At 42.0% G+C, this 57,671-nt stretch carries 55 protein-coding genes and 1 pseudogene (1 of these 56 running past the window's edge); 17 read left to right on the forward strand and 39 right to left on the reverse strand.

The features are described from left to right. Positions 1–544 precede the first annotated feature (544 nt). Positions 545–1,639: a hypothetical protein gene (locus J2Z69_RS09425; protein WP_209861476.1), complete on the forward strand. Its 1,095-nt coding sequence runs from the start codon at positions 545–547 to the stop codon at positions 1,637–1,639. 29 nt (positions 1,640–1,668) lie between these two features. Here J2Z69_RS09425 and J2Z69_RS09430 read toward each other — a convergent pair whose 3' ends face one another. Then, positions 1,669–2,238, reverse strand: coding sequence for a GNAT family N-acetyltransferase (locus tag J2Z69_RS09430; protein ID WP_209861478.1), 570 nt, complete (start codon positions 2,236–2,238; stop codon positions 1,669–1,671). 3 nt (positions 2,239–2,241) lie between these two features. Then, complete coding sequence (locus J2Z69_RS09435) at positions 2,242–3,174, reverse strand: MsnO8 family LLM class oxidoreductase (protein WP_209861479.1); 933 nt, start codon at positions 3,172–3,174, stop codon at positions 2,242–2,244. A 99-nt stretch (positions 3,175–3,273) separates the two neighbouring features. On the opposite strand from J2Z69_RS09435, the gene J2Z69_RS09440 reads away from it, so the two are divergent. After that, positions 3,274–3,981, forward strand: coding sequence for a metal-dependent hydrolase (locus tag J2Z69_RS09440; protein WP_209861481.1), 708 nt, complete (start codon positions 3,274–3,276; stop codon positions 3,979–3,981). Between the two features lie 103 nt (positions 3,982–4,084). Here the strand turns inward: J2Z69_RS09440 and pulA are convergent, their stop codons facing one another. The 6 genes from pulA to J2Z69_RS09470 form a co-directional block, all read right to left on the reverse strand. Next, positions 4,085–6,034: a type I pullulanase gene (gene pulA, locus J2Z69_RS09445; protein WP_425355003.1), complete on the reverse strand. Its 1,950-nt coding sequence runs from the start codon at positions 6,032–6,034 to the stop codon at positions 4,085–4,087. 101 nt (positions 6,035–6,135) lie between these two features. Continuing rightward, positions 6,136–6,711, reverse strand: coding sequence for an ATP-dependent Clp endopeptidase proteolytic subunit ClpP (clpP, locus tag J2Z69_RS09450; RefSeq protein WP_281069394.1), 576 nt, complete (start codon positions 6,709–6,711; stop codon positions 6,136–6,138). 33 nt (positions 6,712–6,744) lie between these two features. Then, on the reverse strand, positions 6,745–7,491 hold the full coding sequence (locus J2Z69_RS09455) for an RNA polymerase sigma factor (RefSeq protein ID WP_209861485.1): 747 nt from the start codon (positions 7,489–7,491) through the stop codon (positions 6,745–6,747). A 109-nt stretch (positions 7,492–7,600) separates the two neighbouring features. After that, on the reverse strand, positions 7,601–9,631 hold the full coding sequence (locus J2Z69_RS09460; protein ID WP_209861487.1) for a Na+/H+ antiporter: 2,031 nt from the start codon (positions 9,629–9,631) through the stop codon (positions 7,601–7,603). Between the two features lie 120 nt (positions 9,632–9,751). After that, positions 9,752–10,534, reverse strand: coding sequence for a TIGR00266 family protein (locus J2Z69_RS09465; protein ID WP_209861489.1), 783 nt, complete (start codon positions 10,532–10,534; stop codon positions 9,752–9,754). Between the two features lie 84 nt (positions 10,535–10,618). Further along, positions 10,619–11,212 (reverse strand): TetR/AcrR family transcriptional regulator, encoded by a 594-nt coding sequence (locus J2Z69_RS09470; protein WP_209861491.1) that lies wholly within the window; start codon positions 11,210–11,212, stop codon positions 10,619–10,621. 120 nt (positions 11,213–11,332) lie between these two features. Here J2Z69_RS09470 and J2Z69_RS09475 point away from each other — a divergent pair, with 120 nt between their 5' ends. Beyond that, positions 11,333–12,148 carry an SDR family oxidoreductase gene (locus J2Z69_RS09475; protein ID WP_209861493.1) on the forward strand — a complete coding sequence of 272 codons (816 nt, stop codon included), beginning with the start codon at positions 11,333–11,335 and terminating at the stop codon, positions 12,146–12,148. A 166-nt stretch (positions 12,149–12,314) separates the two neighbouring features. On the opposite strand, the gene J2Z69_RS09480 is transcribed toward J2Z69_RS09475, so the two are convergent. From J2Z69_RS09480 to J2Z69_RS09490, 3 genes are read right to left on the reverse strand one after another with little or no spacing between them, the layout of a single operon-like run. Then, entirely contained in the window at positions 12,315–14,027 is a 1,713-nt protein-coding gene (locus tag J2Z69_RS09480) for an ABC transporter ATP-binding protein (RefSeq protein ID WP_209861495.1), read from the reverse strand. Between the two features lie 32 nt (positions 14,028–14,059). Then, the gene (locus J2Z69_RS09485; protein WP_209862611.1) at positions 14,060–15,079 is read right to left on the reverse strand and encodes a FecCD family ABC transporter permease; all 1,020 of its coding nucleotides are present in this window, start codon (positions 15,077–15,079) and stop codon (positions 14,060–14,062) included. Positions 15,080–15,084: 5 nt separating this feature from the next. Further along, a complete protein-coding gene (locus J2Z69_RS09490) occupies positions 15,085–16,140 on the reverse strand; it encodes a FecCD family ABC transporter permease (protein WP_209862615.1) in 1,056 nt (351 codons plus the stop codon). 155 nt (positions 16,141–16,295) lie between these two features. Here J2Z69_RS09490 and J2Z69_RS09495 point away from each other — a divergent pair, with 155 nt between their 5' ends. Further along, entirely contained in the window at positions 16,296–16,502 is a 207-nt protein-coding gene (locus J2Z69_RS09495; protein WP_209861497.1) for a hypothetical protein, read from the forward strand. A gap of 63 nt (positions 16,503–16,565) precedes the next feature. On the opposite strand, the gene J2Z69_RS09500 is transcribed toward J2Z69_RS09495, so the two are convergent. The 15 genes from J2Z69_RS09500 to J2Z69_RS09570 all read right to left on the reverse strand — a co-directional run bounded on the left by J2Z69_RS09500 (position 16,566) and on the right by J2Z69_RS09570 (position 33,152). Then, on the reverse strand, positions 16,566–17,924 hold the full coding sequence (locus J2Z69_RS09500) for a hemolysin family protein (RefSeq protein WP_209861499.1): 1,359 nt from the start codon (positions 17,922–17,924) through the stop codon (positions 16,566–16,568). Between the two features lie 215 nt (positions 17,925–18,139). Beyond that, entirely contained in the window at positions 18,140–18,643 is a 504-nt protein-coding gene (locus tag J2Z69_RS09505; RefSeq protein ID WP_209861501.1) for a GNAT family N-acetyltransferase, read from the reverse strand. Positions 18,644–18,680: 37 nt separating this feature from the next. Beyond that, complete coding sequence (locus J2Z69_RS09510; protein WP_209861503.1) at positions 18,681–19,238, reverse strand: GNAT family N-acetyltransferase; 558 nt, start codon at positions 19,236–19,238, stop codon at positions 18,681–18,683. A 38-nt stretch (positions 19,239–19,276) separates the two neighbouring features. Next, entirely contained in the window at positions 19,277–19,921 is a 645-nt protein-coding gene (locus J2Z69_RS09515; RefSeq protein WP_209861505.1) for an NUDIX hydrolase, read from the reverse strand. Between the two features lie 20 nt (positions 19,922–19,941). Beyond that, positions 19,942–20,496 carry a GNAT family N-acetyltransferase gene (locus J2Z69_RS09520; protein ID WP_209861507.1) on the reverse strand — a complete coding sequence of 185 codons (555 nt, stop codon included), beginning with the start codon at positions 20,494–20,496 and terminating at the stop codon, positions 19,942–19,944. 149 nt (positions 20,497–20,645) lie between these two features. Further along, the gene (locus J2Z69_RS09525; RefSeq protein WP_209861509.1) at positions 20,646–23,087 is read right to left on the reverse strand and encodes a glycogen/starch/alpha-glucan phosphorylase; all 2,442 of its coding nucleotides are present in this window, start codon (positions 23,085–23,087) and stop codon (positions 20,646–20,648) included. A 32-nt stretch (positions 23,088–23,119) separates the two neighbouring features. Beyond that, positions 23,120–24,223, reverse strand: a complete 1,104-nt coding sequence (gene glgD / locus J2Z69_RS09530) for a glucose-1-phosphate adenylyltransferase subunit GlgD (protein ID WP_209861510.1) — start codon at positions 24,221–24,223, stop codon at positions 23,120–23,122. Positions 24,224–24,236: 13 nt separating this feature from the next. After that, positions 24,237–25,418 (reverse strand): glucose-1-phosphate adenylyltransferase, encoded by a 1,182-nt coding sequence (locus tag J2Z69_RS09535; RefSeq protein ID WP_281069395.1) that lies wholly within the window; start codon positions 25,416–25,418, stop codon positions 24,237–24,239. A 325-nt stretch (positions 25,419–25,743) separates the two neighbouring features. Next, positions 25,744–26,673, reverse strand: coding sequence for an NAD(P)/FAD-dependent oxidoreductase (locus tag J2Z69_RS09540; protein ID WP_209861514.1), 930 nt, complete (start codon positions 26,671–26,673; stop codon positions 25,744–25,746). A gap of 215 nt (positions 26,674–26,888) precedes the next feature. Beyond that, positions 26,889–27,683, reverse strand: coding sequence for an ABC transporter ATP-binding protein (locus J2Z69_RS09545; RefSeq protein ID WP_209861516.1), 795 nt, complete (start codon positions 27,681–27,683; stop codon positions 26,889–26,891). Beyond that, entirely contained in the window at positions 27,676–28,596 is a 921-nt protein-coding gene (locus tag J2Z69_RS09550) for an ABC transporter permease (RefSeq protein ID WP_209861518.1), read from the reverse strand. The genes J2Z69_RS09545 and J2Z69_RS09550 overlap by 8 nt, the downstream gene beginning before the upstream one ends. 93 nt (positions 28,597–28,689) lie before the next feature. Beyond that, on the reverse strand, positions 28,690–29,715 hold the full coding sequence (locus J2Z69_RS09555; protein ID WP_209861519.1) for an ABC transporter substrate-binding protein: 1,026 nt from the start codon (positions 29,713–29,715) through the stop codon (positions 28,690–28,692). 256 nt (positions 29,716–29,971) lie between these two features. Beyond that, positions 29,972–30,481, reverse strand: a complete 510-nt coding sequence (locus J2Z69_RS09560) for a metallophosphoesterase family protein (protein WP_209861521.1) — start codon at positions 30,479–30,481, stop codon at positions 29,972–29,974. A gap of 11 nt (positions 30,482–30,492) precedes the next feature. After that, complete coding sequence (locus J2Z69_RS09565; RefSeq protein ID WP_209861523.1) at positions 30,493–31,425, reverse strand: DUF7916 family protein; 933 nt, start codon at positions 31,423–31,425, stop codon at positions 30,493–30,495. A 41-nt stretch (positions 31,426–31,466) separates the two neighbouring features. Then, positions 31,467–33,152, reverse strand: a complete 1,686-nt coding sequence (locus tag J2Z69_RS09570) for a glycoside hydrolase family 13 protein (RefSeq protein WP_209861525.1) — start codon at positions 33,150–33,152, stop codon at positions 31,467–31,469. A gap of 202 nt (positions 33,153–33,354) precedes the next feature. Between J2Z69_RS09570 and J2Z69_RS09575 the strand changes: the two genes are divergently transcribed. Next, entirely contained in the window at positions 33,355–34,581 is a 1,227-nt protein-coding gene (locus tag J2Z69_RS09575) for a multidrug effflux MFS transporter (RefSeq protein ID WP_245339165.1), read from the forward strand. 157 nt (positions 34,582–34,738) lie between these two features. Here J2Z69_RS09575 and J2Z69_RS09580 read toward each other — a convergent pair whose 3' ends face one another. Beyond that, a complete protein-coding gene (locus J2Z69_RS09580) occupies positions 34,739–35,671 on the reverse strand; it encodes a Gfo/Idh/MocA family protein (protein ID WP_209861526.1) in 933 nt (310 codons plus the stop codon). Between the two features lie 183 nt (positions 35,672–35,854). On the opposite strand from J2Z69_RS09580, the gene J2Z69_RS09585 reads away from it, so the two are divergent. Further along, entirely contained in the window at positions 35,855–36,304 is a 450-nt protein-coding gene (locus J2Z69_RS09585) for a GNAT family N-acetyltransferase (protein WP_209861528.1), read from the forward strand. Between the two features lie 21 nt (positions 36,305–36,325). Here the strand turns inward: J2Z69_RS09585 and J2Z69_RS09590 are convergent. Together J2Z69_RS09590 and J2Z69_RS09595 are read right to left on the reverse strand one after the other, a co-directional pair. Then, positions 36,326–36,523: pseudogene (locus J2Z69_RS09590) on the reverse strand (SDR family oxidoreductase); the annotation flags it as partial. Between the two features lie 61 nt (positions 36,524–36,584). After that, a complete protein-coding gene (locus J2Z69_RS09595; protein WP_209861530.1) occupies positions 36,585–37,502 on the reverse strand; it encodes an NAD-dependent epimerase/dehydratase family protein in 918 nt (305 codons plus the stop codon). Positions 37,503–37,777: 275 nt separating this feature from the next. On the opposite strand from J2Z69_RS09595, the gene J2Z69_RS09600 reads away from it, so the two are divergent. The 3 genes from J2Z69_RS09600 to J2Z69_RS09610 all read left to right on the forward strand — a co-directional run bounded on the left by J2Z69_RS09600 (position 37,778) and on the right by J2Z69_RS09610 (position 41,938). Then, positions 37,778–39,577: an Ig-like domain-containing protein gene (locus J2Z69_RS09600; RefSeq protein WP_209861533.1), complete on the forward strand. Its 1,800-nt coding sequence runs from the start codon at positions 37,778–37,780 to the stop codon at positions 39,575–39,577. Between the two features lie 295 nt (positions 39,578–39,872). Next, positions 39,873–41,702, forward strand: coding sequence for a hypothetical protein (locus J2Z69_RS09605; RefSeq protein ID WP_209861535.1), 1,830 nt, complete (start codon positions 39,873–39,875; stop codon positions 41,700–41,702). 74 nt (positions 41,703–41,776) lie between these two features. Next, positions 41,777–41,938, forward strand: coding sequence for a hypothetical protein (locus tag J2Z69_RS09610; RefSeq protein WP_209861537.1), 162 nt, complete (start codon positions 41,777–41,779; stop codon positions 41,936–41,938). 281 nt (positions 41,939–42,219) lie between these two features. Here the strand turns inward: J2Z69_RS09610 and J2Z69_RS09615 are convergent, their stop codons facing one another. Both J2Z69_RS09615 and J2Z69_RS09620 read right to left on the reverse strand, forming a co-directional pair. After that, positions 42,220–42,618: a hypothetical protein gene (locus J2Z69_RS09615; RefSeq protein ID WP_209861539.1), complete on the reverse strand. Its 399-nt coding sequence runs from the start codon at positions 42,616–42,618 to the stop codon at positions 42,220–42,222. Between the two features lie 47 nt (positions 42,619–42,665). Further along, a complete protein-coding gene (locus J2Z69_RS09620) occupies positions 42,666–43,475 on the reverse strand; it encodes a DUF817 domain-containing protein (protein WP_209861541.1) in 810 nt (269 codons plus the stop codon). A 496-nt stretch (positions 43,476–43,971) separates the two neighbouring features. Here J2Z69_RS09620 and J2Z69_RS09625 point away from each other — a divergent pair, with 496 nt between their 5' ends. Both J2Z69_RS09625 and J2Z69_RS09630 read left to right on the forward strand, forming a co-directional pair. After that, complete coding sequence (locus J2Z69_RS09625; RefSeq protein ID WP_209861543.1) at positions 43,972–44,232, forward strand: Ig-like domain-containing protein; 261 nt, start codon at positions 43,972–43,974, stop codon at positions 44,230–44,232. Positions 44,233–44,474: 242 nt separating this feature from the next. Then, positions 44,475–45,941: an Ig-like domain-containing protein gene (locus J2Z69_RS09630; protein ID WP_209861545.1), complete on the forward strand. Its 1,467-nt coding sequence runs from the start codon at positions 44,475–44,477 to the stop codon at positions 45,939–45,941. Positions 45,942–46,090: 149 nt separating this feature from the next. On the opposite strand, the gene J2Z69_RS09635 is transcribed toward J2Z69_RS09630, so the two are convergent. Both J2Z69_RS09635 and J2Z69_RS19290 read right to left on the reverse strand, forming a co-directional pair. Next, entirely contained in the window at positions 46,091–46,447 is a 357-nt protein-coding gene (locus J2Z69_RS09635; RefSeq protein WP_209861548.1) for a hypothetical protein, read from the reverse strand. Positions 46,448–46,570: 123 nt separating this feature from the next. Continuing rightward, entirely contained in the window at positions 46,571–46,705 is a 135-nt protein-coding gene (locus J2Z69_RS19290) for a hypothetical protein (protein WP_281069396.1), read from the reverse strand. 515 nt (positions 46,706–47,220) lie between these two features. On the opposite strand from J2Z69_RS19290, the gene J2Z69_RS09640 reads away from it, so the two are divergent. The 6 genes from J2Z69_RS09640 (at position 47,221) to aac(6') (ending at position 51,928) form a co-directional block, all read left to right on the forward strand. Then, positions 47,221–47,364, forward strand: coding sequence for a hypothetical protein (locus J2Z69_RS09640; RefSeq protein ID WP_209861550.1), 144 nt, complete (start codon positions 47,221–47,223; stop codon positions 47,362–47,364). A 504-nt stretch (positions 47,365–47,868) separates the two neighbouring features. Continuing rightward, on the forward strand, positions 47,869–48,381 hold the full coding sequence (locus J2Z69_RS09645) for a MauE/DoxX family redox-associated membrane protein (protein WP_209861552.1): 513 nt from the start codon (positions 47,869–47,871) through the stop codon (positions 48,379–48,381). Positions 48,382–48,402: 21 nt separating this feature from the next. Then, on the forward strand, positions 48,403–49,011 hold the full coding sequence (locus tag J2Z69_RS09650) for a TlpA family protein disulfide reductase (protein ID WP_209861554.1): 609 nt from the start codon (positions 48,403–48,405) through the stop codon (positions 49,009–49,011). Between the two features lie 2 nt (positions 49,012–49,013). Then, entirely contained in the window at positions 49,014–50,861 is a 1,848-nt protein-coding gene (locus tag J2Z69_RS09655) for an ABC transporter ATP-binding protein (RefSeq protein ID WP_209861556.1), read from the forward strand. Between the two features lie 126 nt (positions 50,862–50,987). Continuing rightward, the gene (locus J2Z69_RS09660) at positions 50,988–51,464 is read left to right on the forward strand and encodes a copper amine oxidase N-terminal domain-containing protein (RefSeq protein ID WP_209861558.1); all 477 of its coding nucleotides are present in this window, start codon (positions 50,988–50,990) and stop codon (positions 51,462–51,464) included. A 29-nt stretch (positions 51,465–51,493) separates the two neighbouring features. Beyond that, positions 51,494–51,928: an aminoglycoside 6'-N-acetyltransferase gene (aac(6'), locus tag J2Z69_RS09665; protein WP_209861560.1), complete on the forward strand. Its 435-nt coding sequence runs from the start codon at positions 51,494–51,496 to the stop codon at positions 51,926–51,928. A gap of 224 nt (positions 51,929–52,152) precedes the next feature. Here the strand turns inward: aac(6') and J2Z69_RS09670 are convergent, their stop codons facing one another. The 6 genes from J2Z69_RS09670 to J2Z69_RS09695 all read right to left on the reverse strand — a co-directional run. Next, on the reverse strand, positions 52,153–52,557 hold the full coding sequence (locus tag J2Z69_RS09670; RefSeq protein ID WP_209861562.1) for an ASCH domain-containing protein: 405 nt from the start codon (positions 52,555–52,557) through the stop codon (positions 52,153–52,155). A gap of 54 nt (positions 52,558–52,611) precedes the next feature. Next, the gene (locus tag J2Z69_RS09675; protein WP_245339167.1) at positions 52,612–53,169 is read right to left on the reverse strand and encodes a GNAT family N-acetyltransferase; all 558 of its coding nucleotides are present in this window, start codon (positions 53,167–53,169) and stop codon (positions 52,612–52,614) included. A gap of 43 nt (positions 53,170–53,212) precedes the next feature. Beyond that, positions 53,213–54,430, reverse strand: a complete 1,218-nt coding sequence (locus J2Z69_RS09680; RefSeq protein ID WP_245339170.1) for an MFS transporter — start codon at positions 54,428–54,430, stop codon at positions 53,213–53,215. Between the two features lie 158 nt (positions 54,431–54,588). Continuing rightward, entirely contained in the window at positions 54,589–55,431 is an 843-nt protein-coding gene (locus J2Z69_RS09685; protein WP_209861566.1) for an aldo/keto reductase, read from the reverse strand. A gap of 186 nt (positions 55,432–55,617) precedes the next feature. Continuing rightward, positions 55,618–56,610, reverse strand: a complete 993-nt coding sequence (locus tag J2Z69_RS09690) for a dihydrodipicolinate synthase family protein (protein ID WP_209861568.1) — start codon at positions 56,608–56,610, stop codon at positions 55,618–55,620. Between the two features lie 25 nt (positions 56,611–56,635). Then, positions 56,636–57,671: the 3' portion of a beta/alpha barrel domain-containing protein gene (locus J2Z69_RS09695; RefSeq protein WP_209861570.1), read on the reverse strand. Its footprint extends 254 nt past the window's final position; 1,036 of the gene's 1,290 nt are visible here — the last part of the coding sequence; its start codon lies beyond the right edge, outside the window; it ends in the stop codon at positions 56,636–56,638.

Consider the following 57,671-nt stretch of genomic DNA (forward strand, 5'->3'; position numbering starts at 1 on the left):
CTTATACAGCGCCGCTTTGCGTCTCTTTCGATGTCTCAGCAGCAACTCTTATAATATATCATGTTGGTCACTCAATTGCAAGCACTTTTTTTCAGAAAGTTTTGCTTATTTCATTCTGATATTCACTTGTGTCATTCCGATGTTTCATTTCCAGAAGGACAAGTTGATGACCGGACAATTAATATACCATCTGAAGAAGATCAAAGTCAATACTAATTCTACAGATAAATTAAATTGATTTCGATGCGATTTTAAATTTATGAACACTTATGAACACAATGTAAGGATCCTGATAAAAAACTCCTTCTGAGAGCGGCCTATCGTCACAAAAAATCAGAATTCTAATTTCAGCCAAACAATGAATTTGGAATTCACTCAACAAAGCTGAATTCAACCTAAACACACCATTTAGAATTACACTTCTGAACCTTTGCTTAGGAGTAGTTTCAAGTTGTTCTCCATCCATGCACACCACCCTTTAAACTATATCCGTTTACTGCATATATACATACAATGTGAAAACAAATTATAAGAGGTGAAATTTATGGCTAGCTTTGCATCCGCCTTTGCTCTGAAGGAGCAAATCTCCAAATCAATGCTCAAAAAACCGGGAATACATGGAATTGGGGTAGGCATGAATCAAATTGGAAATTTAAAAGCTGGAGCAGCTATCATTATATACACGGATAAAGTTGTGGTCTCTACACGTTCTAAGTCCAGTATGATCTATAGAAAACATGGAAGGCGTATTCGTGTCCCTGTGCATATACATCATTGTCCTAAATTCTGCTGTCACAGCGCCTCTAAGGCTCAGCCCTATCAAAAGAAGGTTCGTCCCCTTATTGCAGGCTATAGTATCGGAACCGCTAAATCTTCTGGTACAGCAGGATTAATAGTTACAGATGTTAAGCATGGAGGCCATTTTGTACTAAGCAATAATCATGTATTGAATGCAACAAACTCAGCAGCCTTCTCTCCTACTCTTCAGCCTGGGGGTGCAGACGGTGGAACCCTCAAAAAAGATCGTATTGGAAAACTGAATAAATTCATTCAACTGCAGGATAACCAAACTAACTATCTGGATGCTGCGCTATCCAAACCGCTAACAGCGTCTCTTCTCGCTCCAAAATACGCTAAAGTAGGATGTGTCCCCGGACATGTCAGTAGTTACCGTATAGGCGACACGTTCAAAAAAGTGGGCAGAACTAGCGGCTTAGTCACAGGCAAGGTTCACTCTATTCATACCGATACTGCCGTATCTTATTTTGGATATGCGCGTCTTAGCTTCGCCGTATTTAAAAATCAGACCGTTATTAAAAGTAAAACACCCGTCTCTCTACCTGGTGATTCAGGCTCCGTCTGGCTCACTTCTGATCATTATGCCGCTGCAGTCAATTTTGCTGGATCATCCGATGGCAAGTTATCTATTGCATATCCCGTAGAATGGTTCATGCAGGTATTCGGCACTCGTACGGCACTCCCCAAAGGAGCTGGCACTGTAAAAACCCCACACATGTTAGGCAAAGAAAAAAGGCTATATACACAGCCTCTAAGTACATCAGAAATCCAGAAGATACGTGTTCAAAAAGCACGATGTCATCCCTGGAAAAAGACATTCCCTCATAAGAAAATACAGTAGTCCATCAATCTGTCTTGTAGTACTGAATATTATACTTGCTTAACTAGATGGTTATAGTCATGTTCATATAAATGTATGACTTGTGTGTCGATAAACCCCATTTTATAGTACAACCGCTGTGCAGGGATATTATCCGTCTCCACATTCAATGAGAGTTGATGGTATCCCTCTAGTATAGCCAGCTCCTCAACAGCTCGCAGTAATTCTCCACCAATTCCTTGTCCCCGATAACTCTCGTTCACTACTAAAGAGTCTAGGTAAAATTCTTCCACCATCGTCTCTGGCTCAATATGAATAGTATCTATTTCAAAAAAATTCATCATTTGTAATTCAAGCTGCTTGTCAAATGCAGCAGCATCATCATGCTTGTAGACAACCGCAATTCCTGCAACAGTATTCTTGAGTTCAGAAAGAACAATATTATGATAACTGAAACGGTTGCCACCTTGCACGAAGAGATGCCGCAAAAAATCAAGAACCTTCTCTTTAGGGAACTGCCCGACGATCTCTAATTCCATATCTCTGAGGATAATATAAATTAATTCAGCAATCTGTGTGATATGAAGGGGATCTTCATTCTGAGTTGAAAGACGAATCATTATTTATTGCACTCCTTTAATATTGTTTTGTTCTGCATCAGCCCATCCTTTAGCGAGACGTTCGTAGGTTAAAATACGTTCTTCATAAGACGGAATGGGGCAGACAATAATGAATTCTTCATTTTGATATTCCTTTTGCAAATCGATAAGTACTTGAATAACTTGATTCTGAGTTCCCACAATACTTCTGCCTTTGAAATGATGTTGTGCAGACGACGCCCACCCCCATGCTTCATCTTCTGTGTTTCCTATAATAACACTTACAGCGACGATAACCTGAGAGGCAGTAATCAAAGAATTGACCAAACTAAATCGGGTCCTGTAGCCCTGTATGACTTCTAACCCGTTATCTTCACTCATGAAATGACCAAAAACATAACCTGTACCGAAGTCTGCTGCATAATCCGCGCTTTTCTTGTTTGTTCCCAGCAACCATAGCTCTGGACGATAAGAAGGTAGGGGACGAGCTATAACCTGAGTTTCATCATAGTTATACTGATTGTGGAGAAGGTCTAGTACATCCTTAATTTTATTTGGCAGGTTCTCGACCTCTTGAAGGAAATTACCACTTAAAGCCATAGCCGCATGCGCGGAACCTCCAGGAGCTCGTCCTATCCCTAAATCCATGCGATTCGGATATAGACATGAGAGCATATGGTAAGTTTCCACTACTTTAAGAGGGCTGTAGTGAGGCAACAATAAGGCCCCTGATCCAAGACGGATAGAGCGGGTCTTCGCACCAATATGGGACAACAATATTTCTGGCGACGGACTACATAAATTCTCCATATCGTGATGCTCCGCTACCCAATAACGATGGTATCCATATTCCTCAGCACGTTCGGCTAACTCTACAGCTTTATATAGCGCCTTAGATGGAGATACTTCTTCGTATCTAGGTACGAGATCTAACACACTCAAAAGAATCCCGTTCATATGTTTTTCTCCTCTAAACTCGTGATGGTCTAAAGCTATAATTGGTTATCTTAGTAGTATACTCACAAAACTATCTTTAACCAAAAAAGAGGTGCAATTATGAAGTTAACTTTTTTAGGACATTCTGCAACCTATCTAGAAATGGGTGATACTCGTATTATCATTGACCCTTACCTCACTGGGAATCCAGCGGCCGCTACTAACGGAGAGCATCTCGATGTGGATTACATTTTTCTTACACATGGTCATGGTGACCACGTTGGGGATGCTGAGCAGATTGCAAGACGCACAGGAGCTACTATTGTAGCTATTGTTGAACTAGCTAATTATTATGAGGCAAAAGGAATTAAAACGATTGGAATGAATCTTGGCGGATCGTATACATTTACATTTGGCACATTAAAGTTCACACCCGCTCTGCATTCTTCATCTCTGAACATTGACGGCAACAATCTCTATCTAGGCGTTGCAGCTGGCATTGTTCTAAAATTGGAGCATTTCACGCTCTATCATGCAGGCGATACTGCTTTGTTCAGTGATCTAAAACTAGTGGGCATGCACACACCGATTGACCTTGCGCTCATACCTATTGGTGATCATTTTACGATGGGACCTGAAGATGCTCTAATTGCGGCAGAGTGGATTGGAGCAAAGCATGTCATTCCCATTCATTACAATACATTCCCGGTAATCGAGCAAGACGGGAAGGATTATGTTGAAAAGCTTGCCCCACTAGGTATCCAAGGTCATGCACTAGCTCCGGGTGACGTTCTAGATCTAGATCTAATCAAATCAAGCTCTCGATAAGATATGTAATGCTTGACTTGTTCTAACCCACAAAAGAAGGTGCCTATGTAGGCACCTTCTTTTGTGGGTGGTTAATTATATTTTACATACAACACAAAATTTATTACTTTACACATAATACAACCATTCCTATGCCTTCAACCGCTAATTTATCATGATCTAGACGTTGGAATTCGGTATTGCTATAAAGCATGTTCCATTCCCCAAGCTGAGGGAGGGTTAACGTAAAATGATCTCGCCGATGGCTATACATCACGTATAAATGCTTATTCTCTTCCCCGCCCGCATGATCTCTCAATGTATAAGCTACCGTTCCTGGAAGGCATTCTTCAAAATGAAGATGTCTGCGAATTTCATCCGCTGTACCTAGTCTGAAAGCAGGATGATTGCGCCGTAAAGCAATCAACTCACGATAATTCCGTACATCATCAGCATGTTCTGCACAGCGCTCCCAATCCAATCGATTCACTTCATCTGGCATATTATAACTGTTCTCAAACCCAATTTTCGTACGATAGAACTCCTGTCCTGCATGAAGAAATGCAATACCCTGACTCGTTAAAACAATCGAGGTTGCAAGCCTATGCATTTGGCGTCTAGTTCCACCTTGTTCCCAGTCTACAGATAATGTGATTTTGTCCCACAGCGTATGATTATCATGGCACTCTGTATAATTCACAGTCTGGGAAGGTTCAGTAGCAAATCCAGAGATATCCCAGCTATAAGGAACGCAGGCTACTACCCCTTGCCTAATACCTTGTTCACGATAATCTCCTCCGCTGATAAATCCGCGATCGCGAGGATTAAACAACGATCCACGTAATGCATCCCGCATGACATCGTTAAAAAATCCGAAGCCTGACAGCTGATTCGACTGTAGTTGGTTGGCTCTTAAGTGATAAGGCAATTCCGTCTCCATTATCCAACCTTCACCAATAGTTAAGATCGTTGGATCTATTTCATCCAATCTTCTACGGATTTCTTGCATCGTTCCCACATCCAAAAGGCCCATCAAATCGAATCTAAAACCGTCCATATGGTATTCATGGACCCAATATAGAATAGAATCCACAATGAATTTAGACATCATGGGACGTTCAGAAGCTACGTCATTCCCGCAACCTGAACCGTTGGAGAAAGTACCATTCGACTGATATCTCAAATAGTAACCTGGAACAAGCTTGGTGAAATTCACAACAAAACCATCATAGACATGGTTGTAGACCACATCCATAATTACGCGAAGGCCTCGATCATGTAAAGATTGAATCAGCTCTTTGAGTTCTCTGATCCTCGTCTCAGGTGTGTATGGGTCCGAGGAATATGAACCTTCGGGTACATTATAATTTTTGGGATCATAGCCCCAATTGAATTGAGGTTGGTCTAGACGCGCCTCGTCCACACTTAACGTGGAGTAATCGAATATGGGCAGTAGTTGAACATGGGTGACTCCTAAGTCCACCACATGGTCGATGCCTGTTTTGATACCTTGAGGGCCTGTAGTCCCTATCTCTGTAAAAGCTTTGAATTTGCCTTTATGCTCCATCCCGCTCTCTGGATGAATCGATAAATCCCTTATATGAAGTTCATAGATAATTGCATCTGTTGGTTTTTGGAAGACAGGTTTATCTTCATTCCATCGTTCTGGGTTCGTACTTTGCATATCAACTATCGCTCCACGATCCCCATTCAAACCTACTGCTCGGGCATAGGGATCTACGGCTTCGTTCCACTGTTCACCGATACGAACTAAATACGTATATAAGTAGCCTTTCAAATCGCGCTGTACAGATAACGTCCATGTTCCATGCACGTCTTCATGCATGGGAATCATCTGTTCGGACTTCCCATTCCAACTACGATACAGAATTAGCAGTACTTCGCTTGATGTAGGGGCCCATACTCGAAAAAAGGCACGTTCCGAAGTATAGCGACATCCCAAATCATCTCCGGCATATACATACTTCTGGTCAAATTCCGGTTCGAAAATTGAGATCCCCCCTGTAGTTGCAGGATCTCCGTAATCTATATGAATATTTCTCTCCAGCTGCACAGACAAAGCAGTCTCACTCCCCGAAAGTTTGAAAATCAATTTAGCATATATGATGCACCATGTGATTTTATTATAAAGGAGTCGATTCCTTTGTCCAAGAGTTAACTAAGAATTCGATCAATTAGACCATAATTCTTAGCAGCTTCGGCATCTAAAAAGTAGTCACGTTCCGTGTCACTCTCGACTTTTTCGATAGGTTGGTTCGTATGTGCTGATAATATGCGATTGATTTTCTCCCTGGTTTTTCGAATCCAGTCCGCATGGATTAAAATATCAGATGCCTGCCCTTTTGCTCCACCAAGGGGTTGGTGGATCATCATTTCACTATTAGGCAAGGCATATCTTTTACCAGGTGCCCCTCCCGTAAGCAACATTGCTCCAAAACTTGCAGCAAATCCCATACAGATCGTGGATACATCCGGCTTAATGAACTGCATAGTATCATATATGGCGAAACCCGCAGTTACGGAACCCCCCGGACTATTAATGTACATCTGGATGTCCTTCTCAGAATCCTCTGCTGTTAAAAATAAAAGCTGGGCTACTATAAGCTCTGACATTTTATCTTCAATCTCGCCATTGACCATAATAATACGATCTTTAAGAAGCCGCGAATAAATATCATAGCTCCGTTCACCTCGGCTGGTCTGCTCTACTACATAAGGAATCATACTCATTGCAATTCTCTCCTTCGAAAGACAGAAGGCGCATCAAGCGGCATAGACATTAAGTAACCTAGTGACAGAAGCTCGAACTGTTTGTGCTTTTCGTGTAGCCCGCACTTTTCCTACTTGTTCAAGACGAATCGCTTCAATTCTAAGAACGGAAACATCACACTCATTATGCATGAGTTCGATTAGTTTTTGCACATCTCCACGATCTAATGCGCCCATATATTGATGAACTTGCACATTTAGTTCATGATGGTGCGCTACTTGATCGAAAACCATGGTTGTGCGAACATCTTGAAGTGCCCTTCTTGCCCTATGCAACGCCGATTTGACCGCACCTTCTGTCATATTGAGTTGGTGAGCTACTTCAGAACTGGAGAAGACCATGACGTCCCGCAATAAAAAAACACATCGTTGCAAGGGAGATAGATACACAAGTACACATTGGATAGCCTGCTCAAGTTCCAAAGATTCTTTAGCATACAAGTTAGGTTGATTCATAGTCTCCATCATCTCTGCTAAAATTCGGTCTAATTTCCCTTGTCTTCTTACCTGATCTAACCATTGATTACGAGCAACAGTACATAGATAAGCGTAGGGATTCATGTGATTCATTTCACCTGAAACTAAGGGTAGTGCTTTTATTAACGTATCTTGAACTAAATCCTCCGCCTCCCAAATCGAACCCGTCAAACGCACACAGTATCTTTTTAGGAATGACATGGCCGCCTCTAAGCTCTGCGCATCAAGCGTATACGTCAGATGATCTCTTTTCTCCATTACCATGATCTTCTTCCTTTCCTGTCAGCTCCTAAAAATAACGAATGGGTATGCAGAAAAGATACGCTATCTATATATTAATGCCCGAAATTATTAGTGAGATTTTAATGAGACGTTAGTGAGCCGCATCTTCTTCCTCTAGAGAAACAGTCTCCATATAGTTAATGAATTGTCTCAACTTATTGGCAAGACTTCTCGACACTTCCCCCTGTTCAAATAAACGCTGTACCTCATCTCGCTCAGCTTGTATAGCTAAAAGTTGCAACGCTTTTTTGTCTTTTCCAAAATCCTCGCCAGCTTTCACTTCTTGATAATCGCCATGAAGGCTTGCAATCATCTCTCGATGATGTGAAATGACGCTTAGGGAAAGCGTGCGATTATTATCCGTAATATGTTCCCGAATGGCAGCAATGGCAGCTTCTAACGTACGTTGTTTGGCGGCCCTTAACGCAGTGAGGTACTGAACATGATCTGCATTTTCATTCTGCTTCGCAAATGCTTTCACGAACATTCGCCGTAAACGAATGACTTCAAATATAATTTTCAGCTTTAATTTCTGTGTGAGAATATATTCTCTTTGATCAATTAATTCAAGCAACGGGTCTGCAATATGGGCCTGAATTTCTTTTTGCTTGATCATGGTTTTAATTTCTTGACGTTCGGCTTCAAGGCTAATTAATCTAATTTGTTTCTCTGAACAACGTATATCTTCCATCCGCTGAGAAGAAGCTTCGAATTCTAGCCGAGTGATCTCCCGCCCATATTCATTGATGACTTCGCGCGCAGCAACTTCGTTAGTATCATCTATTTGTTGTCTGATTGCCTGCATGGCTGCCTTCATCAACTTAATTCTTATCTCACGTTCCAAGTGGTCTTCGTCTAAGGTATCGTTCTTGTGCTCTGGATTTCGAGACAGGAGAGGCAGAAATATACTTGCCGCAACTAATGATATTAATATCACCCCCGCAGCTACAAAAATAATCAAGTCTCGCTGTGGGAATGGCGAACCATCTTGCAATACAAAAGGAATGGAAAAAGCCCCTGCTAACGTAACGGCTCCTCTTACACCTGAGAATGTAATTAGCAAAGATGAGCGTAGGCGTAGATTAAAATCGCTGAAGTCAGCAGTGTTTTTGCCTTTCCCCCAAAATAAGAACACCCATGTAAAGCGCAAGAAAATTAATAGGACAAAGATTAGCAAGATATATCCGATAACCTGCCCGTTCACAAACGCATTATCATTCCAGATGACCCCACCTACAGCAGGAAGCTGCAAGCCTAGAATGACAAACACTAATCCATTCAGTAAAAATAAAATAACAGACCACGTACTTCCTGATACGACTTGCAGCTTCACTGTAGAAGCTTCTGCCCGGTCACGCTCAATGGCGTGTACAATGCCCCCGGCAACTACGGCTAAAATTCCTGAGAGCCCTAATTCTTCCGCGGCGAGATAGAGGACAAAAGGGGTGAGAATTTGAATTAACATATGCATAGTTATATCTTCCATCCCTAATCTACGGATGAACACTCTAAACCCGATAATGAAGAACGATAATAACGCTCCCATTACTAACCCGCCTACGGCAATAAAAATAAAACTAAGCGAAGCTTCTGCCAGAGAGAAGTAACCCGTAACCGCGGCTGCAATTGCAAATTTAAATGCAACAAGTCCTGATGCATCGTTCATTAAAGCTTCCCCTTCAAGTAGACGCATTATTTCTTTGGGGAGTCTTACTCTTCCAGCTAACGAGCTTACAGCAACCGCATCAGTGGGAGATAAGATAGCCGCAAGTGCAAAGGCAGCGGGTAGAGGTATGGATGGGATAAGCCAGTGGATAAAGTATCCTGCTACAAGCACGGTGATGAACACTAAGCCTAAAGCTAACAAAAGTATGGGTGCTCGAAGAGTCCACAACTCATCTCTAGGTGTATTTTTGCCATCATTGAATAACAACGGAGCAATAAATAATACGAAAAACACCTCCGGGCTCAAAGGGAGATGTATGCCTGATGGAACAATGGCTACAATTACGCCAAGACCGATCTGAATAACCGGTACTGGAACAAAAGGAAGAAAACGGTTCACGATATTTGACAAACCGATTACGGCCAATAAAACAAGCACAATGAGGAATATTTCCACGTGATGTGAACACCCTTTCCAACGTCATAATAAATATACTAACCTCTTCGCGGCTTGAATACGCCTATGTATCAAAAAAAGCCATCAACTATGCTGATGGCCGCAAGTATAGACAATGACTTATCGTTCAAACAGATTTCCTAGCCCACCAAGGATACTGCCTTCTTCTTTGCTCCCCCCGGATCTTGCCGCAGACATCACCCGATCCGCAAGACGACTGAAAGGTAAGGACTGCACCCATACTTTACCTGGGCCTCGTAATGTAGCAAAAAACAAACCTTCACCGCCAAAGATAGCTGTCTTGACGCCTTTTACAAATTCAATGTCATAATCCACGCCTGCTGTCATAGCTACGAGACACCCTGTATCTAGACGAAGAACCTCGCCAGGTGCAAGTGTTCTCTCCAACACAAGTCCTCCGGAATGAACAAATGCGAGGCCATCTCCTTCAATTTTTTGCATAATGAAACCTTCACCACCGAAAAAGCCCACCCCTAATTTACGTTGAAACTCAATACCAATTGAATTTCCTTTTGCAGAACAAAGGAAAGCATCTTTCTGGCAAACAATTTTGCCGCCGTATTGCGCTAAGTCCAAAGGTATAATTTTACCCGGATAGGGTGCCGCAAACATAACATTCTGACGCCCTCTGCCTTCATTCGTGAATATCGTCATAAAGAGACTCTCACCTGTAATTAGACGCTTGCCTGCCCCCATAAGCTTGCCCACCATGCCTCCGCCACGGTTCGCTCCATCCCCGAATACAGTCTCCATATGAATATCCTGATCCATCATCATGAAACTGCCCGCTTCTGCTACAACACTTTCGCCAGAATCAAGCTGAATTTCCACACACTGCATTTCTTCTCCCAATATACGATAATCAATCTCGTGTGCACTCATGAATTCGACCTTCTCTCGTTAAAATAGAATGAACTAATATATCTTCTTCATACGTATCCAACAAATCTAACGTTTCATCTACCTTTATTCCAACTCGACAAATGGCTCTTCCAACCAAACATGTTGCAAGGATAGTCTAGCCACATTAGTCAGACGTAGCGCCAATTCGTTGACGGGGGACTTTAATCCCTCGCTTAGCCATCGTCCAATATATCCGACCGTACCGTAAGCTAAAAAAATCGCAAAGGTCTCATCTTTGAAAATCTTAAGGTGTGAGCCAAGTAGTTCGGAAAGTCGGACCACAAATGCAGGTTCACGGTAGCGATCTCGGTAGAAATATTCGTACTTACGTATATGTTCAAGAATGACGACTGTAGTTGGCAACGGGACTTTGTTATTACAACTGGTCCTCAGGAGCTGTATATTTTCATCATTCCAGTGCGTCGTCTCATAATGATCTTCAAGCTCACCAAGTATTTTAGTTGTAAGCTGCTCCATCAAATCAAACTTATCAAGGAAATGTACATAGAATGACGAGCGGCTAACCCCAGCTTTTCGAACAATAGCTCCTACAGTTATTGTATCGAAGGAGCTGCCGACCAAAAGTTTCATTAATGCCTCTATAATAAGCCATCGAGCCGAAATTGCATTCTTCTCTACTATAACCGTAACCCCCATTCATTTCCGACGAAATGGACATTTCCATTCCAATTGTAAATTGATTACGTATATAAACGGTCTTATGCTTAGGATAGATCCAATATATTTTACACAAAATCATCTTTGGAGGCAAAAAATATGAATAAAGTATATGTGATTACAGGCGGTACAGGTGGCATGGGGAAAGCGATTGCTCGTCGCTTCGGTCATCAAGGTCATTTATTGCTGGTTGATGTTAACGAAGAACGTCTGAATCAAACGATTAGTGAACTAGCAATTGAGGGGATCACATCCGTAACAACTCGTAAAGTAGATATTACTGATGAACAACAGGTGAATGAGCTGGCTACTATAACAGGAGAGCTTGGGGAACTGGGAGCCATTATCCATACAGCAGGACTATCGCCAACTATGGGCGATCCGCGCCGAATTTTAGAGGTCAATTCTATAGGTACAGCTCTTATTCTTAAAGCATTTCTTCCGCTGGCTACGCAAGAAACCGTTGCAGTATGTATCGCGTCAAATGGTGGTCATATGATTCCGCGTAATGAAGCGTATAACTCGATTCTCACTCATCCACTTGAACCTGAGTTCCTACATCAAATGGGGCAGATTGCACATAATTCTGAATCCGCCTACGCTTTCTCTAAGCTAGGAGTACTGCTAATGGTGGAAAACCAAGCATGGGATTGGGGCCAGAAAGGCGCTCGAATTGTGTCTCTCTCTCCAGGTACGATTAACACTCCTATGGGAAGACAAGAGGCTTCCAAACAAGAAGCTATGAAAGTGTTACTAGCTAATACCCCACTGGGCCGAGAAGGTGAGGCAGACGAGATTGCTTCAGCGGTTCAATTCTTATGCAGTAGCAGCGCTTCTTATATAACCGGTACGGACCTTCTCGTGGACGGCGGGACGACAGCTGGCATGCGTCGACTAGCACAGTTAAAGCAATAATTAAACATTCGCTTTTTTTTGCGATAATTTGACATGCCTTACCGGGCAATTTGATTACACCAGATGTTTACAACCAACTCCGTTTCCCTTAGAGGAAACGGAGTTGGTTCGATTAGCGAACTCATAGTTCTCTATTTTATAATGATTAGCTGAAATCAGCCCATCCTCACGAAAATTGAGCTTGATGTAGACGACTGTATACTCCGCCTGCTGCCACAAGTTCATCATGTCTTCCTTGCTCGCTAATCCCCTCTGGGGTTACCACAACAATGCGGTCGGCATTTTTAATTGTCGCTAAACGATGAGCAATCACTAAGGTAGTTCTTCCTTCCGATAACTCAGCAAGAGACTGCTGGATGGCTGCCTCTGTCTCTGTATCTAGCGCTGACGTAGCTTCATCCAAGATCAGAATTGGCGGATTCTTAAGGAACATGCGAGCGATCGACAGGCGCTGCTTCTGACCACCGGAAAGCTTCACTCCCCGCTCACCGATGACCGTATCCATTCCTTCCGCTTGCGAGCGAATGAAGTCTTCTAGTCTAGCATGACGAGCCGCTTCCCAGATTTGTTCATCCGTGGCCGTAAGACAACCATAGCGAATATTCTCCTTAATTGAACCAGAGAACAAGAAAACATCTTGCTGTACAATACCGATCTGCCTACGTAAGGAAGCTAAGGACATCTGTCTACTGTCTATTCCATCAATCGTTATCATTCCTGAGGTGGGCTCATAAAATCTCGGAAGCAAACTACAAAGCGTTGTCTTCCCTGCTCCTGAAGGTCCCACAAAAGCAACGGTCTCCCCAGACTTAATACGAAGATCAATTCTGTCCAGAATCTTCTCTTGATTGTCATAACCAAAGCTTACAGCCTGATACGTTATATCCCCTTTCAAGTGATCCACTTCTATAGCATCCGGACAATCTTGCACATCGGGAGCTGTATCCATAATCTCTACATAACGTTTGAACCCTGCTATACCTTTTGGGTAGGTCTCAATTACGGCATTGATCTTCTCGATAGGGCGAAAGAACACATTGGACAATAAAAGGAACCCAATAAATTCCCCATTGGTAAGTTCGCCTTGAATCACGAACCAAGCCCCACAAATCAGCACAAACAAAGTTACCATTCTCATCAGCATGTAGCTGATCGATATGTTAAATGCCATAATTTTATACGAAAAAATCTTTGTGCGCCGAAACCGCAGATTGTTATCAGCAAAAAGCTCCTTCTCATGCGCTTCATTTGCAAAAGCTTGAACGACACGAATTCCACCTACATTGTCTTCAAGGCGAGCATTGAAATCGGCAATGTCATTAAACATACGGCGGAAAGCTCCGGTCATCTTGCGATTGAAATATAAAGCTAAGAAGATTATGAAAGGAACGATGATAAATGTAAGTACCGCTAGCTTCCAATTAATAGAGAGCATGAGCAAAAATGCTCCGATTAACGTCATAATCGCAATAAATAGATCCTCTGGGCCATGGTGAGCAATCTCACCAATCTCGAACAGGTCGTTCGTGAAGCGGGATAACAAATGACCTGTCTTGTTATTATCAAAAAAACGGAAGGAGAGTTTTTGAAGATGATCGAACATTTTTTTGCGCATATCCGTCTCAATGTTAATCCCCAGCTTATGCCCCCAATAAGTCACTACAAATTGTAGAAAGGAATTGACAATGTAAATAAAGAGCAGCGATACACAAGCAATCGTGATCCATCTCCAGTTCCCACTAGGAAGCAGCTTGTCTACTACCTGATTCACAGCAATGGGGAACCCTAGTTCAAGCAGTGCTGCAATGATCGCACAAGTAAAGTCTAGGATAAATAACTTTTTGTAAGGTGCGTAATAGCTTAAGAAACGGCGAAGCAAATCGATCACTCTTTTCTGAGAATTCAGTAGTATTAGGCATGATTTTTAGCAAGCAGGTATAGAAAATAAGGCGCCCCGATAATAGCTACAATGATTCCTGTCGGTATTGTTATAGAGATCCCTCTCGTAATCGTGTCTGCCACAATTAATAGAAGTGCCCCACATAACATGGAAGTCGGTAGGAGTAGTTGATGTCTAGGTCCTACTAATCTTCTAGCCAAATGCGGTCCAATTAGCCCCACAAATCCAATGCTTCCACCCACAGCAACGCAGGCTCCTGCCAAAGCTACTGCTGCTACAAGCAAACGTGTTCTTTCCTTGGACACAGCTGCTCCTAAACCGAGTGCGGTGGCATCTCCTAAATTCAATACATTCATTACTTTGGCTTTATATAGAACATAAGGGAATATCAATACAATCCATGGTAAAAAAGCAAGTACATATGTCCAATTCGTTCCGGTTATGCTGCCTGCAAGCCACACGTAGATCAATTGATAATTTTGTGGATCTAACCGAAGGGAGATAATAATCATGCAAGCATTAATTCCTGCTGCTACACCAATTCCGCTTAACACTAATCGAATGGCTGAAATCCCCTCCCCTTTCTTATGAGCGATACCAAAAATAAGCAGAGCAGCGGCTCCAGCCCCAATCAATGCCACAAGCGGCATCATAAATACTGAACCGAACACACTGGAAGGGTAGAAATACACGAAGATTAATACCGCTAGTCCTGCTCCAGCATTGATGCCAAGTATGCCTGGCTCTGCAAGAGGGTTACGCATGATCCCTTGGAGAATACAGCCCGATACTGCAAGTCCCGCTCCCACCATTATGGAGATTACGATCTGAGGCAAACGAAAGTCAAACAAGATCAGTCCCTGTCTGCGTGTACCTTCGCCTATCAGGGTCTGCCACACTTCTGAGGGAGACAGACGAATCTGTCCTATATTCATGCTGATTATAAACACAATGATGATGAATAACGTTAGGCTTAACATGACCATTATTCCTCGTTGATGACGTCGCCGCTCTATACTTGATCTATCCATTCGGTTCACTTCATTCCCCTCCCTGACTTGCGGATCATAATGAGGAAGAAAGGAACACCGATCAATGAAATTAAAGCACCCACCGGATTCTCATGCATAGGATTTAAGCTAATTGCCAGAATATCAGCTAACACCATTAGCAGTCCCCCCATTACAGCAGAACAGGGGATAATCCAGCGGTAATCAACACCTACAAGAAAACGGACAATGTGAGGCACCACTAACCCTACAAAAACTACCATCCCCGCAGCAGATACACTAGCTCCTGCAAGAATGAGAACCACAATTATAGCGGCAACTTTTACCCACCCAGATCGCATGCCGAGACCTAAAGCTACTTCTTCCCCGAGACTTAACATGGTGATGGATCTAGCAAGTAGGCATGAACCGACCAATGCTGCGACTACCCAAGGGAACATGACATAGACTTGCGCCCAATTTGTACCCGCTAAGCCACCTGATAACCAGAAAGACAAGTCTTGTCCAATATGAAAATATAAGGCAATTCCTTCACTTAGGGCTACGAATAATGCAGAGACAGCGGCTCCAGACAAAGTAAGCCGAACAGGGCTCAATCCATTTCTAGAAAGTGAACCCACTCCATATACGATAAAGGCTCCTAGACCCGCCCCCATAAAGGTTGCAATTAGAATTCCTGACTTAGATAGGGTAGGAAACAGAGCAAAACAAACAGCTAACGCCAGACCAGCGCCGGCATTGAGGCCAAGTAAACCCGCATCCGCCATAGGATTCCTTGTCATCCCTTGCATGATGGCTCCTGCTACGGCTAGACTAGCTCCTACCATGACCCCAGCCAATGCTCTTGGCATGCGTAATTGCCAAATCACCTGATGATGCTGAATGCTTGGATTAAAATGAAATAGGGCATCCCACACTGTACGTATGGCAATTCCTCTTGAGCCTACAAATATGGATAAAATTACAGCCAGTAGAAGAATTATGCTACCCATGATAAGGATCATCAAGGCTGCTAGAGGCCTACTCTGCTGATCGAGAACTGAAGATTTGAAATCTGTTGAGGAGGCTGACATAACCATCATCCCTTTGTATGTAGGTATAAACAAGCTCTATTCATTGTATTGATAACCATTCTCACAGTCAATGATTTTATCTATATACACCCTCCATTCGTCCAATCCATAATGCCATGAACGTAATATGCTGTGTATTATCCAGTGAGAGGAGCTGATTAAAAATGGCTTTACAACGTAACGGAAACCATTGTAAAAATTCTAAACCTGTTGTGTGTGACCCTAAGGTGATTGTTGAAGATGTGTATGTTCCTGAGATCGTTCCGGTTGTTCATCCTGTTGAGATTGTCCAACGTATTCATTGTGTACCTGTGCCAGTTCATCACGTTGTGGTATGTAAAAGAGTAGAATACTGTGGATTCGACAGATAATTAACTTACAAAAAAGTAGCCATTCTGATGCCTAGAATGGCTACTTTTTATATGTCTAGAAGCTTATTTAGTCGTTTCTTGCTTCACGTGAGCGGCTGATGCTTCTTCATCCTGTTCCTGCTCTATCTTCGTAACATCTACCCACATATGTTGCCCATCCTCCATATCCTTCACTACAAAGAGGTAGTCTCTTTCGGTGAACTGATCTCCTGGCTTTAGATCAAATTTCTTGCTCAGCAACCATCCTCCTAGGGTAAAGGATTCAAGTGTAGCAATACGAATACGTAAGAGATGATTGACTTCCGTTAAATTGATTGTGGAGTGCATGAGATAATGATTATCGGAAAGTTTTTTCACCGATTTGGAAGCGATCGTCTGAATTGGCTGATCATCAATTTCCCCTACAATACTTTCAATGATATCTTCCGTAGTCACAAGACCCGTGGTACCGCCGAATTCATCTTTTAGAACCGTTAGATGAATCCCTTCTTTTTGCATCTTTAATAGAAGATCCTGCGCACGAATGGTATCAATGACTTGAATAATAGGCCGCATAAGAACGGTCACAGGCTGCTGCATATCCAAGGAACGGTGAAGCACCGCCGTAAGAAGTTCCTTCGTGTGCACCATACCCACAATATGATCCTTATCTCCGTCTAAAGTCACCGGATAGCGATCGAACTGATGCTCTTCAATCTGCTCTAAAAAGTCTTGGATCGATTCATCTGTGGAGACTGTCATCATCTGCGTACGTGGAACCATAATCCCTTGCACGGCTAAGCGATCAAGCTCAAAAATATTATTCAAATAACGATACTCGAACTTGTTCAGTTGTCCGCTCTTATACCCTTCTGAGAGAGCTAATCGCAGTTCAGCCTCGGTCTGAACAGATTCATGCGCATTTGCGGGTTTCACACCGAACAGACCTGTTATTAGACGGGAAGACCGACTGAGGAACCAGTTGATGGGATATGTGATCTTATAAAAGATAATTAAAGGTCTGGCAAAAAACATAGCCATAGGCTCTGCTAACTGAATCGCGAATGATTTAGGTACCAGTTCACCGACTACAACCTCAAGGAATGTCAAAATGGCAAAGGCAAGAATAAAGGAAATAATGCCTTCTAAGGACTCTGGCGTATGTATCCATTCAAATACAGGATGCAGAATATGTTCAATCGTATCCTCCCCTAACCAACCTAAAGCTAGTGCAGTTAAGGTATTCCCTAGCTGACAAGCTGACAAATACTCATCGAGCTTCGATAGAATGTCTTGAACGGCTTTGGCTTTCCGATTACCAGCAGATGCTAATTGATCAATTCGCGAAATCCGCACTCGAATGACCGAGTACTCTGAAGCAACAAAAAATGCAGTTAACAAAATTAGAAGTACAATAATAATCAAATTTGTGATATTTCCCATGAGCAGCCCTTCTCCCTATCTTCGGTTAAATAACCTTCTGTATCTTAATCTTTACATCAGAATGAAGAAGTTCAAACATGGAATATTAAAGGCTTGGCTCCACCTGCTAATTTTAATATGGATCAAATCTAAAAAAGCTATCCTTCGATCTTATCGATTAGGATAGCTTAACTAGTTATTTTATAATGAAAGATACTGCAAAATTTCATTCTAAATTAAACAGCTCGCCCAACAATGACTAAATCTCTAGCTACCCCGTCAAGCCTAGCTACCCCAGGCAAATGGCCCCAATTCTGAAAACCATACTTACGAAGTAGGGCAAGACTCGGCTCATTATGAGCGAATACGAAACCTACCAAATTCTCTACACCTAAACTTGGAGCGATCTGAATAGCACGATCTATTAAGATTTTACCAAACCCCTGCCCTCGAAACTTCTCATCAATATATATACTAATCTCTGCTGTACCGTCATAGGCAGGTCTTCCATAGAAAGACTGAAAACTGAGCCATGCTGCTATCTCTTGACCCATGCATAACACCCAGAGGGGTCTGAAATGAGGGGAATGGTCATGAAACCAAGGAATGCGACTGTCTGCCGTGATCGGATCTACATCTGCTGTAACTACTCTACCCGCAATGGTACTATTATAGATTTCTACTATGGCTTCTAAATCCTCAAACTCTGCATCCCTTATACTGTAGGTTATTTCTGTCATCTTCGTTGTGGCCTCCTATAATAATAAAGTCGATAGTTTAATCTATGTTTGGGTTCAACCGTACCATATGAATATGATCTTCCCAATTCCCATGAATTTTCAAATACTTATGCGCTAAGCCCTCCTCATGGAAGCCTAGCTTTTGAACAACACGCAAGGAACCCAAGTTTCTAGGCATAATATTGGCTTCAACCCGGTGCAGTTGAAGTTCTTCAAATGCGTACCTCACTACTTCTTGAATCGCTTCGGTCATATATCCTAAGCCTTCAAAAGACCCGTCTAGGCGATAACCTAAATGGCAGGACAAAAAAGCTCCTCTCACAATATTGCTTAACGTAACTGTACCGATAATAACTTGTGGATCGCTTTTTCGATATATCCATACTTTGAAGAGTTCTCCACGGTTCATCTGCTGCGTATCTTGAAGTAATAATAATCTTTGACTATCTATACTATAAAAAGAAGAATCTCTCAGTACTTCCCACTCGGCTAAAAATTCTCTATTTCTATACAAATAGTCTAGAACTTGACCTGCACGAGAGTCATCTACAACTTGAAGCACTAATCTATCTGTGAAAAGTTCGGTAACATTCATTTTGGATCTCCTTTAGTAGGGGCAAAGTCAATACACTTCTAAATTGAAGGATTCCCTTCTCTCTTAATAGCTTCAAATACAAGATGATAATATTGTTCGGTGTTAGGTGTGAAGTCAGCTATTGTACATGAACGTTGATGTGGCTCTATAGAATGATTCTCCTCATTTAAAAGAATGCCTGTAGCCTCAACCTCTGTCTTTTCGCGTGACAACAACTGCCGAAAATCCTCCACTTGAACCCAATATAACCCCGCCACTTCACTTTGCTGAAAAGTATATTCCATAAGTTCTTGCTCACTATGTACCAGAAAAACATGATAAAACTCTCGATCGATATAGGATTCAGACATTTGACTCTCCATCTTCACGGTACCACAAGGCAGAAGATCTTGAAATACAAAGTGTAGTCCTAGCTCCTCTTCCAGCTCTCTTACCCCATCGGCTGGAGTCTCTCCAGTCAATAGATGACCTGCACAGGAAGTATCTAAGAGCCCGGGATAGGATTCTTTATCACTTGCTCGTAATTGAAATAACATCTCGGGAACTTGCTGTGGACCATACCGAACTACCCAGCAGTGAAAAGTCTGATGCCACAACCCCAACCTGTGGATTTCTTCTCGCGTGGCCGTACCTATACACTCCATCTGTTCATTTAACACATCAATCACTTCATCTTTAGACATGATATTTAATCCTCCTTTGTTCACTCCGAGCTGGACAGGCTTTTGCTGGATGAATAAGCCGCAATATCGTAAATATCTGTCCATCCGTAAGCTTGCTCCGTCACCACATCCTCACCGATCTGAATTTGCTCTTTTGCGATAAATACCGCGCCAAGTTTCTTATAAAACTGAACGGCAGGATTTAATTCCAGCACCCATACCATAAGGGATCCATAATTTTGAGCCATAAATTCCTCGGCAAGCTTCTGCAGCAGAAGGGTCCCTAAACCTCGCCCTTGGTAGTCATCGTCGATATAAAAAGCATATACTTCCGCGCCATATTCAGGATAATGCTCCCGGTTCGGTCCCCCATTAATGAAGCCAACAATATCCCCGTTGTATTCGGCCACGTAGGTACATGCAATATTCACAGGATCAAGAATGCGCTGCCAATTCAACATTTTATCTTCTACATTAATCTCAGACAAATACGCTTGCGATATGATGCCATCATAGGTCACCTGCCAACTATGCACTTGAACTTGGGCGATTCCCGCTGCATCCTCTAATACTGCTTTTCTAATGATGAAATCCACATCTGTCCCCTTCTTCCTTTGTATCTATTGTGTTTCTATTCTATTACAAAGGAGGAAGCTTGCGCTTGATTTTTTGAATGAAAAAAAACCACTCTTGAGGTAGCTCAAAGCTACACACTAGAATGGTACTCAGCTACAGTTAGCATAGCTTATTTCATAATTAGTTCATGAACCGGTCGAATTCTCCAGATCTCCGAAGCGTATTGATCAATCGTGAAATCACTTGCAAAACGTCCAGCATGAGCGATATTCATAATCGATTTATTGAGCCACGCCGCGCGGTCTAGATAAGTCTGCTCCACTTGAAGCTGAGTTGACACATAACTATCGAAATCTTTTAATACAAAATATTCATCGTTATGATTAAGAATGGAGTCATAAATAAGTGCAAAATCTCGATGAGCACTGCTGAAAGGGCCTTCCTGTACTAGATCTTCAAGTACACGTTGAACTCGCGGATCTTGATGATATATTGCTCTAGCATCATAACCACCATGCTGATAATAATCCAGAACCTCATCCGAGCGTAAACCGAAGATGAACATGTTGTCATCACCTAGAGATTCATGCATTTCCACATTCGCCCCATCCATCGTTCCAATAGTTAAGGCTCCGTTCATCATGAACTTCATGTTACCTGTACCGGATGCTTCCTTACTAGCCGTGGAGATCTGCTCACTCAAATCCGCAGCAGGGATGATTTTCTCTGCTAAAGAGACAGAGTAGTTCTCTAGGAACACCACTTTCATCTTATCATTCACCAAAGGATCGTTGTTGACTACGTCAGCTACTACATTAATGAGCTTGATGACACGTTTGGCTAAGTAGTAACTTGGTGCAGCTTTCGCTCCAAATATGAACGTTCTAGGAACCCGATCCATAGAAGGGTTCTCCCGAATCTCATGATACAAATGAATAATATGAAGGACATTAAGTAACTGCCGTTTGTATCCATGAAGACGCTTGACCTGAACATCAAAGATAGAATTCGGGTCGACTTTCACACCGTTCTTTTCTTCAATATATGCTGCTAAGTTTATTTTGTTGTGCTGCTTGATCTGATGAATTTGAGTTTGGAATCCACTATCTGAAGCGTAATCTTGTAGACGAAGCAGATCCGTAGGTTCTGTGATCCACTTGTCACCGATCGTGCTTGAGATCAGCTGTTTCAGCTTTGGATTCGCATGAATTAACCAGCGACGATGTGTTATACCATTCGTTTTATTGTTAAAGCGCTCTGGAAACTGATCATAAAAGGATTTCATTTCTCTTTTTTTCAAGATCTCTGTGTGTAATGCTGCCACTCCATTGACACTATAGCTGCCTACAATGGCTAAATGAGCCATTCTGACTTGATCATTCCCAAGAATAGCCATGTGTGAGACCCGGTCTGTATTCGATGGATCTTCAGCAAGCAACAGACTGCAGAATCTACGGTCGATCTCTTCAATGATCATAAATACGCGAGGTAATAGATCCTTGACCATGCTCGTTGGCCATTTCTCTAAAGCTTCACTAAGCGTTGTATGATTGGTGTAAGAGACTGTACGGTTCGTAATATCCCATGCCTCATCCCAGCTCATCTGCTGCTCATCGATGAGAATTCGCATTAACTCAGGAATAAGTAATGTTGGATGGGTATCATTGATATGAAGCGCTATTTTGTCAGGAAGAGATGTATAAGGCAATCCAAGCTTTTCAAATGTACGTAATATACTTTGTAGACCTGCGGAGCAAAGGAAATACTGTTGTTTTAGACGAAGCAACTTACCTTCATACTGTGAATCATCCGGATAAAGAAATTCAGAGATCGATTCCACGGAACGATTATAGCTTAGAAATTTGTAGTAATCGTCATGCTTAGACGCTACGTTCTTTCTAGTAATCATGGTAGACTCCGCACTCCAAAGTCTTAAGGTATTCACATGATGATGGCCATAGCCGATAACAGGAACGTCATAAGGGACCGCAGATACAGCTTCGTAATCTTGAGTCTCAAATACCCAACGGCCTTCTTCATAACGTGTATCTACACGACCCCAGAAGCGTACCTCTACACTTTTATCGGCGCGTCTTACTTCCCATTCGTTGCCCTTCTGCAGCCAGTAATCAGGTAATTCTACTTGATCGCCATCAATAATTTTTTGTTCGAACAGCCCATACTTGTAACGGATTCCGCAGCCGTGACCTGCATATTGACGGGAAGCTAGGGAATCGAGGAAACAGGCAGCAAGTCTACCCAGTCCCCCATTCCCAAGTCCCGCATCGGACTCCTGTTCTTCAATCTCTTCAAGATTCCATCCCAGCTCACTTAATCCTTCACGAACCATATCGAGAATGCCTAGATTTAGCAAATTGCTCCCCAGAAGACGTCCAATCAGAAATTCCATGGAAAAATAATAGACTTGCTTCTCTTGTTGGAGTTTGTAATTCTGGTTCGTAGCTGCCCAATCTTTGCCTGCATACTCTCGAATAAGACCACTCAATATTTTATACACATCAGCGCCTGTTGCCTCTTCGAGGGGTCTACCTAATTCGCCAATCAGACTTTCGCTAAAGACTTTCTTGAAGCTATCCTTATCCGTAAACAAAGTTGATCCTCCTGTAAGCACATCTGGGTGCTTTAAAGTGTACTACTCTTAGCGATGACGAATGGCCTCTTCACATCGCCTACTAACATGCGATTGGATGGCAAATTCACATCCTTATCCAAGATCACATTCTCAATCACTGCATTTTCTCCAATAACGCATTTTTGCATAATAATGGAATTCGTAATTTTGGCCCCTTTGTGTACGCGAACACCGCGGAATAAAATACTATTCTCTACGGTACCCCCAATAATGCAGCCATTTGCTACAAGGGAATTGCTCACATCCGCACTGTCGAGATACTTCGTTGGTGCCTCATACTTTATTTTCGTATTTACAGAGCGATCTTTGAATAGGCTATTGTAATTTTCTGGGGTTAAAAGATCTAAGCTGTTCTTGTAATAACTCTCTACAGAGTTAATCACAGCATGATACCCTTTGTACTCATAGGCCGCAATCTTGAGCTGATGCTGATTTTTTTGGATTGCATCGCGGAAGAAATAGCTATCCCCATGTGCAATACAGTGTCTGACTTGTTCTAGGAAAAAGCTCTTCTCCATCACGAACATTTCCATATACACATTCGAATGATCTCTCTCATGATGAATACTAGACACGAAACCGTCCTCATTCACATCAAGACGAAGGCAGGGATCGTGTTCAGGTTCAAGCTGTTCCACTTTGGTATAGACCAAGGTCACATCAGCACCTTGCTCTTTGTGATAACGATATACATCGCAGAAATCCACTTTACTGATATGCTGACTTCCAACGTGGAGGACATATTTCGCGGATCCTCTGTTAAAGAAGTCCAAGTTGTTCCGAATGTGTTGTAAATCACCATGCGATGTATCGGATGGATCATTCCAGTCGGGTGGAAGGATGAATAGTCCACCGCGCTTCCGGTCTAGATCCCAAGGTCTACCTTCTCCCAGATGATCCATCAGTGAGCGGAATTTACGTCTAACAAATAGCGAAATATCTTTTACACCCGCATCCGTCATATTCGATAATACAAAATCTATAAGTCTATAACGTCCAGCAAAAGGAACAGCGGCCCCGCAGCGGAAGTACGTAAGTTCATTCAACTGATCCAGTTCATAATCAAGATTAATTACACCCATGAGATCTGACATGGTGCTCACCGTCCTATTTTTCAATTATTGTAGAGATGGTTACAGCTTGTTCTGGCTCTTCTATAAGATCTTCTATACCAATGAGCAAAATCTCATCCGGGTTGCTTCGATCTACACCAATCTCCGTATTGTCTTCAATGACCATATCTTCCTGAATAATGGCTTTGTGAATGCGAACATTTTTGCCAATTTTCACGTTGGGCATGATGACGGAATCTGTAATCTCACTGCCTTCTCCTACTTCAATACCGTAGAACAACACGGAGTGATTCACAGAACCATAGACAACACAACCTTCATTGACTATACTGTTCACAATCTTCGACCCTGGGGCAATGTATTGAGCAGGTTGATTTGGATTTCGGGTATAAATTCGCCATGTTGGATCATTGAGATTTAGCAGTGGCTCATCGGACAACAGATCCATGTTACTTTGCCACAAACTTTGAACTGTACCTACATCTCTCCAATATCCTTCAAATGGGTAGGCGTAGAGAAGTTTTTCATTTTTGAGCATAAGCGGAATAATATCTTTACCGAAGTCAAAAGAAGAATCCGGATTGTGTTCATCTTCATACAAATGTTTTTTGAGCACATCCCATTTGAATAAGTATATTCCCATGGATGCTAGGGTGCTCTTAGGCTGCTCAGGTTTCTCTTCAAATTCATAAATTTTAAGGTCATCTTCTGTGTTCAGAATACCAAAGCGACTAGCCTCTTCCATCGTGACGTTAACCACAGAAATGGTGCAATCTGCATTCTTTTCTTTGTGGTATTCCAGCATTTTGTCATAATCCATCTTGTAAATGTGATCTCCTGAAAGAATAAGAATATGCTCAGGATCGTATTGCTCTAGAAATTTAAGGTTTCTAAAAATAGCGTCAGCCGTGCCACGATACCAACTACTTCCATCTTCGCGCTCATGAGGGGGAAGAACGAATACGCCGCCATCCTTGCGATCCATATCCCAATCACTGCCAACCCCTATGTAGGAATGGAGAACCAAGGGCTCATACTGCGTAAGTACACCTACAGTATCAATCCCTGAATTGGAGCAATTGCTTAACGGGAAATCAATAATGCGATACGTTCCTCCGAAATACACTGCGGGCTTAGCTAGAGTTCGAGTTAGACCTTTCAATCTTTTACCCTGTCCTCCAGCAAGCAGCATAGCCACGACTTCTTTTTTCTTCATCATGATATCCTCCTAAATGGCATGAACACCTATTACTCCTTGACTCGTAGAGCTGGGAAAACGATCCAAATATAACAAAAAGTTAATCCGTATCAGTACTAATTGATCAGATTAACTTTACGTGGATCACCATGTAGTTAGACTTCCTGCTCAACATATATTTAAACAAGAAAACCGCACCATAATCCTGAAGAGCTTGTATATTGTTAAAATAAATCATACCTGAGAACAAGCCTATCTGACAACACTGGATTCTCCATTTTCGAAAAGAGGGCCCTAAAAAATATGGGCAATTACAGAAGAAAATATCTTTCGACGTATCTCCTTAATTTTCGACTTCTTGTTTCTCCTGTTTATTTATAAATAGCAGCTTTTTATGGATCGATATGGCGGCCATGACCCCTTCTCCCATAGCTACGGCGACTTGTTCCGCGTGTACACCCAGATCCCCGGCAATCCATAAATTCTCTACATTGGTCAGCTTCGTCCGCGGATCAGACTCTACATGACGATTATGATGCAGCGTAGCCCCAAGCTGCTCCGCTAGTTCAGAGAACACATGATTCCCACCAAAAGCTATAAAACCTCGCTCCGCAATGATTTCTTCGCCAGAATCCAAGATCACCTTCTCGATGTGCCCATCTTCTTCCACGATCTGTTGGATGGACTTCTTGATATGAGTAATACCTAACTGCTCCATCTTCGCCGTCTTCTGTTCATCCACTTCTGTGTTCTCATGATTGATATAAATGAGTTCAGAGGGACGATCACATAATAGAATAGCCATATCTGCTCCCGTATTGCCAGCTCCTAACATGACGGTCTTACGACTTTGAATTTCATACCCGTCACAATCAGGACAGACATATACGGTTCTACCTAATGTAGGAACAAGACCCGGAATATCTGGGTAACGATCCATTAGCCCTGTGGCTAACAGTAGAGTGCGTGCTTCATAATGTTCGCCTTGCTTATCAAATATTTCAAACCCATATGGAGATTTGGCTGCCCTAGTGATATGTCCAGATTTGAAATGGACGCCTAACGCTTCTGCTTGAGCACGGCCTATCTTCCGAAGCTCCTCTCCCGAAATTCCTTCGGGCCAACCTAATATATTATGATAATTACGGCAGATCGACGACCTTCCCGCACCTGAATCAATCACAAGGACTTCATGTCCGGAATATCTTCCCAACTGCACCGCAGCTTGTAATCCTGCAATGCCCCCACCCACAATAATGGTATCCAATTTCATAATCGTGCCTCCTAGGCAAAAGTACTAATAAAAGTGTTACATCATACATTACACGTCTCCTTTAATTTCAAACGAATTTCTATAGGTTTTCCAGATTCTAACGTTTATATTTCATTTAGATGTAATTTTGAATATAAAACAAGTTTGTTTTTGAATACAAAAAAAATGCCCCCAGCAAAAGCAAGGAACATCTTTTTGTATACTAATTATACTTTTCAACCAAGTACCATACGATCATCCGCTAAAGTATGACCGCTAATTCGCTCGAATTCGCCTAGAAGACCTGCCACGCTCAAATCTTGTTTGCGATTTTCTTTGACGTCTAAAATGATTTTGCCTTTATCCATCATGATGAGTCGATTGCCAAGACGTATCGCTTGTTCCATGTTATGGGTAACCATCAGCGTAGTAAGCTTTTTCTCCCGAACAATGCGTTCCGTAAGACGAGTAATGAGTTCCGCACGGGAAGGGTCTAATGCAGCCGTATGCTCATCTAGCAACAAAATCTGAGGGTTCGTGAACGTAGCCATTAACAAACTCAGTGCTTGCCGTTCTCCTCCCGAAAGAAGTCCCACTTTGGCATTCATCCGATGCTCAAGTCCTATGCCTAAGTGTTCCAATTCACTCTGAAAAAGCTGTCTTTTCTTACGGTTCACCGCGAACATAAGCCCTCTATGCTGCCCCCGTAGTGAAGCCATCGCCAAATTTTCCTCTATGGTCATCCGCGGTGCTGTTCCCGCCATCGGATCTTGAAAGACACGACCGACCCAGCGGCTTCTTCTATGCTCAGATACCGTATTTACAGGCTGTCCATCAATATGAATGTCCCCTGTATCTGGCCTATATACTCCGGAGATCAAATTCATCAGTGTGGACTTTCCAGCACCATTACTTCCGATGACGGTGACAAAGTCACCAGCTTTCATATCCAAATTTGCTCCTACTAGAGCAATCTTTTCGTCCGCTGTACCCGGATTGAACAGCTTGGAGACATGTTGAAGTCTAAGCATCTGCAGTTCCTCCTACACTAGGCTTACTAGGGGCTACACTCAGTTCACGAGATCTTCTTTGAGCGAGTCTCTTCTGACGGGTTGCTCTGCGTGCAGAAGGAATGACAAGCGCTAGTATAACGATAGCAGCCGTGATGATTTTGATATCGGATACTTCTAGGAACTCTACGCGTAACGCCAAAGCAACCACGATTCGATACACAACCGAACCTACGATGACCGATAGTGTAGCCCAAAATACCGTCCGCGCACCTAAAATTGCCTCTCCAATAATGACAGATGCCAGACCAATTACAATGATCCCAATTCCGGACGTAATATCAGCAAAACCCGTTTGTTGAGAGATCAAGGCACCAGATAGTGCTACTAAGCCGTTAGACAGAGCAATGCCAAGTATCGTCGTAGTATCTGTGTTCGCCCCAAAGCTACGAATCATTTTAGCATTATCCCCGGTAGCTCTAAGCGCAAGCCCAAGATCTGTATGCAAGAAAGCATCCATGGCTAATTTAATGAATAACACCATAACCGGGATAAGTATCCAAGGACTCATAAAGGTAAATAACGTATCTTGATCGAGTATGGACACATTTGGACTTCCTAAAATCCGCATATTAATAGAGTACAGAGCAATCATCATCAAAATACCCGATAAAAGGCCATTAATTTTCCCCTTAGTATGCAACAATCCTGTACATGCGCCTGCGAGTGCTCCACCTGCAAAAGCTGCGATGATGCTTAGCCAAGGAGAATACCCATGAGCGATCATCACCGTTCCAATGGCCCCACCTGTAGTAAAGCTACCGTCTGCGGTCAAATCAGGAAAGTCTAAAATTCGAAACGTAATATATACACCTAGAGCCATTAATGCATAAATCAATCCTGATTGTACTGCCCCAAATAGTGAATCAATCATGTATTGTTCCCTCCTGATCGTCCAAAGGGACGGCCCTTGGCCTGGCCGCCCCTTCTGGTTTCCTTAATATGCTAAAATTATCTCTTATTTTTTTTACTCAATGATGTTAGTTTTTTGATCCTTCACTGCACTCTTCATCGCATCCGTTACTTCAATACCTTGCGCTTTAGCTGCTTTGAGGTTCATTATGAAATCAAGCTTTTCAGGGACCGTTACTTTGAGATCGCTTGGCTTTTTGCCATTCTTTAAAATCTCGACCGCCATTTGTCCAACTTGGTAGCCGTGATCATAATATTTAAAACCAACAGTAGCAAAAGCTCCTTTTTCTACTGTATCGCGGTCACTTGCGAAGAAAGGAATATGCTTCGCATTTGCTACGGAAATGACGCTATTCACACCTTCTACCACGGTATTATCAAGAGTTACATATAGTGCATCTGCACGTCCCACGAGGGATTCTGCTGCTTGCTTAACCTCAGACGTATTCGTGACGGGAGCTTGAATGACTTTAATATTGTGGGTGCCAAAAGCTTCCTCTGCATGCTTTGCCATAGTTACTGCGTTAGATTCTCCGGTGTTCAGCACAATACCCACCGTCTTGACCTTAGGGAAGTTAGCAGCGATAAATTCAGCTAACTTCGAGACAGCTTCTGGGTTCATATCAGAAGCCCCTGTGATATTGCCTTCAGGCTTGTCCAAATCTTTAATTAGTTTGGCTCCAAGCGGATCGCTAACCCCAGCGAAAAGAATCGGTGTTTCCGTCACTTGTTTCTTAATGACTAGAGCCGTCGGGGTAGTAATCGCAAGAACCAAATCATCTTTATCCCCTTGAATTTTCTGAGCTATCGATAAATTGTTCGTCTGATCCCCTTGCGCATTGTTCACATCTAACTTCAGGTTCGTGCCTTCCGTGATTCCATTGTCTTTGAGAGCTGCCAAAAATCCATTTCGTATCGCATCCAAAGATGGATGTTCCACAATCTGTGATACCGCAATCTTGTAAGTTTTCTTCTCTGGGCTTGAATTTCCTGAACTTTGCTTCTCTGTTGTAGAACACCCTGCTGCTGTAAGTACTAATACCGCTGACAATACCAATGATCCCCATAGACGTTTTCTCATTTCAAGCAAGGCCCCCTCTACATCTCTCAAATTAAATCCGGTTCTGGCAAATCGCTTTAAAGCATTGGTAGATCAATGAGTTAAAGCGAAAAGCTGCAATTGAACGCTGTTCTATACCCGGACTTCGTAATCCTAATATAAATGGCGTGTCGATATCCGTCAATCAAAAAATAGGTAAAAATAAACAAAAAAAGCCTGATTTCTCAGGCTTCATGTCGTATATTAATTTACATTTATTACTATAATGGATTCGCCTTCAGTCATCTTTTCGATCGTAAAAGAAGTGATGTGCACGCATTTCATCTCCATAGATCTCCAAGATGCCAGCAGAAAATTTAGGCTCACGCCGTTTGTCCGCCGCTGATCCTGGATTGAATAGAAGAATACCGTCTACCTGCTTCAGTAAGGGCTGATGCGAGTGCCCGAAGAGTATCGCGTCCACCTGATCTTGCTTGAAAGCAAGTCTCGCTTTGTCCTCTGTGCTTCTTCCTGCAAAAGGAAGATGTCCATGAACAAGCCCTACTTTTTTGGAACCAAGCGTTAGAATTTTGCGCTGTCCAAACTTTGTTATGATGTCTTCGGGATCATTATTACCAGCAATACCGTCTACAGGAGCTATCTGTGACAACATATGATAGACATCCAGCGTGACCCAATCGCCCAAATGTAATATTAAATCAACCCCTTGAAAATGCTGAACAATGGCAGACGGAAGCTTCTTGGCGGATCTAGGCATATGCGTGTCCGAAATAATTCCAAGCTTCATGGTACATCCTCCTATCTTGTGGGAGATACGGCCATACGAATGTAAGTATGACGCCTGCCTCTTACAGCGATGGACAAGGCTTGAATATTCTCAGGTACAGCCATACCTCCAAACCCTGCGTCACCGATATGAAAAACATCAACGCCAGCCCTTTTTGCACTTAAAGCAATCGATCGAATCGTTCCTTCATCGGCTCCTTCTTGGCTTGTCCCAATTGCCGCTAACGTAAGCGCTCCCTTTTCTTTGACAGCCATGACGATCTGTGCCAGATCCCGTTCACGTACACCCGGTACGGTGCCTGGAGCGGGTAATAAAATAATATCTGCTCCGGCTTCAACGAATTTCAGCGCTGTATCGACATCCACGACTTTTCCTCTTGTTCCCGCGGCATGCATTTTCCCCGCTATAACCAGACCTCCAAAATGTTCATTTGCCAGCACAATCGCTTGTTCAATTTGCTCATTCGTTACGCCCGTCTTCGGATTGCCCGTCAAACAGACGAAATCGAAACCAAGCTCTTTGGCCTTAGCTAAGGATCTCGAAGTAGCTCGGCGACCTTCAGGTAAGTTGAACAACGTCTCTACTGCATCCACATCATTATCTACAGGCTCTAAATTCACACCAATAGGTAGTCCTGTTAGGGTTTTAAGCGTCTTTACAACGGATTCATCGATAAGAGGACCTTCATCTCCATCTGGACGAAAAGCATCGCCCGCTACAACTCCCTTTACGTGGGGATGGAATACATCAAATAAATTAAGTAGTATTAGATCCGCACCAAAAGCCTTAGCAAGCTCTGCATTGGACAGCTCTGGCAGCAAAGATAGCGTCACTACGTTCTCGGAAAGTATGGTGCGGCCTTCCGTAGCAAAAATGGACTGCTTGAGTTCTTCTCTAGTTATGTTACGAAAATCTGAAGCACGACAATCAAGAATACGTTTCACAAGTTGCACCTCCTTATGATATTCATATATGGTAACACACGCTAAGACATTAAATACACTCTGGCCTCATATGGACGAAGTACCAATTCGCTAGTATTCTCATCTTTTAGAGGAGCGTAGTTAGAAATTAGTAAAACTGCCCCCTCCATCACGATAGATTTAGGAGCTTTGAAGACGGGCTCACGACCGTAGAAATTTAAGATCACAAGAATTGTTCCCTCATTACTGGTTCGAGTATAAGCATAAATATCAGGATCATCCGGAAGAAGTAGATGATATTCACCGTAGACAAGAATAGGATGTTCTTTACGTAACTTAATCATCTCTTTGTAATAATTATAGATGGAATCAGGATCTTTTACAGCATTCGCCGCATTCACTTCCATATAGTTGGAATTGACATCGATCCATGGTGTTCCAGATGTAAATCCAGCATGATCTGTATTGTCCCATTGCATTGGAGTACGGGCATTATCTCGGCTTTTGCGCCGAACGGCCTTCATGACTTCTTCTTCAGGAATGCCTTGATCTCGCTTCTCATGGTAGAAGTTCAGTGTCTCGACATCGCGGTAGTCATCGATGGAATCAAAAGCTGGATTGGTCATTCCGATCTCTTCACCTTGATAAATATAAGGTGTTCCTTCAAGTGTAAGTAAAAATGTTGCAAGCATCTTGGCAGAGGGTATTCGGCACTGAAGATCGTTCCCGAATCTCGATACGGACCTAGGCTGATCATGATTCCCTAGATAATTGGCATTCCAACCTTTATCATGAAGGACGGTTTGCCACTGGCTCATAACTTTTTTGAGATCCAAGAGGCTCCAAGATTTGATATCCCACTTGCCACTACCTGGGGAAGCAGCATCTAAGTACATATGCTCGAACTGGAAGACCATATTGAGTTCCCGGCGCGTATCACCTACATATTCCAGCGCTTTTTCTGGTCCAAGGCCTGACGTCTCGCCTACCGTCATAATGTCATAATAATATAAGACACGATCATTCAGGTTCTGAAGTAGAGTATGTACACGTTTTAAATTAGAAAACAGTTGATAAGCCCTTACTGTGGGAAGCTTATTTGGGTTATCTCCATCGGGCAACCCTTGCGCTTTTACGATGTGCGCCACGGCATCAAATCGAAACCCATCCACACCTTTTTTGAGCCACCACGCTACCATCTCATGTAGCTCATCTACAACCCGCTCATTGTCCCAATTCAAATCGGGCTGCTGCTTGGCATAGAGATGCATATAATATTCACCTGTAGACGCATCATACTCCCATACAGAACCGCTGAAATAAGATTCCCAATTATTGGGGGGACCTCCGTTCTTACCTTTGCGCCATATGTAATAATCCCGCTTAGGGTTATCCACAGAAGATTTCGATTCAATGAACCAGGGATGATCACTCGAAGTATGATTTAGGACTAGATCCATCATGAGCTTCATACCTCGGCTGTGAATCTCCCTAAGCAAACGATCAAAGTCCTCCATCGTACCGAACTGAGGCTGAATAGCACAATAGTCACTAATATCATAGCCGTTATCATGATTTGGTGATTGATAGATCGGACAAATCCAGATCACATCCACACCTAATTCTTTAATATAATCCAATTTGGACATAATTCCTTTTAGGTCCCCGATTCCATCTCCATTCGCATCTTTGAAGCTACTCGGATAAATTTGATACACGACACTTTCTTTCCACCATTTCGCCTTCATTCTTGCTTCCACCTTCCTGACTAATGACCTAGCCCTCAACATTATTAAACCTTATGTACCATTCATGAATACTGGACCCTTCTTAAATTTTGCGAAGGAAGACTCATTTTTTATATGCTTAACCTTTCCGTTCTATAGTATAATAGTCAGGTTACACAAAATCGTTACATTGATATCTGCTTGAAAGGACAGTGAAGGCATCTTGAATGAAGCAACGACGTTTAAAAATAAACCTGTAATTCAATTAACGAAATTCCGAAGATTATGGATTGCTATTCTTTTAGGTTCATTATCGGCTTTTGGACCGTTGTCCATTGATATGTATCTGCCATCTTTGCCGAAATTAACCGCTGACCTTGGTACCAGTGAATCCTTAACTCAGTTTACGCTTACTGCTTTTTTGCTAGGACTTGCCTTAGGGCAACTTGTGGTTGGACCTCTTAGTGATATTAAAGGTAGACGCTCTCCCTTAATTATTTCCTTGATTCTATACGCTGTATCATCGCTCTTATGTGCTTTTGCCCCAACCATTGAGACATTAGTCGCCCTCAGATTTATACAAGGGTTATCTGGAGCGGCAGGCATTGTTCTATCCAAAGCTGTAGTCCGTGACTTATATTCAGGAACAGAACTGACGAAATTTTTCTCCTTATTAATGCTTATTAATGGAGCGGCTCCCATTCTTGCTCCCCTTATTGGTGGACAATTACTTAGAATTTTTCCATGGCGGGGCGTCTTTGTTGTATTGTTCGCAGTAGGTGTGCTTATGTTACTTCTTGTCATCCTGGGTCTCCCAGAGACTTTGCCAAAGCACCTTCGAGTAGCTGGAGGGTGGAAGCAGACTATGACTACCTTTGGCCGCCTAATTCGTAACCGTGTTTTTATGGGCTATACTTTGGCACAAGGATTAATATCTGCGGCTATGTTTGCTTATATTTCTGGGTCATCTTTTGTTATGCAAAACGTATATGGCGTCACCCCTCAAGTCTACAGTCTGATCTTTGCAGTGAACGGGATTGGTATTATATTCGCTAGTCAATTGACAGGACGCTTAGCGGGACGTGTACGCGAAAAGACCCTGTTCGTTACGGGGCTGATTATTGCAGGGGTGGGTTCTACTGTATTGTTGATCGACATTATATTTACCTCTCATATTCTTGGGGTATTGATTCCTTTGTTCTTCGTCATCGCCTCCGTAGGGATGGTTGGAACTTCTGGCTTCCCTTTGGCTATGCGAGATCAACAAGATGCGGCGGGAAGCGCTTCCGCTCTGCTTGGCTTATTGCCGTTCATCTTAGGCGCAGCCTGTGCTCCACTAGTTGGAATTGGTGGAGGTGGAAGTGCTCTCCCCATGGGGATTGTAATGATAACTGCCAATCTGTTGGGTATTTTGGGCTATTACTTGTTGGTGCATAGGGCTCGTCATTAGAGTGTGTAGAATGGATAAAAGTACTGTGTTTTTAAAATAAAAGGTGTCATTCTTATCCTCTTGAAAGAGAATAGGAACGACACCTTTTATTTTAGTGTAACTATTGTAATTTGATAAAGATGGAGTCAAAGCACAAGCGTAGCATCCAAGAAGCGGACTACTCGGCTTCCTTCCATGTAGCAGCGCCTTGTGCATACAACTGACCTAGTACCTGCTCACATAATTTGTGGGTCTCTAGCGCATCTTGAGCTGTCACGGACGGCTTGCGATTTTCTTTAACCGAGGAAATAAATTCTTCAATAATTTGGTGGAACCCTCGCCGATACAATATGGGATCCCAATCTTTGAATCCTAAATGAACTTCTTTTCCATCCTGCATATGAATGGCCGTATTCAAATTCTGTGTAATCCATTTGTTACCCGGTGTCATCACTTCTAAAATCTCTTCGGCTGTCCCGCTATCTCGGTTCATACTCCCTACAACCGAGAAGGATTCGCCATCCAGCTGAAGCATGACATGATAGAGTTGTCCTCCTTCGATATAAGAAGTTACTTTCACACTATGGATAGGACCTGAAGCTAAGAAGCGAAGCGTGTCCACTACATGAATGAAATCATCCATAACAAAGCGGCGTGCAAAGTCTGGATGGTGCAGTCGGTTTTTTTGTAAAAAAATAAGTCTGCGCGGCTCCTTCTCTTTCATCTCGGCCACTAAGGGCGCGAACCTACGATTGAACCCAACCATTAGAATAAGATTTCTCGCTTCCGCTAATTCAACTAACGCTCTTGATTCTTCTAAAGTGTAAGCAATTGGCTTATCTACGTAGACATGAACGCCCGCCTCAAGTAATTGTCTGACTATAATTCCATGCGATTCTGTAGCGGTATGTACAAATGCCGCATTTATATTGAGAGCAATCAGGTCTTCTACTTGCGTGACCCGCTGCGTAATTCGATATTTGTTGCTTAAGGCATGAAGAGTATCTGCATTTCGCGTACATAACACAATCTCGATGTCTTCTCTAGCCGTAATTACGGGCAAGTATGCTTTTTGAGCGATATCCCCAAGGCCAATGATTCCTATCTTCATCCTAATGATTCCTCCTCTGTATGCATTCTCTTTTATAATAAAAGAAGTGTGTGTATGGATAATTGTAACATGCCACTTAGAGTAGGCAGAACTCGAATAGAATAATCCATCTATTATAAAATAGAGTACAATATAGAATTAATATAGAATTAAAATAGACTACAATTCTAGGAGGCCGTAATTATGGAATTTAGATTTGCTATAGAAGATGATGTTCCCGAAATCGTACGCTTATTAGCTGATGATGAATTAGGCCTGACCCGTGAAAGATATGAATCTCCTTTGCCCGAGGTATACATCCAAGCTTTTCGAGAGATTCAAGCCCAAGCAGGGAACTCCATCCTTCTTGCTCTAGAGGATGCTCAGATAATCGGCTGTCTTCAGCTTACCATCATTCCCGGGCTAGGTTGGCAAGGCCGCAAAAGTGCTCAAATTGAAGGAGTACGTATCGACAGCCGTTACCGCAGTAAGGGATACGGCGAAGCGATGATTCAACACACGGCACAGATTGCCAGAGCACAAGGATGCACTGTACTTCAACTCACTACCGTTCATATTCGCACTGATGCGCAGCGTTTCTATACACGCAATGGATTTGTTGCGACCCATGTGGGCATGAAAATGGAGCTTTGAACCCGCTGCCACCATCTGAGACTATTCTTCGTAGATCATTTTACGAGTCATGCCCCAATCAATGATTAGATTTGTGCCGGTGACAAATGTATTCTCTAGATCCGTCAGATATAGACACGCCTTAGCTATATCCTCAGGGCGACCTACTCTCCCCGCAGAATGCTGCTCATGTTCTTCTGCCTTAAGTCCTGCATAATCTTTGGTTGCTATCCATCCTGGACAGTCTCTTCTTGCACATCGCCTACGACAACGCTGGCGCCATGTTTTGCAAAGACTTGAGCTACTCTTTTACCCATTCCATCCGCTGCTCCATTTCATACCATATATTCTGAGTAAGGATAGGAAGCCAATCCGCGAGGTGACTGAATTTAAAACCGGCTTGTGACGCTTTTGTAGTATCCATCACCCAATTATCCGGTATACCAAAAGGAGAGGCATCCTCATTCTTGAATTCGTTGGTAATTTTAGCTTGTATGTGTGCGATTCTCTCCACCTGAGATAGTATCTCTCGGATGGACATCTGTCCTTGAGCACTTGCATTTACAGGCCCGACCACTTGAATTGACTGTGGGTTACCGAGCCATCTCAAGAACGAAGCGACCTCTTCTGCATGAATAAAAGACATGTGCGCATCCAAGTTCGGAATTCCAATCGGGAGCCCTCGTTGCACGCGTTCCACATGCCAATGTAGTCTCCGAGTGTAATCATCTGGACCTAGCACAATAGGAATTCTCGTTGCAGTGAAAGCGAAGTCAGCTCGCTGAGCAAATACAGCTTCGGCTTGGCGTTTTCCTTCTTGATAACTGAACTGATCTTTGTCACCCATTTGAATGGGATACGAGTAAGGGTCGAATCTATCTTCTCTCAATAGTTCTTGTTCGGGATCATACACGGACAAGGTAGAGGTCAAGATATAACGAATAGGTTGGCTTTGAAAAGCTTTGACCGAAGCTAGCGCCTCATTGGAAGAGTAACAGATATTGTCATATACGCAATCCCATTTCTCAAGCTGTGCCACACGCTTTATATCTTCAGGCCGAGTACGATCTATGATGACATGCTTAATGGAAGGCCCAATATCCGGTATATTATGTCCCCGTGTCGCCACTGTGATTTCATGACTACCTTCCTGCTGCAGTAGTTCTACTAATCTTTTTCCGAAAAACCGAGTTCCTCCAAGTATCAATATCTTCCCCATAAAGCTCCCTCATTTCTATTTTATAATCAACAGGTACTCATCCTTTGTATCCATCTATTATATCTTTGCCTATTTTGTGAGTACAACTTCCTATAGGAAAAATATGAATTTAGAGGGATATCTAAATGAGAGCCCTTCCCTAATAATGATTGCATGTGCTGGACTTTCGTTTATATATTATTAATCAACATTTCTCTCTCTATTTCGCAATCATTCCTCTTACATGAACGATTCTCTACCATCTGAACAATGAATTGAAGGGAGTGTCATCTTATTTGTTAAAACGCCATTTGCAAAAGTCGATCTATGTGGTTGCAAGCCTGCTCGTAAGTTCGGTTCTTGGTGCCGACATTACTCATGCCGAAGTGAATCAAAGTTCCGCTATCGTAGAGTGGTCTCAGCACTACGCAGGTCCGAACAGTATTTCATCTGGAAGAAGTATTAATCCCACCTCCGATGGAGGCTATATCGCGGCAGGAGATGTGGAAGATCGCAGTTCATCGGGGTCGGGGCTTCAGAAGGGCTATGTTATTAAGACAGATGCGGCGGGAATCAAGCAATGGGAACAAAAGCTAGGATTCTATTACGCCGAATATACCTACGGTTACCGGGCAAGTCAGACTCAAGATGGCGGATATATTGTCAGTGGATCAACTTCCACTACGGGCGGGCGACCACATAATGAGATTTATCTAGCTAAGCTTGATGCAAACGGTAAGCTAGCATGGGAAAAAAATTATGGAGATGGCTATACAAATGAATATGGGGAAGCGGTGGCAGAAGCGCCTGATGGAGGCTTTGTCGTTACCGGATATAGCGTTACCTCTTCTGGGGAAGCTCCTGCCTATGTACTAAAGACAGATGCTTCTGGCAAACAACTGTGGTATAAAAAGTTCACTTTTGGCGATAATCAATACTTTTCTGATGTTATTGTGACACCTGATGGGAATACCTTAGTCGTAGGCACCGTAAACTCTGTATTCGGACCGAGTGACGACGATGCTTCGGTTGCTATACTCCTTAACAATCAAGGGGAAGCGATCTGGACAAGAACGTATACCGATCCACTCTCACGTCGCAGTGCGTTTTCTATTGCAAGCACTCCAGAAGGTGGATATATTTTAGCAAGCCGCAAACAAGATGGAGAAGAAGAATTAAATGTGCTATCAAAGCTTGATACTGAGGGCAAAGTAACATGGGAGAAAAGCTATAACCCTACACCAGATCGTGAAGTTTTCACTAAAGTATCACCTACTCCTGCCGGCTACGCATTAATTGGTCAGAATGTAAAAGGAAATTATCCTGAAGAAGAAGGTAGCTATGAAGTGCTTGAGATAAATAAACAAGGGGAAGCTATCCGGAATGTTGTCTTTGGAGGCCCTCACATTGCAGAGGTAGGAAAAGGGGTCGTCACAAACGATGGTAGCTTCATCATTCCTTCTCAGATTACGAGTGACAATCAGACTAGACTGGAATTAGTTAAACTCTCTGGTCGAGAAACTACTCCTCCTGCCGCAAATCCACTGAAGGAGATCCATTTCTCCACGAATGAGGTCAGGCTTCAATCCGGTGAACATCTAGCTCTTTCTGTGCAAGGCATATTTAAAGATGGGACCACAACCGATGTCTCTAAAAAGGTCCAGTATCATTCCATCGATCCTACCATCGCTACGGTAGATGCCACGGGACAAGTTACAGCCATCAAAGCTGGGAATGCTGAAGTGACAGCTTCTTACCAAGGACTTGAGGCGCGAATACAAATTAAAGTTGCTGACCCTGAACCTAAGCAGGGCTCAGTATATCTTGACTCCGATGAATATTCGCTCAGCGCAGGAACTTCACTGGACACACTAGTCTTCTACAAATCACCAGATGGCAAAGTCCATGATGTCACTAGACAGTCCACTTTTAAAAGTAGTAATGAGAACGTTGCCGTATATGATTCTGAAGGGAACATCATCGGAATTCATGCCGGTACTGCTCATGTGACAGCTACCTACCAAGGTCTTGCTGGCAGTGCATCCGTTCAAGTTGTTCGTTCTTTTGTGCCTAAATCTCTGGATCTTTCAGAATAGGGCGAAATTTATACTTTCGAGCATGAAAATAAGGTCCCTGTAACCATGTCTATGGTTGGAGGGATTTTATTTTTGCGCGAATAAACTAATGATTTCCCCATGTCTCTAGCCCCAGTTCTATATGTATTCCTGTTAAAGCGACAAGAACCGAGAAAACCCTTTCTTTTCTTTTTCTGGGATCTACGGCTAAATATAATCGATTTGTATGATTCACAACTTCACATCGTTCTCCAATAATAGATATAACATTTCATAATTAGGCATAACATCATATTTTATGGGAGGAGAGGTGTCTTTGTTCAAAATGAGCTGGCTAAAAAAGGTATGGATCGCAGCGTTAGTATGGGGCTGCATGGGAGGTGCTCTTGTTCCTGAACAAACATCCGCAGCGAAGATTCAGCCTGTAATAGAATGGTCCCAAGATTATGGGATATCTTCCGAAGGAAAAGGTGTCATTGCGACACAGGATGGCGGGTATCTTCTTACAGGAGGAATCCGTGAAGCCGAAGAATCACACTCAGAATATAGTACACAACATGCTTACATAGTTAAAATTGATAGCTCTGGACAACAGCAATGGCATACAACTATCGCTTTTGAAGCCTTCGCCTCCACCTCTGCGACATCAGCCATTCAAAACAAAGATGGACACTATATCATTATCGGGAACACTACTCCTGAAGATGGCGAGCCTCTTAGCCACTTATTTATTGCTGAATTAGATGGACAAGGGCAACTTTTGTGGAAAAAAATTCATGCCGATGAATCCATGCATAATTTCCCCAAGACGATCGTCTTATCTTCAGATGGAGGTTATGTTATGACTGGTTACGCTAATAATTATGGGTATGGAAAAGCATATATTCTTAAAACAGACCATCTCGGCAACGAAATATGGTACAAAAAATTTCATTATGGTGATAGCCAATATTTCAACGATCTTCTTCCTGCTCAGGATGGAGGGTATGTGGCGGTAGGCGCGCTGAATACCCCCGACTATAGTACAGGTTACGAAGATGCAACTCTGGCTATTAAAGTGAATGAACAAGGAGAGAAAGTATGGGACCATATCTATTCCGATCCCTATACGAACCGGTATGCTTATGCCGTAACCCCTTCCAAAGCGAAAGGATATCTTATTGCTAGTCGCAAAACGGTACAACAACAAAATATACAAGTGCTTACCCAGATTGGGCTAGATGGTCAGGTACAATGGGAAAAGAGTCTTGATCCTAGCATCGTCACCGATTCATTTAATAATGTAGTGAATACAAAGGATGGCTACGCACTGCTAGGTAGCAATTCATTAGGGAGCTATCCTAATAATCGGACTGAGTACTCCCTACTTACCTTAACAGCAGATGGAATAATCTTAGATCAAGCAAGGTTCAAAGGTGCTAAACTTACAGGAACAGGCAAAGCTATTTTAACCCCAGATGGTGGTTACCTTTTCCCGGGTACGATTCAACGCGAACTAAATTATAAGCTTCAGGCCATAAAATTGTTACCGTTTACATCTTCACCTGCTCCTCAGCAAGAACTTCAAACTCTTCATTTTGCGGACAATCCATTGAAGTTAAAAGTAGGTAGTTCTGCTCCAAACAGGTTGATTGCCACCTACGCCGATGGCTCTACAGAGGATATATCCAGTCTAGCAAGCTATGTATCTCTTAATCCAAATCTAGCAAGTAGTAATGAAGTGGGCCGAGTAACAGCTATAGAAGCTGGTTCTACTACTATTCAAGCCACCTATCAAGGTCATACTGCTGAACTTGACGTAACTGTCTTCTCTAAAGATTCGGATGAGCTAGATCCCATTTCTGGACTTTTGCAGTTGGATTCATCTAGTTATTCGATTTTAGTAGGAGATTCCTTCGACATCCATCTTCAATTGACGGAGTATTATCCTGAATATGTGAACAAAGACATCACAGCGAATGCTACGTATAAAAGCACCCATCCCGATATTGCTTATATCGATGCCAACGGAAATTTAATAGGTAAAAAATTAGGAGAAACTACCATTTATGCTTATTATAAAGGAAGCTATACTTCCGCCAAAGTTCAAGTCGTGAAAGCTCGCGTCTCCACTCAAGATGCTTCAATAGTATCTCCTGCATCCTAAGCGAAATTTTAAGAGAAAAGGGCCAGCACATTGCCCTTTTTTCTTTATACATTTATTAAGGTGGGCAACTATCTATGTCGAATGATAAAAAAATTTCAGGAGTAAACAGTTACCCTGAATTTATATGGTATGGTACAAGCGGGGATAGTGTCAGGGATGATATCTATAAGACCGTCCTATGGTATAAAGAAACCAAAACCATCTCATCCATCTATGAAGCACAAGAGTATATATAATATGATGGATATAAAACAACAGATGCCAAATTAGCTTATTCACTTCTATTTGAATTAACAATGATAAAGACACACGGATCTTTAACAAGAGAAATCTATGCAAGTATAGAAATGATAGATAACAGAATGTATTATTTGGTTTGGCTCTCATCGGAAAACAATACAATGCATACTGGTTCTTAACAGAATCTAAAAAGGAACTAGTAGCAATTAAATGGATAAGGGACCTATTGCATTGCCAATTAGGCTGAGCTGTAGGTCCCCTTTATTCTTTATTCAATTTATTTTCTTGTATCAAATAGGCTTTTCACTAATGCTATACCGCAAATCACTCCAAAGAAAAACTGTCCATGACGTCCCGTGATTTCCGCATAATGTGGTATTGCGGGCAATTTCATATAGGCCGAGACCAGACTATATACTAACAATACAAAACTAGGGATGAAAATAGAGATAAAAATCGGCTTATTAAATTTGGAGCGTCCAGGAAATCCATAGATAAGACTTACATAGATTCCACAGAACAAGGAGTACAGTGCTAGAGTACCCAACACTTTTGTCTGTTGATTACGCCCGGTGTGATTCGCTACCTCATTTAAATATTGATTTCCATAGTAGACGAGTAGAATGGCTCCAATCATCCACAGTAAATAGTACGCGTAACCTTGTGATTTTCTCATGCCGTCACTCCCTAATGACATATTTTGTTACATACCATCCATCGGGTTCATGAAGAAATTTCTTGCTGTGCTTTGGGTAGTACTTTACGTCGGTCTCTTTCACCCTTGATATGCTTAAGTTGAGCTACAATAATAATGCTAATGACAACTAGTAGGAACCAAGATGTAATTTTGCCCAGATGAACCATGGCCCAAGCCGCAGTCTGATTAGGATAGCGCCAAGCCCCGAGCAAGGTAGAGATGTTCTCCGCAATCCAAATAAAGAAACCAACCAAGAAAAAACCTAAAACCATAGGCATTCGAAACGAACTTTCCTCTAATTGATAATGAACCTGTGTCCTTGCGAACACAATGATCAGAACAGCTATCAGAACGTATCTGTAATCTCCAATATAGTGATGAGTAAAAAAGTTCGCATATATAGCAATACCTATAAGCCAAGGCCAGAACGAAGGCGGCCATCCCGTCATGCTTAGGTGGAGCCTGCGCCAAGCTTGACATATATAACTGGCTACACTCGCATACATAAATCCACTATAGAGCGGAACACCCCATATTTTGGTATAACCTGGACCTGGGTAAGCCCATGACCCCATATGTACCTTATACAATTCTAAAGCTAGTCCAATGATATGGAATAGACAAATAACTTTGAACTCATCCAAAGATTCCAGCTTAAAAAACAACATACCGGCTTGAGCAATTAAACAGATCAATAATATTAGATCATATCTCGGAATATAGGGCAGATGAACTAGTTTGGTTAAGCCAAGTGAAGCGAAAATAATGACAGGAAATATACAAGATAATGCTTCTTCTCTCCCAAAAACCCACAAATTTCTTAATGCCTTACGCACAGTGTTCACCTCGAGTAATTATGTATAGGTGCCAAGTTCATATATTTATAGATGACAAAAATTCACTAGTATTATCACTCGATTAAAATCCGATCTGGATTGGCTAGGAGCAAAATATTTCATGGTAATGGTTCAATTGCTCAAATTGTTGTATGTGGATGGATACTCGGAAGTGTACTAATCATTTCTCCTTATCTATCACCTTTTTAAAGTTAATTCATTACTTTATGTATAGTATATCATTGAGGATGCTTTTCAGTGTAAGGAAATGGAATATATAGCTTTACTATTAACTTTACTTCATCAGCTTTATTTAGAGAAGTTTTAAACACTACTATTAATAAAAGCTATATAGACCTTAAGTAATATAAAAAGATGTAAATGGACACTACACGAATAATCCTAATAGTGACAATTCAAAAAACACCATAACTATACTTTCAGTAAAAGATCAAGTACCTACTTTTTCTGAAGTGAAATCTGATTCCCCCTGTCCTTGTACTTAGACTCAGCAGAATACTCTATCACCATCGGTGATACCTTTGATACGGTCACTTGGGTGAAGGACCTCACAGGACAAGTCACTAAAGTAACAAATGCTACATTTAAGAGCGATAATCCGGCTGTAGCAACTATTGATGCTCAAGGAAATATCACAGGCGTTAGCAAAGGATCTACCCGTATTACTGCATCCTTAAATGGACTGCAATATACGGCTACTATTCTTGTAGTGCCTCCCTATCATCCTACTCCTTAGGCATTGTTTATTAACCCGACATGAATCTTTCTTTTTCACCAAAAGGTAGATGTATCAAGTGTTTCTTCACTTGCTACTCTGCCTTTTTTGTATCCACAGATTTGAGTCCATATCCCTAACTCATCCTCTTTATATAATCCCCACTAAAGTAATACAAGAATGAACCTCTACGTACCTAGTTCACTCTCCTTATGTATTCCATAATTAGAATGAAATTTACATTTCATGAAGGAGTGATGACTTTGAAAAAAAATTATTGGTCACGTTCCATCTCTCTATTTTCCATCGTTACAGGTCTTCTCCTCACCCTAAGTATCCCCAACACGAGTCATGCCGCGAACAATGCTTTAGAAGAAGATTGGTCCATTCTCCTTAGTACAAGTACGCATGTGAATAAGGCTGTGAAGGTCATTCCCACATTAGATGGAGGCTATCTCACGTTAGGGAATCGTATGACTAGAGATACTCCCTATCGTACTACGCTAGAATTCAACAAATTAACAAATCAAGGCCAACTTGATTGGGCAAAAAGAATACAAGAACCTCGTCTAGAGGCTGGAAGTGCTGTTACAGCACAAGATATCATTCAGACACGTGATGGCGGTTATGTTGTTGGTGGGTATGTGAAGGAGAGTGCTGAATCATCTCATTCTTACTTACTCAAAGTAAATTCATCTGGACAATATCAGTGGAGTAGACGGTTCACAACTCATCCATCCGGTGAGTCCATTCAACGTGTACGCGAAACGCAAGATGGGGGTTTAATATTAACTGCTTCTATCTCGAATTCGGTGAATCATGCAGGTCCCGTCCTATTCAAAACAGATAGTCAAGGATCTGATGTATGGATCACCACGCTTACTGATTATCCTGGGCAAGAGATTAGCGATGTTATCGAAAAGCCAGAAGGCGGCTATATCGCAGTTGGTCTTACCCTCCAAGATCCTAACCAAAACTATGCGACTACTTCCGCACTTTTAACACTCAATGCCCAAGGTAAGGTTGCTGGTACTAGTTATATTGCAAATCATTCAGGAGGTATCCCCCAACAGATTGAACGGGTGGCTGAAGGAGGATATATTATACGTACCTCCTCAGGTCTAAACCGATTAGATGCAGGTGGAAATTCACTCTGGATTACCCCTTTCCAGAATTTTGGTAGCGAAATTTCAGTACAGTATACGTATCTCACTATTGCCAAAGATGGTGGTTATGTTCTCACTGGAGTAGATTCGCAGAGAACTCGGCAACTTCATATTACGAAAGTCTCCAGTCAAGGGAACCATGCATGGACCTATCATCCAACTGTTACAGGATTCACGACCGCGGGCTATGGCTCAGCGACAAGTGATGGAGGAGCCATACTTACTTATTCAACGATTGATTCACAACATCTAGAGACCCTAAAACTGAGACCCTCATCCGTGCAACAAGGGAGTTTTTATCTTGATTCTGATGCTTACTCCATCACGATTGGCGATACATTAGATACGGTAGCATTATATAAAGACGGAAATGGAAAAGTGCACAATGCCACAGCAGAAGCTCAATATAGCAGCTCCAATTCAGCAGTTGCTAGCATAGATTCCCAGGGGAATATTACCGGAATAAAAGCAGGAACAGCAACTATTACTGCCACATACAAGGGTATAACCTTTACAGCTCCTGTGCTAGTGGTCAAACCTTATGTAGCTATAAAATCGCATTAATCTATAATGCAGATTATATTCACATCAAAAAGACCCTAGAGAATTGAATTTCCATTTCTACTCTAGGGTCTTTGATTCAAATCATAAAGTTAGTCCAGCTAATTCAATATATTTCTCTATACATTTTAACTATATTTCCCAAGAAATAATTAACAATTTACTTCTGTTCCCCATATTATCGAAAAAATAGGTTTTGTCTTAACTATTAATGGCTTCATTAAGCTTTCGTTAGCAAAAAGAATATGAATATATTCTCTTTGTGCCCGTTTCTCCAGCCTAATCCCTCGCACTTCTTCCAAAGTTAAATCAATGAGCACTATATCCCCTTGATGCCACTGGCAACGAACCCAAGAATAGGAAGGCTCTAATTCAAAATGCAAGGTTCCATTTTCCCTTTCCAATTGATAAGTATGCCTATTGTAATAAAACGGAACTTCTGAATCTAGTGTACATGGCTCTTGTTCAAAGAAATCAACAAATTCAAACTCTTCTGGAAATGGCAGCATGCTCAGTTCCTCGTTTCTTTTATTTAAATGCAACCTAGTCGGAAGCTTCGAGAAACACTACTTTAACCCTTGAATCAGGAAATATTTTGTTCGTGCAATTTTTAAGTAACATCTTATATTCCCTCAGACCACAAAACCGCTTAGTTGATTACCCACCAGCCATTCATAATTAAAATGTATTGTAACGGTTCCACCTTGAAAGAAAGTCTGATAAAAGCGATGTGTTTGATCAAATGCATCTACCATTACCAGATTCATAATCTGGTAATAATAGCTCTTACCATGGGCTAAAGCATAAAAGCTATTAAGAATTACAGGCAAATCACTCATTCCAAAATAAGTTTGGGAGTAGATCACATTTGAACATAATCAATATATATATCAGGTTGTATTCCATCTGAACAAGCAATCAATCCGACCTTATCGCCTTTGTATAATTGAACCGTAGAATTCATAACAATGTGCCTCCTTATAGTTTTCCTAAGAATAGTTTTAGAATTTTCTAAAATATATGTTAAATAATAATTTTCTTGTTCTATGTAAATTTTATGTATATTCATTTTATACAACTTTCGACAACACAATTATAAAATATGTATTATAAATGCTTTATTTCAACAAAAAAATCTATTATATGATTACATATTATTACAAATATATAATATTATAATAATTTATCCCTTATTTATGTAAAATAAATGTTATTATTTACGACTATTTATGCTATATTTTGTATGAAACACCTATCAACTTGATAGTAGGAGGTGAATAAAATGACAAGAATTCCACCTGTATCTCCCTACTGTAGCTCAGAGCCTTGCTATGGTAATCCTGGTCCTTCTTCTTTGAAAGTGTATTATACCTTTGATACATTTAATTATGTTTATGTGAAATCAGGTTGCTGTTCAGCGAATTGACCTTCATCCATATCTATCAATTAAATTTAAGGAGATGACTAGTATGCATCCAGCATATTGTGGTTCAGGTTCATGCAGTGCAAATGGCGTATGGTATTCAAAAACTCACTACAGTTGGGATAACCTCAGAGGTTATTACACAGATGGTTGTTGCGCTTAGTTAATAAAATTTGAAGGAGGAATGAATAATGGCTTATACATGGTGTAGTAACACTCCGTGCTACTCTAGTAATTCGTCGCTTCGCGTATTCTATCAGTTCGATCCAAAAACGGGTTATAACAATCAAATCGGTTGCTGTTCTGTTTAAAATACTTAATGCGCTTCATTTTCGCTCCTTATTTTAGTTCATTTCTTGCAATATCTTATGTAAATCATGGAAGTTACGAATTAATAATACAGGAGATCTAGAGCTATGATCTGCTGTACATATCTTTGCTGTACTATTCCCAAAGGGGGCGATTGAATCGCCCCTTTTATTTTAAAATGGTGAGGAGGATTTTGCTTTGTACATATTCATTCATTCTTTTCTTGTCGTAATATGGCTATTATCTGGCCTTTTAAAACTCTTATCCATTACAACATTCAAGAATACGGTAGAGCAATTAATAGGCAAACGCCTAGCTGCAACAGCTACATACGTCGTACCTATAGCCGAGGTTGGTTTTGCTTTAGGACTATTTTTCCAAAAGGGGATCGGCTTAGTATGGACGCTATCTTTACTGCTTCTCATGACATTTTTATTCTTTAATCTTCGATCCATTATGCTCAAGCAGGATTTAAGTTGTAACTGTTTTGGTAGTGCGGTTCCGGATCGTTTTGGTCCCGTTGCGCTGCTCAAAATCTTAATCATAACGGCCATGACGCTCTATCTGATTGGATGGAGTGGAATACAACCAATTTTCGCTTGGAAAGATAGCTCCTCTCTCTACTATCTCTTACTTTCATTAGGTATATTCTGTATTTATGCTTTACTTGCAAATGTTATAGACTTGCACAAAAAATGGCATTCAATCTAAATGCCTGAAGGAGGAATTGAAATGAGTTCACCTTATCTGTTATCTTATAGTGCATTATGGGGTGTAGTAGTGGTTCTGATTGCAATAGTTCTACATATGAATAAGAAATTATTGGATTTAAATCAAGTGCTGTATAACATGTTGCCCAAAGATCTCCCTTTAAGTCATGAAGGAATTCCTGTGGGTGACCCATTCTACGCCTTAGATCTTCAAGATACCCAAGGAAAGAACATACTTTGGAATAAGAAAGATACACTAGGAAGCATTGTTTTATTCACTTCCTCTTTCTGCTCTACATGCAAGACGGTCTACCCGCTCCTAACCCAAATTTCAGAAAAACATAGTCAGTACCATTTCGTACTTGTAATTGAAGGGGATCCTGAATATGCACGTCACGTGCAAGAGGAAAATGAAATTCCTTTCCAAGTCACTTCGATCTCATCTGAACAATTCCACCAGATTGGTATACCTGCCACCCCATTTGCTTACATTATGAACTCAGAATTAAAGGTAGGTTACAAAGGGATTTCATCGACCTTACCCGCTTTTAATATGTTAGTCGAGAAAGGCTCCGCTTTGGATTCACCATCATCTTCTAAGAAGAAAGCCCGTTTTCTGAAGGGAGCTTAGGCATGACAACTCCTCCCCACTCCAAACCATCTCTACTAATAAAGCTGCAAAAATCAGTCATTGTGTTCGAGAGTATAATGCGGCTGCTGCGCACCATGACTAAAATAGCGATGCCTTCCTTAATTCTCGCCATTCTGATTAATCTTGCAACGGCTACACTACCTGTACTCGATATTTTTCTAACAAAAAATCTGGTAGATGAAGTAACTAGAATCATTGGACAGCGTAGTCAGGGTATCAACGTTGCACTTGGTTGGCTCTCAGCGGTCCTTAGTCTTCAACTCATTTCTATTATTCTTCAGCCTGCATATCAAGTTATACTAACTAGAATCAAACTTAAAATGAATTATCATTTTGATCAAGAAATTGCTCTAAAATCCTCTAGACTCCCTCTCGTCTATTTTGATTCTGCCGAATATTATGACAAGTATGAACGTGCGCAAAGCTTGAATGGAGATCGAGGAATAGGATTTATTGAAGCCATTTTGCATATTTTGCAAAGTGTACTTTCTATTACAGGTTTCTTATATGTACTATTTCAATTTCACTTCATTCTTGGGTTAGGGTTCTTGCTTATTATGATTCCCAGTCTCTTAATTCATCTCAGCATCGGAAAATTAAGATTTCATCAGATGTTTCAGCAGACCACAGCTGTCCGCAAAATCAATTATTTAATGGGACTCATGACCAAACGAGACTCTGCCAAAGAACTGCGAATCTTCAATTTGACCCCTTATTTGTTAGATAAGGTTCGTCATTATTATTGGCAAAATGCAAATGAACAAATTGCACTCCAAAAGCGTTCAGCCTGGTCTGTATTACGTGTCGATGGTCTCTCCAAGTTGTTGCAAAGTGCAGCCATAGGCTTCTTGATCTGGACCAGTTCGCTCGGCCGAATGACGATCGGTAGTTATGTAGCCCTAGTACAAGCTATGAGCAGTTCTCAAGGTTATCTTTTTGTCATCACGAATCGTATCTCTAACATTTATGAGAGTGCTTTATATGTCCGTAATATTTATGACTATCTTGAACTTCCTGAAGAAGATCGCCCTGACGTCTATAAGATCTATACTGGCCTCCAGCACCAAGGAATTGAAGTGAACAATCTCTATTTTAAATATCCTAATCGTTCCGAATGGATTTTAGACAACATCTCCCTACAGATCAGACCTGGCGAGAAGATTGCTATTGTGGGAGATAATGGAGCGGGAAAAAGCACCTTAGTAAAATGCTTACTTGGCTTGTACAAGCCCGTAAAAGGCAACATTTGTTACGGAGGCGTAAATATCCAGCATATCGATCCCGCAGTATTGAGTGAATCCATCAGCGCTACATTTCAAGACTACGTATGCTATCAATTCCCTCTAAGAGAGAATATAGGCCTAGGTAGTATTCTTACGATGGACCAGGACGAACTTATTCAGCGGGCTGCATTCAAAGGGCAAGCTGATCAAATTGCAGCTATGCTCCCTCATGGATATGATACCGATCTCGGGCATGCATTTGGGGAGGGACAAGAGCTCTCCCAAGGACAGTGGCAAAAGATTGCTTTAAGCCGCGCTTTTTTAAGAGATGCCGAGGTTGTGGTGTTAGATGAACCTACGGCTGCACTCGACCCTATGGCTGAAGCTGCTGTATTCGAAAGATTTATAGATTTATCGGAAGGTAAAACTTCCATCTTCATCTCTCATAGACTGGGCAGCTGCCGTATGGCAGATCGAATTCTCGTGCTTCGAAACGGCAAAATCGTAGAAGACGGCCATCATTCAACTTTGATGAATGCAGATGGACCTTATGCACAAATGTTCCGTCTACAAGCGAAATGGTATACAGATGAGAAGGTAGGATAATGTAAGCTTGGGGGAATAATCTCTGATCTTCAGCAAATTTTCTGCGATTCTGTTCGTTTTCAGTAGGGTAACTTCTATACAATAGAATTACTATACTAGAATAAATCAAAGAATGGAGTGTTAGTCTTGTTAAGAGCATCCACGAAAATGCTAACTTTAATAGTTATATCTTCCGCCTTATTTATGACCTTTGTCATATCTTCTTCCGCACCATCTGTTAGCGCTTCTTCCTCCGCCTATCCCGGCATCGAATTCAATGGAATGAAGCAGCATCTTCAACCCTCTGCAATGTTAATGCAAGGGACTACCCTTATGCCCATGCGAGCCATGTTCAATCTGCTTGGAACACAGGTACTTTATAACGAAGAGACTCAGACGGCTACAGCCACCCGAGGACGGACAAGTATCGAAATAACAATCGGAAGTAGCTCAGCATTAATTAGTGACGGGACGAATAACAAGACTATTCATTTAAGTACTCCTGCCACCATGCACAAGGGTACATTTATGGTTCCACTTCGATGTGTATTGGAATCGTTAGGAGCAAAAGTTGACTGGAATAGGGCTACTTCCACAATAAGCATCTATAGTTCTAGAAAATAAACGGGCTCGCTAAATATTTTGGAGGTATTATGTTAAAAGAGGCATCAATACAGGAAGTATATGAAGTTGCAAATCTCGCCTTGCTACTTTGGCCGGATCACACAATAGAAGAATGTATTCAAGAAATGAATCTTCTTATTTCTAGACCTGACTCTATCATTTTCATAGTTTACTTTGGCAGTGACGCGATCGGGTTTTCACAATGTCAACTGCGATATGATTATGTCGAAGGGACAGGCTCAAGTCCAGTGGGTTACTTAGAGGGACTATTTGTAAAAGAAAAGTTTCGTCAACAAGGATTTGCTAAAAAGTTAGTTAATGCCTGTGAGAATTGGGCTAGGAAAAAAGGTTGCAGCGAGTTTGCTAGTGACTGCGAATTGAAAAATGAAGAAAGCTTGGCCATGCATTTAAAATTGGGATTTACTGAGGCCAACCGTATTATTTGTTTCAAAAAAGATTTGTAAGTAGGTGTGGGGTTAAAAATCCAAACTTTAATAAAAGGACGCAAGTTAATTTAATTAATGTAACTTTTGAAGGAATTCAAGTATTGACTACCCGACTGCATCAAAACTTAAAATACCTTTAAGAGAAGCAACCCTATCGGAGGATATGGAGCCTATCTTGAAGGTATTTTGTTTGTACAACGTTTGACATCTATACTTCAGCTCATATGGAATCCCGCTCCTTCTTAAGATTGAACGAACTCAAATAATTCAACAATAAGAATGGAATCCTCTTCCAGCTTAAAAGGGAGGTTGCTCCAAGCTTTCCTATGATCTTCTTGAAATTGTTCTATATCAGTTCCATTGCCTTCCCCATAGACTAATCTGGGATCGGGCTGACCAAAGGTCGTCTCGAATACTTCGATCAACTTCACATTACAGTGCGGTGTTCCTTCTTTATCATATACGGTTATAAGTTTTCCTACCGGTACGTATGTATTTCGAAGCTCCTCTTCTGTGTAGTCCTCTTTTAGTGCACAAGTTGCTGTCTTTTCTCCTCGAATAATTTGTTCAATGAGCTGTGCGCCCAGTCCTTCATCATCTTCCCAACCAAAAATCATTGAATACGGATGGATTTGAACATCTGACATTAAATAGTCCCTGCTTTCTGTGCTTGTTATAGATGCTTATTATAGTTGTTCGTTCTAGACCCCATACATCTCTTCCCATTCTTCCCGAAGAATGCCCATTCGGATCGAGTCAAAATGTTCTCCGTTCACGATTCTACATTTACGCATACGGCCTTCTACTTGGAGTCCAATCTTCTCAGCAGTGCGCATCATACGTACATTGCCAGACCATGTGGTGATCCCAATCCTTGCAATCGGATGTTGATTGAATAACCAGCCCATCCATAGGCGGAGAGCCTCTGTCCCGTACCCTCCACTCCAATAGGCTGGGTCGTAGATAACAATACCGGTTTCCATCCATAGGGACGGTTCATGCTCCCAGTAATATACTACCTGACCGATTACTTCACCTTTTACTTCTATAACCAATCGACTATGTGCTTTCAAATCATCCTCTAAATAAGGAATCATGCGATCCGCGTAAGCTTCCCAGCTCTCCCACTCGAGAGGGAAATACGGTGCATCCCATTTTTTCCACTCCACATTTGAATCTGCATACATAAATTTGTAAAGCACCGGCAAGTCGGCTGTAGTTATCCTTCTTAATTTCAATTGCTTTCCTTGTAAACTCATCATTATGCTCTCAAGCTCCCCTTCCCGATCCATTCTTACTCTTCTAGATGATTTCCTGTTTCAACTCTTTGTCTTTGGGCAGGAATACAGTCAACAAGCCAATCAAAGGCAAAAAGGCGCAGATTTTCATCACAGTAACAATACTTGTTACATCAGCTACTTTTCCTAGGACAGCCGACCCAATTCCTCCCAGACCAAAGGCAAGTCCGAAGAACAGACCCGATACGAGGCCCACTTTACCTGGAAGCAGTTCCTGAGCATAGACTACAATAATCGAAAAAGCGGATGACATAATGAGTCCAGCCAACATGACCAACACCACCGACCAGAAAAGGTTCGCATAAGGCAGCATTAGCGAGAACGGCGCGGTACCCAGAATAGATAACCAAATCACATTACGGCGTCCGTATTTATCCGCAAGAGGTCCACCAAAGAAAGTTCCAACGGCCGAAGCCGCTAGAAAAGCAAACAAAAACCACTGTGCTCGTTGGGTCGTCACGCCGAAATGATCATGTAAGAAGAATACATAAAAGTTAGTAATACTTACGGAATACACATTTTTAGAAAATATCAGCAGCACCAGTATCGTAATGGCTAATATTACTTTTTGTCTCGATAACGAACGGCGAACTACAGCGCCAATAACCTTTTTGGGACGAGGCTGTACATTCTGACTCTTATACCACCGAGCAACGTTATATTGAATAACAATGGCTAGCAATGCCGCACCCGTGAAGTAAATGACACTGAACTGTCCTAAAGGGATAAAAATCAACGCCGTCATAATGGGCCCCAGCGAGGCACCTAAATTTCCACCTACTTGAAAAATGGACTGTGCTAAGCCTCGCCGCTGACCTGCAGCCAAATAAGCTACACGTGAAGATTCCGGATGGAATACGGAAGAGCCGATTCCGACCGATGTCACCGCCAGCAGCACCCATCCATAATTCGGGGCAAAGGCTAGCATGGCAACGCCTAATAAAGTAAAACACACGCCAAATGGCAGGATATACGGCCTTGGCCTGATGTCTGCATACATCCCTACAACGGGTTGCAACACGGATGCTGTAATATTCATGGCAAAAGTAATGAGTCCGATTTGACTGTAACTAAGACTTAGAGATTCCCGAAGCACGGGGAACAACGCCGATATAGCAGATTGCATCGCATCATTTAACAGATGGACCATACTTACTGCGAAAAGAATCGGATAAATGGTAGCATTTACTACCGACGACTTCTGAACAGCACCTTGACTCAAGGCTCTCACTCCATTTCTATTTATCTAAGTAACATGTAATGGAATGATGCCACAATTTCCCCTTTTTTAAAAGAGAAAACTCAAACTTAGTCTGTTTTATCTATGATATAAGTAAAAAAAGCGCCAGCCGTAAAGGCTGAACGCTTCCTCTGTAACATCTAGAAATTAAAATTATCTGGATCTGGACCTGTGCGCTCATCTTGATTCAGCGCATCAATCGCGGCCACATCTTCAGCCGTCAATTCGAAATCGAAGATATCGGCGTTAGCCACGATTCGTTCTTCACGAACAGACTTCGGAATCGTAACAATGCCATGTTGGAGATCCCACCGAAGGACGACTTGAGCAGCAGATTTACCGTATTTATCACCAATCGCTTGTATTGTCTTATCCTCCACGATCTTCCCTTGAGCTAGAGGAGACCAAGCTTCGATCTGAATGCCCTTTTTCGCACAATATTCTCTTAGTTCTTGCTGCGTCAGATAAGGATGCAATTCTACTTGGTTCAATGCAGGGGTAATTTCGGAACCCTCCGCTAGATCTTCTAAATGATGCACATGGAAGTTGCATACGCCGATAGCTTTTGCTTTTCCGTCTTTGTAGAGCTGCTCTAGCGCTTTCCACGTTTCTTTATATTTGCCTTTCACAGGCCAGTGTATAAGATAAAGATCTACATAATCGAGACCCAATTTTGTAAGACTTGTCTCCAAAGCTTGTAATGTGGATTCATATCCTTGATCCGCGTTCCACACCTTCGTCGTAATGAAGAGTTCTTCACGTTTCAAGTTGTTCTCTTGAAGGGCTTCAGCAATTCCTTGACCTACACCCTCTTCATTTTGATAGGCAGCAGCCGTATCAATGCTTCGATATCCGTGGCGAATCGCATTTTTAACAGATAGGACAACCTCGTCCCCTTCTTTGACTTTCCAGACACCTAGACCAAACCAAGGAATATGTACTCCGTTGTTCAACTTCACTGTATCTTGCAGATGTGCAGGCATGTGAATCCTCCTTTTAATAAGATAGGATTCTATTATAAAACGTTTACGTACGAAAAGAAAGTTTCTCACTCTATTAAGCCCAGAAATTCTTGCGGATAATATGCTATAAAAAATATATACATCCTATACAAAAACAGATAAATTTCTTGTGAAAAGCGCACGCCAATGATTATCTGATATAACTCCTTAATAAATTTCATATGTGTGAATAGCTTGTCTTAACGCGTCAATCTCTTCTTTAGACATAGAATAATCTATGATATCAAAAGCGGTATGCTCTGGTATAACACCCGCAATTACAAGGCACCACAACATTCGAGTAATATATTTGTCCATCGGTTGCGTGAATACAACTTCCGCATATCCTTCTACTCGTCGATTGAGTTCCATGAACCTTGCATAATCCTTCATTTGATATGCCTCGATGAGATCCGATTGAATATTAGGGTAAGCTGCACCCATACCGACTAAGGCAGATGAAGCTCCTCGCATCCAAGAATATCCGAACATGCGGTCTTCCCCCGTAATGAGCAGCTTGTCCGCATGATAATGTAAGATGTGCGACGATATATCTTGCAAAGCCATGACTCGATCTAGTGATGCCATTTTTATTCCCACCACTTCGGGAATGGATAGTAGGCGATCCAACAATGCGGGCGGATAAAGAATACCTCCAGCTTCGGGGTATAAATAAAATAAAACAAGCGGAGTTCCAAGTGCAGCCAGCTTACAATGATAATCATAAATGGCCTGATTCCCTTCTAGCTCAGGCAATACTTGATATATCAGCGGAGGGTGAATCATAAGCGCATCCGCTCCCCATGAAATGGCTTCTTGCGCTACGGCTAGACACTGTTCCAGCCAAGGCTCCTCCAGATTGATGTGTGAGGAATCCTCTTCTTTTGCAGCTCCCACTCCGGCAATAATTAATCGATCTGAACTTAGCGCTTTTCGCCAGCTGTGTAAAATATAAGCGCGTTCATCTGAACGTAAATGAAGCCCCCTCCCCGTATGAGCCCATACAGCTACCCCGGCAATATTTTGCTGTGCCAGATAAGTAGCGTAAGCTTCATGTGCTTTAACATCCAGAGTGAGATCTGCTCGCCTCGGCACAGGAACTGCAGGTATAAGGCCTCCTGTCAGTAATCGACGAACTCGATCGATGGATGGATGTTTCATAACGATACTGCCCCTTTCATCGCTCTTAGATATACTGAAAATATTCCCTTCCTCGCTCTCGGTGCCAAGCTGCCGCATCACTGAATCTAATGATGCCTTGATTACAGTGAAGTTCCTCTGTTTCTTTCAGATGGAGCATCCAAGCTATTAGACCTAAGGTGGGATGGAAAAAAAGTTCATGCAAAGCCCGTTCTGTCTTGGACCCGCTATGCATTCCAAATGCCGAGTTCGGCCGCTGAAATATAGTATGCATTTGCAGACTTTCTGCACCCCGTAGGGCATATTCAACGGCCATTTTGCCAGAGTGAATGTTACCTGTTCCAGATAGAGGGGGCACAGGTTCGCTCAATTTCCCCTGCGCTTCAATCCGGCGTAGTGCCGTCAATATTCTGAGATTTCTTGTACTAAGGTCAGGGCCTCCATACGCGGCCCCTTGTTTACCTAAAAATGGAGTCCGAGCGTCATACAAACGGTTAGCATAGATTACATAGTCCGGTCTAGCCACCCCTTCATCTAGAAGAGCGCGGAAAGACTGAAGCTGAAATCTATCATCAAAGATAGAATTCATTAATTTGATCCCTAGCTGAATTTCCCCATCGGGAAGTGCACGTTTGATGAGTTCTGGGACTCGCCTTAGCCAGCGAAGCACAGTATATTTTTGCTTGGCCATATCGGAGCCTGCGAGGGTAGGACTAAAATCTTTTTCCATCTGAAGAGGGCAGGTCTTCCCTCCATCCCGCCAAGCACGGTATAAAGCACGCGTCGTAAAATCGTATTCCTTGGTATGAAAACACGACTCGTCTTCCCCTGGTAAGTGATACTTGCATGAAGGAACAATGAGTGTATTGTGATCTTGACCTGATCGCAGAGCTGCAGTGAAGAAATGAATATACGATTCTAGCGTGCCATACCAACCTCTGCCCTTCCAGGTCACATTCCAGCCTAGTTCGCCGTCTTCTTTCCCTGTAATCTGTGAGACAATCATGCGCGTTTCTTTAACTGCCCATTCCTTCATTGAACGTTGTCCTGTCTCATCTTCTGCAATTACGGTCTTCAGTACG

Source organism: Paenibacillus shirakamiensis (genome assembly GCF_017874255.1).
Taxonomy (GTDB): domain Bacteria; phylum Bacillota; class Bacilli; order Paenibacillales; family Paenibacillaceae; genus Fontibacillus; species Fontibacillus shirakamiensis.

What these genes read in the sequence shown, in the direction of transcription:
- J2Z69_RS09570 (WP_209861525.1), bottom strand. Translation starts at nt 33,152, where the DNA reads ATGAAGGCGAAATGGTGGAAAGAAAGTGTCGTGTATCAAATTTATCCG.
- J2Z69_RS09615 (WP_209861539.1), bottom strand. Translation starts at nt 42,618, where the DNA reads ATGAGAAAATCACAAGGTTACGCGTACTATTTACTGTGGATGATTGGA.
- J2Z69_RS09425 (WP_209861476.1), top strand. Translation starts at nt 545, where the DNA reads ATGGCTAGCTTTGCATCCGCCTTTGCTCTGAAGGAGCAAATCTCCAAA.
- J2Z69_RS09440 (WP_209861481.1), top strand. Translation starts at nt 3,274, where the DNA reads ATGAAGTTAACTTTTTTAGGACATTCTGCAACCTATCTAGAAATGGGT.
- J2Z69_RS09650 (WP_209861554.1), top strand. Translation starts at nt 48,403, where the DNA reads ATGAGTTCACCTTATCTGTTATCTTATAGTGCATTATGGGGTGTAGTA.
- J2Z69_RS09585 (WP_209861528.1), top strand. Translation starts at nt 35,855, where the DNA reads ATGGAATTTAGATTTGCTATAGAAGATGATGTTCCCGAAATCGTACGC.
- J2Z69_RS09515 (WP_209861505.1), bottom strand. Translation starts at nt 19,921, where the DNA reads ATGTCTAAAGATGAAGTGATTGATGTGTTAAATGAACAGATGGAGTGT.
- J2Z69_RS09635 (WP_209861548.1), bottom strand. Translation starts at nt 46,447, where the DNA reads ATGCTGCCATTTCCAGAAGAGTTTGAATTTGTTGATTTCTTTGAACAA.
- J2Z69_RS09545 (WP_209861516.1), bottom strand. Translation starts at nt 27,683, where the DNA reads ATGCTTAGACTTCAACATGTCTCCAAGCTGTTCAATCCGGGTACAGCG.
- J2Z69_RS09550 (WP_209861518.1), bottom strand. Translation starts at nt 28,596, where the DNA reads ATGATTGATTCACTATTTGGGGCAGTACAATCAGGATTGATTTATGCA.
- J2Z69_RS09685 (WP_209861566.1), bottom strand. Translation starts at nt 55,431, where the DNA reads ATGCCTGCACATCTGCAAGATACAGTGAAGTTGAACAACGGAGTACAT.
- clpP (WP_281069394.1), bottom strand. Translation starts at nt 6,711, where the DNA reads ATGAGTATGATTCCTTATGTAGTAGAGCAGACCAGCCGAGGTGAACGG.
- J2Z69_RS09505 (WP_209861501.1), bottom strand. Translation starts at nt 18,643, where the DNA reads ATGACAGAAATAACCTACAGTATAAGGGATGCAGAGTTTGAGGATTTA.
- J2Z69_RS09455 (WP_209861485.1), bottom strand. Translation starts at nt 7,491, where the DNA reads ATGGTAATGGAGAAAAGAGATCATCTGACGTATACGCTTGATGCGCAG.
- J2Z69_RS09470 (WP_209861491.1), bottom strand. Translation starts at nt 11,212, where the DNA reads ATGGGGGTTACGGTTATAGTAGAGAAGAATGCAATTTCGGCTCGATGG.
- J2Z69_RS09540 (WP_209861514.1), bottom strand. Translation starts at nt 26,673, where the DNA reads ATGAAATTGGATACCATTATTGTGGGTGGGGGCATTGCAGGATTACAA.
- J2Z69_RS09670 (WP_209861562.1), bottom strand. Translation starts at nt 52,557, where the DNA reads ATGTCAGATGTTCAAATCCATCCGTATTCAATGATTTTTGGTTGGGAA.
- J2Z69_RS09435 (WP_209861479.1), bottom strand. Translation starts at nt 3,174, where the DNA reads ATGAACGGGATTCTTTTGAGTGTGTTAGATCTCGTACCTAGATACGAA.
- J2Z69_RS09640 (WP_209861550.1), top strand. Translation starts at nt 47,221, where the DNA reads ATGACAAGAATTCCACCTGTATCTCCCTACTGTAGCTCAGAGCCTTGC.
- J2Z69_RS09595 (WP_209861530.1), bottom strand. Translation starts at nt 37,502, where the DNA reads ATGGGGAAGATATTGATACTTGGAGGAACTCGGTTTTTCGGAAAAAGA.
- J2Z69_RS09495 (WP_209861497.1), top strand. Translation starts at nt 16,296, where the DNA reads ATGGCTTTACAACGTAACGGAAACCATTGTAAAAATTCTAAACCTGTT.
- J2Z69_RS09655 (WP_209861556.1), top strand. Translation starts at nt 49,014, where the DNA reads ATGACAACTCCTCCCCACTCCAAACCATCTCTACTAATAAAGCTGCAA.
- J2Z69_RS09560 (WP_209861521.1), bottom strand. Translation starts at nt 30,481, where the DNA reads ATGAAGCTTGGAATTATTTCGGACACGCATATGCCTAGATCCGCCAAG.
- J2Z69_RS09555 (WP_209861519.1), bottom strand. Translation starts at nt 29,715, where the DNA reads ATGAGAAAACGTCTATGGGGATCATTGGTATTGTCAGCGGTATTAGTA.
- J2Z69_RS19290 (WP_281069396.1), bottom strand. Translation starts at nt 46,705, where the DNA reads ATGAATCTGGTAATGGTAGATGCATTTGATCAAACACATCGCTTTTAT.
- J2Z69_RS09465 (WP_209861489.1), bottom strand. Translation starts at nt 10,534, where the DNA reads ATGAGTGCACACGAGATTGATTATCGTATATTGGGAGAAGAAATGCAG.
- J2Z69_RS09475 (WP_209861493.1), top strand. Translation starts at nt 11,333, where the DNA reads ATGAATAAAGTATATGTGATTACAGGCGGTACAGGTGGCATGGGGAAA.
- J2Z69_RS09485 (WP_209862611.1), bottom strand. Translation starts at nt 15,079, where the DNA reads ATGGATAGATCAAGTATAGAGCGGCGACGTCATCAACGAGGAATAATG.
- J2Z69_RS09510 (WP_209861503.1), bottom strand. Translation starts at nt 19,238, where the DNA reads ATGAATGTTACCGAACTTTTCACAGATAGATTAGTGCTTCAAGTTGTA.
- J2Z69_RS09535 (WP_281069395.1), bottom strand. Translation starts at nt 25,418, where the DNA reads ATGAAGAAAAAAGAAGTCGTGGCTATGCTGCTTGCTGGAGGACAGGGT.
- J2Z69_RS09580 (WP_209861526.1), bottom strand. Translation starts at nt 35,671, where the DNA reads ATGAAGATAGGAATCATTGGCCTTGGGGATATCGCTCAAAAAGCATAC.
- J2Z69_RS09490 (WP_209862615.1), bottom strand. Translation starts at nt 16,140, where the DNA reads ATGATGGTTATGTCAGCCTCCTCAACAGATTTCAAATCTTCAGTTCTC.
- J2Z69_RS09675 (WP_245339167.1), bottom strand. Translation starts at nt 53,169, where the DNA reads ATGAGTTTACAAGGAAAGCAATTGAAATTAAGAAGGATAACTACAGCC.
- glgD (WP_209861510.1), bottom strand. Translation starts at nt 24,223, where the DNA reads ATGTCAGATCTCATGGGTGTAATTAATCTTGATTATGAACTGGATCAG.
- J2Z69_RS09690 (WP_209861568.1), bottom strand. Translation starts at nt 56,610, where the DNA reads ATGAAACATCCATCCATCGATCGAGTTCGTCGATTACTGACAGGAGGC.
- J2Z69_RS09610 (WP_209861537.1), top strand. Translation starts at nt 41,777, where the DNA reads ATGTCGAATGATAAAAAAATTTCAGGAGTAAACAGTTACCCTGAATTT.
- J2Z69_RS09430 (WP_209861478.1), bottom strand. Translation starts at nt 2,238, where the DNA reads ATGATTCGTCTTTCAACTCAGAATGAAGATCCCCTTCATATCACACAG.
- J2Z69_RS09500 (WP_209861499.1), bottom strand. Translation starts at nt 17,924, where the DNA reads ATGGGAAATATCACAAATTTGATTATTATTGTACTTCTAATTTTGTTA.